Source organism: Scardovia wiggsiae (genome assembly GCF_051045985.1).
Taxonomy (GTDB): domain Bacteria; phylum Actinomycetota; class Actinomycetes; order Actinomycetales; family Bifidobacteriaceae; genus Scardovia; species Scardovia wiggsiae.
Genome location: NZ_CP157350.1, coordinates 690,955 through 748,625, shown reverse-complemented (window position 1 = coordinate 748,625; position 57,671 = coordinate 690,955). Strand labels below are relative to the sequence as shown.

Annotated in this window: 47 protein-coding genes and 4 tRNA genes (1 of these 51 running past the window's edge); 8 read left to right on the top strand and 43 right to left on the bottom strand. The window is 54.0% G+C overall.

Translation table 11 applies throughout. The features are described 5' to 3' along the window. Nucleotides 1-32: 32 nt before the first annotated feature. From ABKA16_RS03155 to ABKA16_RS03075, 17 genes are all read right to left on the bottom strand, one after another. Nucleotides 33-326 carry a DUF3017 domain-containing protein gene (locus ABKA16_RS03155; protein WP_380998846.1) on the bottom strand — a complete coding sequence of 98 codons (294 nt, stop codon included), beginning with the start codon at nt 324-326 and terminating at the stop codon, nt 33-35. A 52-nt stretch (nt 327-378) separates the two neighbouring features. Further along, nucleotides 379-1,992, bottom strand: a complete 1,614-nt coding sequence (gene purH, locus ABKA16_RS03150) for a bifunctional phosphoribosylaminoimidazolecarboxamide formyltransferase/IMP cyclohydrolase (protein ID WP_380998849.1) — start codon at nt 1,990-1,992, stop codon at nt 379-381. Next, nucleotides 1,985-3,556, bottom strand: coding sequence for a cell division protein PerM (locus tag ABKA16_RS03145; protein WP_421671957.1), 1,572 nt, complete (start codon nt 3,554-3,556; stop codon nt 1,985-1,987). Before ABKA16_RS03145 ends, purH begins: the two co-directional genes overlap by 8 nt. Before the next feature lie 11 nt (nt 3,557-3,567). Further along, the gene (locus ABKA16_RS03140; protein WP_380998855.1) at nt 3,568-4,149 is read right to left on the bottom strand and encodes an adenine phosphoribosyltransferase; all 582 of its coding nucleotides are present in this window, start codon (nt 4,147-4,149) and stop codon (nt 3,568-3,570) included. A 24-nt stretch (nt 4,150-4,173) separates the two neighbouring features. Beyond that, a complete protein-coding gene (gene yajC / locus ABKA16_RS03135) occupies nt 4,174-4,614 on the bottom strand; it encodes a preprotein translocase subunit YajC (protein WP_380998857.1) in 441 nt (146 codons plus the stop codon). Between the two features lie 93 nt (nt 4,615-4,707). Continuing rightward, the gene (ruvB, locus tag ABKA16_RS03130) at nt 4,708-5,820 is read right to left on the bottom strand and encodes a Holliday junction branch migration DNA helicase RuvB (protein ID WP_380998860.1); all 1,113 of its coding nucleotides are present in this window, start codon (nt 5,818-5,820) and stop codon (nt 4,708-4,710) included. Next, nucleotides 5,820-6,449 (bottom strand): Holliday junction branch migration protein RuvA, encoded by a 630-nt coding sequence (gene ruvA / locus ABKA16_RS03125; RefSeq protein ID WP_380998862.1) that lies wholly within the window; start codon nt 6,447-6,449, stop codon nt 5,820-5,822. Before ruvA ends, ruvB begins: the two co-directional genes overlap by 1 nt. A gap of 38 nt (nt 6,450-6,487) precedes the next feature. Continuing rightward, nucleotides 6,488-7,066: a crossover junction endodeoxyribonuclease RuvC gene (gene ruvC / locus ABKA16_RS03120; protein WP_380998865.1), complete on the bottom strand. Its 579-nt coding sequence runs from the start codon at nt 7,064-7,066 to the stop codon at nt 6,488-6,490. 3 nt (nt 7,067-7,069) lie between these two features. Then, nucleotides 7,070-7,828 (bottom strand): YebC/PmpR family DNA-binding transcriptional regulator, encoded by a 759-nt coding sequence (locus tag ABKA16_RS03115; protein ID WP_380998867.1) that lies wholly within the window; start codon nt 7,826-7,828, stop codon nt 7,070-7,072. Nucleotides 7,829-7,895: 67 nt separating this feature from the next. Continuing rightward, nucleotides 7,896-9,131, bottom strand: coding sequence for a glycosyltransferase family 4 protein (locus ABKA16_RS03110; RefSeq protein WP_381000123.1), 1,236 nt, complete (start codon nt 9,129-9,131; stop codon nt 7,896-7,898). A gap of 68 nt (nt 9,132-9,199) precedes the next feature. Next, complete coding sequence (locus ABKA16_RS03105; protein ID WP_380998870.1) at nt 9,200-10,141, bottom strand: phosphatidylinositol mannoside acyltransferase; 942 nt, start codon at nt 10,139-10,141, stop codon at nt 9,200-9,202. Nucleotides 10,142-10,179: 38 nt separating this feature from the next. Further along, complete coding sequence (gene pgsA, locus ABKA16_RS03100; RefSeq protein ID WP_380998872.1) at nt 10,180-10,818, bottom strand: phosphatidylinositol phosphate synthase; 639 nt, start codon at nt 10,816-10,818, stop codon at nt 10,180-10,182. Between the two features lie 35 nt (nt 10,819-10,853). Beyond that, entirely contained in the window at nt 10,854-12,929 is a 2,076-nt protein-coding gene (gene thrS / locus ABKA16_RS03095) for a threonine--tRNA ligase (protein ID WP_380998874.1), read from the bottom strand. A gap of 234 nt (nt 12,930-13,163) precedes the next feature. Further along, nucleotides 13,164-13,236: transfer RNA gene (locus ABKA16_RS03090), tRNA-Val, on the bottom strand. Nucleotides 13,237-13,259: 23 nt separating this feature from the next. Continuing rightward, nucleotides 13,260-13,332, bottom strand: a tRNA-Val gene (locus ABKA16_RS03085). A 14-nt stretch (nt 13,333-13,346) separates the two neighbouring features. Beyond that, nucleotides 13,347-13,417, bottom strand: a tRNA-Cys gene (locus ABKA16_RS03080). Between the two features lie 29 nt (nt 13,418-13,446). Then, nucleotides 13,447-13,519, bottom strand: a tRNA-Gly gene (locus tag ABKA16_RS03075). Between the two features lie 181 nt (nt 13,520-13,700). Here ABKA16_RS03075 and ABKA16_RS03070 point away from each other — a divergent pair. Both ABKA16_RS03070 and ABKA16_RS03065 read left to right on the top strand, forming a co-directional pair. Further along, entirely contained in the window at nt 13,701-14,630 is a 930-nt protein-coding gene (locus tag ABKA16_RS03070; protein WP_380998876.1) for a PAC2 family protein, read from the top strand. Nucleotides 14,631-14,764: 134 nt separating this feature from the next. Next, nucleotides 14,765-15,583 (top strand): fructosamine kinase family protein, encoded by an 819-nt coding sequence (locus ABKA16_RS03065; protein ID WP_380998879.1) that lies wholly within the window; start codon nt 14,765-14,767, stop codon nt 15,581-15,583. A 28-nt stretch (nt 15,584-15,611) separates the two neighbouring features. On the opposite strand, the gene dnaJ is transcribed toward ABKA16_RS03065, so the two are convergent. Both dnaJ and hrcA read right to left on the bottom strand, forming a co-directional pair. Next, the gene (gene dnaJ, locus ABKA16_RS03060; protein ID WP_380998882.1) at nt 15,612-16,757 is read right to left on the bottom strand and encodes a molecular chaperone DnaJ; all 1,146 of its coding nucleotides are present in this window, start codon (nt 16,755-16,757) and stop codon (nt 15,612-15,614) included. A gap of 46 nt (nt 16,758-16,803) precedes the next feature. After that, on the bottom strand, nt 16,804-17,919 hold the full coding sequence (hrcA, locus tag ABKA16_RS03055; protein ID WP_380998885.1) for a heat-inducible transcriptional repressor HrcA: 1,116 nt from the start codon (nt 17,917-17,919) through the stop codon (nt 16,804-16,806). A 289-nt stretch (nt 17,920-18,208) separates the two neighbouring features. Between hrcA and tkt the strand changes: the two genes are divergently transcribed. Together tkt and tal are read left to right on the top strand one after the other, a co-directional pair. After that, on the top strand, nt 18,209-20,305 hold the full coding sequence (tkt, locus tag ABKA16_RS03050; protein ID WP_380998887.1) for a transketolase: 2,097 nt from the start codon (nt 18,209-18,211) through the stop codon (nt 20,303-20,305). A 149-nt stretch (nt 20,306-20,454) separates the two neighbouring features. Next, nucleotides 20,455-21,564 carry a transaldolase gene (tal, locus tag ABKA16_RS03045; protein ID WP_007147281.1) on the top strand — a complete coding sequence of 370 codons (1,110 nt, stop codon included), beginning with the start codon at nt 20,455-20,457 and terminating at the stop codon, nt 21,562-21,564. A gap of 148 nt (nt 21,565-21,712) precedes the next feature. Here the strand turns inward: tal and secG are convergent, their stop codons facing one another. The 7 genes from secG to uvrA form a co-directional block, all read right to left on the bottom strand. Further along, nucleotides 21,713-21,961: a preprotein translocase subunit SecG gene (gene secG / locus ABKA16_RS03040; protein ID WP_007147282.1), complete on the bottom strand. Its 249-nt coding sequence runs from the start codon at nt 21,959-21,961 to the stop codon at nt 21,713-21,715. A gap of 113 nt (nt 21,962-22,074) precedes the next feature. Then, nucleotides 22,075-22,875, bottom strand: coding sequence for a triose-phosphate isomerase (tpiA, locus tag ABKA16_RS03035; protein WP_380998891.1), 801 nt, complete (start codon nt 22,873-22,875; stop codon nt 22,075-22,077). Between the two features lie 132 nt (nt 22,876-23,007). Further along, nucleotides 23,008-24,204: a phosphoglycerate kinase gene (locus ABKA16_RS03030; protein ID WP_380998893.1), complete on the bottom strand. Its 1,197-nt coding sequence runs from the start codon at nt 24,202-24,204 to the stop codon at nt 23,008-23,010. Nucleotides 24,205-24,312: 108 nt separating this feature from the next. Further along, the gene (gene whiA / locus ABKA16_RS03025) at nt 24,313-25,266 is read right to left on the bottom strand and encodes a DNA-binding protein WhiA (protein ID WP_007147285.1); all 954 of its coding nucleotides are present in this window, start codon (nt 25,264-25,266) and stop codon (nt 24,313-24,315) included. Nucleotides 25,267-25,396: 130 nt separating this feature from the next. Then, entirely contained in the window at nt 25,397-26,341 is a 945-nt protein-coding gene (rapZ, locus tag ABKA16_RS03020; protein ID WP_017147430.1) for an RNase adapter RapZ, read from the bottom strand. A 64-nt stretch (nt 26,342-26,405) separates the two neighbouring features. Next, nucleotides 26,406-28,733, bottom strand: a complete 2,328-nt coding sequence (gene uvrC / locus ABKA16_RS03015) for an excinuclease ABC subunit UvrC (protein WP_380998898.1) — start codon at nt 28,731-28,733, stop codon at nt 26,406-26,408. 18 nt (nt 28,734-28,751) lie between these two features. Continuing rightward, complete coding sequence (uvrA, locus tag ABKA16_RS03010; RefSeq protein ID WP_380998901.1) at nt 28,752-31,682, bottom strand: excinuclease ABC subunit UvrA; 2,931 nt, start codon at nt 31,680-31,682, stop codon at nt 28,752-28,754. A gap of 248 nt (nt 31,683-31,930) precedes the next feature. Here uvrA and ABKA16_RS03005 point away from each other — a divergent pair, with 248 nt between their 5' ends. Further along, entirely contained in the window at nt 31,931-33,526 is a 1,596-nt protein-coding gene (locus ABKA16_RS03005) for an ABC-F family ATP-binding cassette domain-containing protein (protein ID WP_380998904.1), read from the top strand. Nucleotides 33,527-33,629: 103 nt separating this feature from the next. Then, nucleotides 33,630-34,550, top strand: coding sequence for a LysR family transcriptional regulator (locus ABKA16_RS03000; protein WP_380998906.1), 921 nt, complete (start codon nt 33,630-33,632; stop codon nt 34,548-34,550). 45 nt (nt 34,551-34,595) lie between these two features. Here the strand turns inward: ABKA16_RS03000 and pyrE are convergent, their stop codons facing one another. The 7 genes from pyrE to pyrB are packed head-to-tail and all read right to left on the bottom strand — an operon-like array spanning nt 34,596 to nt 41,298. After that, a complete protein-coding gene (gene pyrE, locus ABKA16_RS02995) occupies nt 34,596-35,360 on the bottom strand; it encodes an orotate phosphoribosyltransferase (RefSeq protein ID WP_380998909.1) in 765 nt (254 codons plus the stop codon). Continuing rightward, nucleotides 35,348-36,361: a dihydroorotate dehydrogenase gene (locus tag ABKA16_RS02990; RefSeq protein ID WP_380998912.1), complete on the bottom strand. Its 1,014-nt coding sequence runs from the start codon at nt 36,359-36,361 to the stop codon at nt 35,348-35,350. The genes pyrE and ABKA16_RS02990 overlap by 13 nt, the downstream gene beginning before the upstream one ends. Then, nucleotides 36,361-37,239, bottom strand: coding sequence for a dihydroorotate dehydrogenase electron transfer subunit (locus tag ABKA16_RS02985; RefSeq protein ID WP_380998914.1), 879 nt, complete (start codon nt 37,237-37,239; stop codon nt 36,361-36,363). Before ABKA16_RS02985 ends, ABKA16_RS02990 begins: the two co-directional genes overlap by 1 nt. Next, entirely contained in the window at nt 37,239-38,267 is a 1,029-nt protein-coding gene (pyrF, locus tag ABKA16_RS02980) for an orotidine-5'-phosphate decarboxylase (protein WP_380998917.1), read from the bottom strand. Before pyrF ends, ABKA16_RS02985 begins: the two co-directional genes overlap by 1 nt. Before the next feature lie 9 nt (nt 38,268-38,276). Continuing rightward, the gene (locus ABKA16_RS02975) at nt 38,277-39,845 is read right to left on the bottom strand and encodes a dihydroorotase (protein WP_380998919.1); all 1,569 of its coding nucleotides are present in this window, start codon (nt 39,843-39,845) and stop codon (nt 38,277-38,279) included. Next, nucleotides 39,842-40,270, bottom strand: coding sequence for an aspartate carbamoyltransferase regulatory subunit (locus tag ABKA16_RS02970; protein ID WP_380998922.1), 429 nt, complete (start codon nt 40,268-40,270; stop codon nt 39,842-39,844). The genes ABKA16_RS02975 and ABKA16_RS02970 overlap by 4 nt, the downstream gene beginning before the upstream one ends. Next, nucleotides 40,270-41,298 (bottom strand): aspartate carbamoyltransferase, encoded by a 1,029-nt coding sequence (gene pyrB, locus ABKA16_RS02965; protein WP_380998924.1) that lies wholly within the window; start codon nt 41,296-41,298, stop codon nt 40,270-40,272. Before pyrB ends, ABKA16_RS02970 begins: the two co-directional genes overlap by 1 nt. 258 nt (nt 41,299-41,556) lie before the next feature. Here pyrB and ABKA16_RS02960 point away from each other — a divergent pair, with 258 nt between their 5' ends. Continuing rightward, the gene (locus ABKA16_RS02960) at nt 41,557-43,629 is read left to right on the top strand and encodes a cation:proton antiporter (protein ID WP_380998927.1); all 2,073 of its coding nucleotides are present in this window, start codon (nt 41,557-41,559) and stop codon (nt 43,627-43,629) included. A 70-nt stretch (nt 43,630-43,699) separates the two neighbouring features. Here the strand turns inward: ABKA16_RS02960 and ABKA16_RS02955 are convergent, their stop codons facing one another. From ABKA16_RS02955 to ABKA16_RS02940, 4 genes are all read right to left on the bottom strand, one after another. Beyond that, a complete protein-coding gene (locus ABKA16_RS02955) occupies nt 43,700-46,918 on the bottom strand; it encodes a bifunctional [glutamine synthetase] adenylyltransferase/[glutamine synthetase]-adenylyl-L-tyrosine phosphorylase (protein ID WP_380998929.1) in 3,219 nt (1,072 codons plus the stop codon). Between the two features lie 119 nt (nt 46,919-47,037). After that, nucleotides 47,038-47,994, bottom strand: a complete 957-nt coding sequence (locus tag ABKA16_RS02950; protein ID WP_380998932.1) for a nucleoside hydrolase — start codon at nt 47,992-47,994, stop codon at nt 47,038-47,040. Nucleotides 47,995-48,006: 12 nt separating this feature from the next. Further along, entirely contained in the window at nt 48,007-48,969 is a 963-nt protein-coding gene (locus ABKA16_RS02945; RefSeq protein ID WP_380998935.1) for a nucleoside hydrolase, read from the bottom strand. 137 nt (nt 48,970-49,106) lie between these two features. Next, nucleotides 49,107-50,525, bottom strand: coding sequence for a nucleoside transporter C-terminal domain-containing protein (locus tag ABKA16_RS02940; RefSeq protein WP_380998937.1), 1,419 nt, complete (start codon nt 50,523-50,525; stop codon nt 49,107-49,109). A gap of 394 nt (nt 50,526-50,919) precedes the next feature. Between ABKA16_RS02940 and ABKA16_RS02935 the strand changes: the two genes are divergently transcribed. Further along, nucleotides 50,920-51,489 carry a thymidine kinase gene (locus ABKA16_RS02935; RefSeq protein ID WP_380998940.1) on the top strand — a complete coding sequence of 190 codons (570 nt, stop codon included), beginning with the start codon at nt 50,920-50,922 and terminating at the stop codon, nt 51,487-51,489. A 28-nt stretch (nt 51,490-51,517) separates the two neighbouring features. Here the strand turns inward: ABKA16_RS02935 and ABKA16_RS02930 are convergent, their stop codons facing one another. From ABKA16_RS02930 to lepA, 6 genes are all read right to left on the bottom strand, one after another. After that, nucleotides 51,518-52,960: an MFS transporter gene (locus tag ABKA16_RS02930; RefSeq protein ID WP_380998943.1), complete on the bottom strand. Its 1,443-nt coding sequence runs from the start codon at nt 52,958-52,960 to the stop codon at nt 51,518-51,520. A 102-nt stretch (nt 52,961-53,062) separates the two neighbouring features. Further along, complete coding sequence (locus ABKA16_RS02925) at nt 53,063-54,181, bottom strand: tRNA (adenine-N1)-methyltransferase (protein ID WP_380998946.1); 1,119 nt, start codon at nt 54,179-54,181, stop codon at nt 53,063-53,065. A gap of 44 nt (nt 54,182-54,225) precedes the next feature. Continuing rightward, complete coding sequence (glgA, locus tag ABKA16_RS02920) at nt 54,226-55,461, bottom strand: glycogen synthase (protein WP_380998949.1); 1,236 nt, start codon at nt 55,459-55,461, stop codon at nt 54,226-54,228. 189 nt (nt 55,462-55,650) lie between these two features. Continuing rightward, nucleotides 55,651-56,217 (bottom strand): hypothetical protein, encoded by a 567-nt coding sequence (locus ABKA16_RS02915; protein ID WP_380998952.1) that lies wholly within the window; start codon nt 56,215-56,217, stop codon nt 55,651-55,653. Between the two features lie 104 nt (nt 56,218-56,321). Further along, complete coding sequence (gene hemW / locus ABKA16_RS02910) at nt 56,322-57,491, bottom strand: radical SAM family heme chaperone HemW (protein WP_380998955.1); 1,170 nt, start codon at nt 57,489-57,491, stop codon at nt 56,322-56,324. An 18-nt stretch (nt 57,492-57,509) separates the two neighbouring features. Continuing rightward, nucleotides 57,510-57,671, bottom strand: partial view of a translation elongation factor 4 gene (lepA, locus tag ABKA16_RS02905; protein WP_380998957.1) — the end only. It continues 1,710 nt past the right edge of the window; the window shows 162 of its 1,872 coding nt (coding positions 1,711-1,872); its start codon lies off the right edge, out of view; the stop codon is at nt 57,510-57,512.

The following is a 57,671-nucleotide window of genomic DNA, read 5'->3' as shown; positions in this document are numbered from 1 at the left end:
GAGTCTGTTATAGGCTCCCCACAACTATAAAACTATGAGATCATCATAATGCTGATATACGTAATGATCAGCCCAACCCCTAAAGACAGGCCGATAAAGCTGTCAAACCCTGCTGAACGCACTTTCCACGGGCTTTTATCGCGCATAACAAGACGTATTATCGCCGAGATAATGGATGTCCCCGCAATAATAAAAGTCCCTGCTGCGGCATACCGGAAAAATACTGCTGCACATGCCAAAAGCACCATAGCAGCAAGAAGCCATTCAAACCACGGCTTGCCTTCCTGCGATTCAGAAACAAAAGGATGCTGTTTTCTGCGGCCCATATAACCTCTTAAACTGTTATAATCTATGCGGATACCTAAGCAATAACCCGGATCAGTGGAAGAAATGGCGCGTCCCTGTCACGTACATCGTAACACCGGCTTCCTGTGCCGCCTGGAATACTTCTTCATCCCGGATCGAGCCGCCCGGCTGTACAACAGCTTTTACCCCGGCCTCCGCAAGGATCTGCATCCCGTCAGGGAAGGGGAAGAATGCATCGGAAGCCGCAACTGCGCCGTTGGTGCGGTTTGCCCCGTCAGCAAGCGTATTTGCCCGTGTAACAGCAAGCTGGCTGGAATCTACCCTGTTAACCTGCCCCATGCCAATGCCGACTGTCGCACCATCATGGGCAATAAGGACAGCATTGGATTTTACACTGCGTACAGCCCTCCATGCAAATTCCAGGTCTTCAAGCGTCTGGCCGTCAGCGGCCTGCCCTGCGGCAAGTATCCAGTTGCCAGGGTCATCCCCATATGCATCAATATGGTCTTCCGACTGGATAAGGAGCCCTCCGTCTATCACCCGCAGCTGCTGTGTATTTTCCGGCGGTGCGGACACTTCAAGTATTCTCAGGTTCTTCTTTGTTCTAAGAAGTTCAAGTGCCTCCGGGTCATATCCGGGTGCCGCTATTACCTCAGTAAATACCGGTTTGACCTGCCGGGCCATTGCCAGCGTCACTGTACTGTTAGCTGCAATAACACCCCCGTAGGCACTCATAGGATCGCAGGCGTGGGCCTTGCGATGTGCCTCAGCCACGTCCGCACCAATCGCCAGGCCGCAGGGGTTCGAATGCTTGACAACGGCAACGGCTATGCGGTGCGGAAAGTCCCACACACTGCGCCACGCTGAATCAGCATCAACATAATTGTTATAGCTCATAGGTTTGCCGTTAAGCTGCCGGGCATGGGCAAAATTATTGAGTGCCAGAGGATCGCAATACAGTGCCGCACTCTGATGCGGATTCTCGCCATATCGCAGAGTATGCGCCAGATCCCATGTACGGGTGTAGGCAGCTGGATAAACTGCGGGCACCTCAGCTTCTCCGCCTTCACCTTTTTCAGTCCGGCCGCCCCACTGTCCGCGCGACCACTGCGCAATAGCGGCATCATACTGCGCAGTGCAGGCAAATGCTTTCGCAGCCAGAGCACGCCGTTCCCGTAGGGTAAACCCGCGCCCGTCCGATATACGTTCAGCAGCGAGGGAGTAATCCTGAGGATCAGTGATAACTGCAACACTGGAACTGTTTTTTGCGGCACCGCGGATCATGGACGGGCCGCCTATATCGATCTTTTCAATAACAGCTGCCTCGCCGGCCCCTGACCGTACTGTCTGAGCAAAAGGGTACAAATTGACTATCACCGCATCAAAAGCTTTTATGCCTAGGGCTTCCAGCTGTCCGGCATGGCCAGGGTTCTCCATATCGGCAAGTATCCCGGCGTGGATATGCGGATCCAGTGTTTTTACGCGGCCGTCAAGGCTTTCAGGGAACCCCGTCACTTTTTCTACGGGAGTTACTTCTACCCCAAGTTCCTCAAGCCGCAGCGCAGTCGAACCGGTAGAAACAACTTCTGTGCCGGCAGCTATGAATGCTTCTGCAAGCGTCTCAAGGCCTTTTTTATCGAAAACAGAGACGATAACCCTGTGTATGGGACGGTGCGGATCAGCCATTATGCCCTCCTTGAGCGGTTTCTCCGGTACTGTGAGGTTTCTGGGGATCTGCTGAGTTTGCAGTATCCTTATCCTTATTACCCCTATTCTTCATCCCCAGAAAGTCAAACAGATATTGCCCGCATACAATGCCAAGGGACAGCAGCCATGACGCCAGAAGCCCCCACACCAGCGGCCTTCCTGTAACGCTGAGGGAATCAGACAGGTTGACTCCAACATATGCCAGATTTTTTACACCCAGTGAACCCGATGACAGCATATAGAACAGGGTACTTACACAGATAACTGTGATAATAGCAACAACAAAAGCACCTGCAGCATAGGCGAAATCAACAAGCTTCGCTATGACAGCAGTCCCGACAGCCGCGGAACGGGGATAGTCCTGTCTGGCGGTGCCATGATCCTCCTGGTCCGCACCCGGATCCGGATCTGCAGCTGTCTCCAAACCTGCCTCTTCCCCATCATTATGGCCGTCGTGGGATGCCTGTCCTATGATACCCGGCAGCTTAAGCTCCGTATCCTCCTGCCTGATATCCCTCCCGGAAAAAAGGTTGAATCCTCTGCGCGACGATATGGTCTGAAGCCCCAGGAGAAAAGCAATGATGATTGGGATAATAAGAATGGCTATAATGACGTTCTGGGATGACAGCGATTTCGGCAGTATTCCGAAAACGGGGATGACCGGCAGAGCCGTTGATCCGCTTTCCCACAAAGTAAATACCCCTACATTACCGATAACAATACCTGAGCCTAGCAGCCATGATAATGCCCAGACCATAAGGTTAGGAAGCCAGCCAAGGCTCACTGCGGTCGTGATAACTGCTGACGCCGGCCCCATGGAAACATAGGACATGACTTTGCCCATTGAGCGGAAATTCAGTATTATCCATATCAGTACGGTAACGAATGAAAGCACAGAAAGGACAATAAGAAAACGCACTGCAAGTCTTATACCGAGCAGGACCGTCCTGCGCAAAGTCGCAGAAGTCTTCTGCATAAGGCTTTTTCTCGCCCGCCGGAAAAGGGGAGATTTCCTGTCAATAGTGAGAAGGCAGCCGCAGGCAAAAACCAGCCAGCTGTACAGTACAGCGCGCCAGATGCTTATTGCGACGAAATCCTGCGCCCTCCAGAGCAGGACAGCGGTAAAAATGATCCATACGCAGCTTCCCGCCAGGAATCCTCTTGGGTCTATATGGAAACGCCGTCCGCATGCCCTGATGAGGATGATCCAGATAAAAATGAACCCTAATGGCACAAAAGTTACAGGAAGCCCTGCATAGGTGATCCCAATCCCCTGGGACAGCAAAAGGAATGCTGCACTCACCTGCATTGCATAATTAGCCGGCTGTGTGTGCGTTTCCATACCTATAATGAGGAGTAACAGCGAGGTGAGGAGAACAACGGAAACCGCGAACAGGCCATAAGATACGGCTGCAGTCAGTATACCTCTCAGAACGGGACGGAAAGGGCCGCCAGCTGTCCCACTTTCCACATCAGGGCTGCCTGAAACGCCTGCTGAAGACTGTGCTGTCCTGGGATGCGGTTGTTTCCGTTCACTCATCATAGGCATCCGGCTTAAGCAGGCATAGAGAATAACGCCGATACAGGATATCCTGCAATGCGGTCGTAACCGTCAAGGCCGTCAAGCTTCATAACAAAGCTGAAACCGGCAACAGCGCATTTGCTCGACTCAAACAGCTTCATTGCAGCCCATGCCGTACCTCCTGTTGCAACAAGGTCATCCGTAATAAGCACCTTTGAGCCCGGCCTGACGAGCCCTTTCTCGACTTCCATAGTTGCCTTGCCGTATTCAAGCGTATAGGACTGGCTGATTACAGGAGGAGGCAGTTTCCCTGCCTTCCGAACTGCTATGAATCCTTTGTCCAGGCGCTGGGCGAGTACCGTGCCCAGCAGGAACCCCCTTGCCTCAAGGCCCGCGATATAATCGAAATCATCCGCAGGCACAGGAAGCGAACTGACTAATGCATCAACAAGGATGCGCATACCCCGCGGGTCAGCAAAAACAGGCATGAAATCCCTGAACAGTATACCCTCCGAAGGGAATCCCGGGACAGTCCTGATCAGAGACCCAAGATACTGAGCATCTTCACCGGATACTCCTGCAACCGGCGAAAAGCTGATATCATTTGCTGGCATGTGCTATCCTCCGCGAAGGTTTATTTAGTTATTGCCATCCGTCTGGGAAGGCTGGCTTTCAAAGCTTTTCTGATCCGCGTCCTCTGAAGGCGTGGTATCAGTGCTGTCCGTCTTACCCTGGCCGGTCCCGTCTTCCTTTTTGGGAAGCGGATTGCCCTCTTCATCGACTTCATCATCAGAAATATATGCAGGACGCACCGGAGGCTCGGTGATCGCCTGTATCCTCCACTTGGACAGTGACCCTTCAGAATCAATAACTATTTCATCATGGTCAAGGTCAACGGAACGCACAGTGCCCAGAAGCCCGCTTACGGTAGCAACTTCATCACCCGGTTTCAGCGCCTTTCGGAAATCCTGTATTTTATTCTGCTGGGACCTCTGTTTGCGTGACGTCCACCACATAAGGGCGATCATAAGGATGATCAGCACAAGAAGGATCAATGTTGAAGGCTGGAAGCTATTCATGAAAACTCCTATTTCGATCTGCCAGCGCCCTGGCTGGAACCCCATTCAGGGAATTCGCAGTAACTGCGAACGGCTAACTTACCTCAGTAAATTCTAAAACAAAATTGAGACATCATCTTCAGGGGGCGTAAGCCCGAGATGCTGCCATGCTCTCTTAGTTGCGGCACGCCCGCGTGGCGTCCGGATGAGGAACCCCTCGCGGACCAGGTACGGCTCGCACACGGTTTCCACGGTTTCCGCTTCCTCACCTACCATAGCAGCCAGATTATTCAGGCCCACAGGCCCGCCGCCGAACTGCCTGCATAACGCATTCAGGACTGCAATATCAAGGCGGTCAAGCCCCTCTTTGTCGATCTGGTACAGCTCCAGGGCAGAGATCACAGACTGGGCATCGATCATGCCCAGATCGTGGACTATCCCCCAGTCACGCACTCTGCGCAGAAGGCGGTTGGCCACACGAGGCGTCCCCCTTGACCGTACTGCGAGCTCTCTGGCAGCTTCATCGTCAATGGACAGGTCGAGTACTGCTGAAGAACGCTTCACCAGAAGCTCCAGCTCGGATTTGGGATAATAGTCAAGATGGGCAGTGAACCCAAAACGCGCGCGCAGCGGGGAAGGGAGCATACCTTCGCGGGTCGTAGCGCCAATAACCGTAAAACGCGGAAGCGTCAGAGGTATGGATGAAGCGCCGGGTCCCTTTCCTACCATAACATCTACGCGGAAATCTTCCATGGCAATGTACAGGAGTTCCTCTGCTGCCCTGGGGAGGCGATGGATCTCATCAATAAATAAAACTTCGCCTTCATCAAGGGAACTGAGGATAGAGGCGAGATCGCCCGCATGCTGGATAGCAGGCCCTGACGTTACACGGATCGGTACCCCCAGTTCCCTTGCAACGATCATAGAAAGCGTCGTTTTGCCCAGCCCCGGGGGGCCTGCAAGCAGTATATGGTCAGGAGGAACGCCGCGTTTCTGTGCAGCATTGAGGAACAGCGCCAACTGGGCCTTCAGCCGGGGCTGTCCGATAAAGTTATCCAGAGACAGCGGACGGAGCTCTTCATCGCTGATCCCCTCATTATCCTGCGGAACGGCAGAAATAACACGCAGCGATTCTTCGGCAGCATCAGGGTTCTGCCAGCCTTCCTCAGATGCAGCCCAGCTGTCAGAAGAAGGCCCTCTGTTTTGGTTATTATTGTAGGATGCCATTAACGCCCCCTGTCCAGATCGCTCAGGGCTGCCCTCAGAACGCGGGGGACATCGTCATCGCCCAGAGGCTCTTCAAGGCCCAGCTGCCCGACAGCTGTTTTAGCTGCTGAATAAGCATCTTTCTGCTGCCACCCCAGGGAGACAAGGCCAAGCACCACCTGCTGGATATTATGGTCTGTCGCATCGGACTGCGGCGAGGAACCTTCCTGCGCAGACCCGTCTGAAAGCTCCAGGTCAACCGAACCGCGCAGCTCAAGGATTATTTTCTGCGCGCCTTTTTTCCCAAGCCCGGGCGCCCTGGTAAGGGCAGTGACATCATTATCACGTATTGCCGCTGACAGGTCCTGCACAGATAATGTTGACAGTATAGCCATAGCGACTTTAGGCCCTATGCCGCTGACTTTCTGAAGCTGCATGAACAGTTTTCTCGAAGGGGTATCCGTGAACCCATAAAGCCCTATAGCATCCTGCGATACTGTCATCTGCGTGATGATGCGCTCATGCTGGCCGGCATGGAGGCGTGCCGTATCGCGCGATGACATCCGGACACTGAAACCGAGCCCATTCACATCAATAACAATGCTGTCGGCATCAACAGCAAGGATGTCTCCTTCAAGGCTAGCTATCATTCTGCACTCCACCTGTTTTCGAACGTATGTTCGATAGTCTACATGTCGCGGCGGACACCTTTGCTTTTCAGGCTGCGCACCGCATCTGTCCACTGTTTCTGTGCAGCAGTAAGATGCTGTTCCCTCTCACCGCCCTGGATAGCGCCTGACGGCCGCAGGGCGTGGCATATCGCCAAGGCCAGTGAATCTGCGGCATCAGGGGGCGAAGGCGGCTCATTCAGGGACAGTATTTTGGCGACCATAGCCTGCACCTGGGGTTTATTGGCCTGCCCGTTGCCAGTGACAGCCATTTTTGCCTCAGTCGGGGTATGCAGCGCTACGGGTATACCGCGCTGCGCAGCAGCAACCATCGCAAGCCCCGCAGCCTGCGCGGTGCCAAGCACGGTATTGCGGTTCTCCTGAGCAAAAACACGCTCAATCGACACGACATCCGGAACGAAAGTGCCAAATTTCTGCGACAGGCCGTTGAATACCGCAAGCAGCCTGATATCCTGGGGATCCTGCGGGGAGCTGCGTATCACGTCCACATGGATAAAAGAAAGCCGGCGCGCACTGCCGGCTTCTATTATGCCGACTCCGCATCGCGTAAGACCGGGATCGACTCCGCAGATGATCATTGCCTATTCTGCATCCTCAAGCTGCTGCAGCACCTCGTCTGAAGCAGTCCAGTTGGCATAAATATTCTGGACATCATCCAGGTCATCCAAAGCATCGATAAGCCTGTTCACTTTAACAGCAGCATCAAGATCCAGATCAACTTCGTTCAACGGCACAAGTGTTGTTTCAGCAGAATCATAATCAATACCTGACTCCTGCAGCACCTTGCGGACTGTTACCACATCCGACGGCGCGGTTGTGACGATATAGGTGTCGCCGTTATTCTCGACATCTTCGGCACCCGCCTCAGCTGCCATATCAAACAGCGAATCGAAATCAACACCTTCAGAGGGGACGACGATCTGCCCCTTACGCTCAAAATTAAAACTGACGGAACCGTTCTCGGCGAGCGATCCGCCATTCTTTGAAAGCGTTGAGCGCACATCTGCCGCAGCCCGGTTACGGTTATCAGTCAGGCACTGCACTATCAGGCCTATTCCGCCGGGGGCATAGCCTTCATAGACGATCTCTTCATAATTGGCGCCGCCGGCTTCCTCACCGGAACCGCGCTTTACTGCACGGGTAATGTTGTCAGCTGGTACAGAGCTTTTCTTCGCCTTAACGATCGCATCATACAGTGTGGGATTTCCGTTAGGGTCCCCGCCGCCAGTCCTGGCAGCGATCTCAATATTCTTGATCAGCTTGGCAAAAAGCTTCCCGCGCTTGGCGTCGATAGCAGCTTTCTTATTCTTGGTAGTGGCCCACTTGGAATGTCCTGACATATTCCTCCTGACGGTAATATGCTGCGTCTTTAAACGTAACGATTCTATGCTTTCGCACCGACATACGCTAGCGCAGTACGGATGTGCCGGCCGCCTGCCCGGTACCGGCAAGGCCATAATAAAGGCTGAGTATATCATCGGTTACAGTTGCCCAGTCAAAATCATCAGACCGCGCCATGCCCGCCCTGACCATAGAGCTGCGGCGTGCATCATCTTTAAGCACCGTACACACAGCTTCTGCAAGTTTTCCGGGATCGCTGCTGGGGAAAAGCTCAGCACAGGCGCCATTGCATGAAACGTCTTTGAAAGCCTGCAGATCTGACGCCACCAGGGGGCATCCGGCAGCCATGGCTTCGGCGAGGACTATGCCGAAGCTCTCCCCTCCGGTCTGAGGCGCCACATAGACAGAAAGGCTTTTGTAGAAACCGGCTTTATCAGAGTCGCTGATCCTCCCCAGGAATTCAACATGTTCCCGGAGGCCATCTCCCCCGCTGCCCAAAGCGGATAAGACCTGCCCGGCTTCATCCTTCCCATCGCCGGCGCATAAAAACCGCGCATGGGGGAATTCCTCAAGTATGGCAGGCATAGCCTGTGCAAAAACCGAGAACCCCTTGCGCCCCTCTTTCATCCTCCCCAGGAACCCTATTGTCGGGGCATCCCGCGATCCCTGCCATACTGCATGCGGCTGCGCAGAAACAAATACGTTCTTATGGATACCGTTAGGGATGACATGCACAGGTATCTTCCGGTCCAGATAGTGCACAGCGATCTTCTGGGCCGACGGGGAAACAAAAACTGCTTCATCGATATCTTTCAGATAGTCATGCAGATATTTTTCAAAGAGTTTAAGGGCAAGGGGGTATTCTTGGAATGACGTGTGGAACGTTGCAACAATGGGTGGATGGGAGAAGCCCCTGAAGAATACCTTATGCGAGATGCTCGGGATCTCGGGTTCATGCACATGGATGATGTCAAAATGGCCTTGCCGCACCCAGTTGCGGACAGTATTCCCTACAAAGCCGAAATATGAGATATGGGCCACAGACCCGTTGTACGGGAAGGCAAATGACGTATTAGTAGTCTGTACCCATAATGGCATATCTTTAGTGCGGCGGCCGGGGGCAAGGACTGATACGGAATGCCCGCGCGATATCAGCTCCCCGGCGAAATCTTTCACATGCGCCTGCACCCCACCCGGAGCCTCAAAAGAATACGGGCAGATAATACCTATGCGCAGGGGCTGCGCCGTGGGAAGCTCTTCCCTGAGGGAATGCTCCTCGCGCAAAAGGCTGCCGTCAACCATCTCAGTACCACCTTCGTTCAGTGACATATCCGGCACAGTTATACTGCATAAGCGTACTGGTATCAAGTTTACCTCAGCCGGCCCTTATCAAGGTCCTCAAGGAAAATAGGCTGCATCATATGCCAGTCCTGCGGATGCTTCTCAAGGCCCTGTGAATATATCGCGGCCCACTCCTGGGTGATCTGCTGCAAAGCTTCAGTCCTGCCCATGCCTTTCCACGAATCAGGCTGTATAACACCTGAAATATATAAAACATATCCGGAACGGCATCGCGCTGCATGACGCCGCACTGCATCAAGCCGTTCCCTGTAGATATTGACGACGTATAGCGGCACACCCATATCAAAAGCGAGGGCTGCCGGACCCGCCGACGCACGGATACAGGAGTCGAAAAACCTGACAAAAATACCATGCCGCCTCAGATCCCTGTCAGCAAGAAGCGGGACGATAACACACCTGCTGCCCATAATCTTCTTGAGCCGTTCTGTAATATCCCTGTCACCTGTGGTAAAAAGGGTTATCCCCAGGCTCTCCCTTATGGAGATGAATATATCAAGCAGCTCTTTATTTTTCAGGTTCTCTGTAACGGTTGCAACAGGGGCGATATGGCCGTACGCCCATAACGCTGCATAATCCCAGTTGCCCTGGTGCCCAAGTGCGGCAGGGAATGCCGAAACAGCGGGCTGCCGGGCGATAGCTTCAGCATAGGGGCCGTCAATGCGGACCCGGGCGTTGATCTGTTCAGCACTGCGTGCTTTTATTGTCATCGCCTCAGCAAAATAAGCAAAATACGACTGGACGCCCAGGCGCGAAAGATGCCTCAGACGGCGGTATGAGATCCGGGGATCCCTCAATGCCTGCGTATGCCTGATATTCTTTTCAAGCTGTTGTACCGGAGGAAGCCTCAGGGCCCATACTATCCATGCCAAAACAGCAAAAACTGCCCTTACGGCACTTTCAGGCATCTTATGGGCATGCCTGGCAATAAAAATAAGAAACCTGTCCTGCATACAGACACCCCTGTTCCTTAGCCGGCATGCAGCCGGGCTTACATATGTTCAGTCAGCCCTTTTTCTTTGGCTGAAGAATAAACGGTATAAAGGCGCTGGCCCACCGTGACGGCACCAAGCACTGCCAGCAGCACCATAAAGCAGGAAAGGACAGCTACGGGAAGCCCCATGCCTGTAAGCCCCATGCCGACAAGGATAATAACGAGCCTGTCAGACCGCGTGGCGATGCCGTTTTTGGCATCCAGACCTATAGACTGGGCCCGGGCACGGATATACGAAGTGACAAATGCCGTCATCATGGATACGAGTGCCGCCCAGAAACCGATCTGCGGCCACAGCGTCCAGAAATCTTTTAGCCGGATAAGGTAAATGGCAACGCCAAGGAGGACAGCCCAGTCGGCGATACGGTCCACGGTCGAGTCAAGGAAAGCGCCGAAGGCAGTACCTCCGCCGCTCTGGGCAGCGACAGTGCCATCCAGTGAGTCGAAGATCACCATGACAGTGATCATGGCAGCCCCCGGCAGCAGCCATCCGGTGAACCCTGTCAGTACTGCGAAGAAAGCGGTGCCGACAGCACCGGCAATAGTCACCATATTTGCCGTAACGCAGAGCTTTACCAGAGCGCGGGCTATAGGGCTGATGATTTTCCTCCACGGTCCACGAAGTTTCTCAAACATAATCTGCCGCCTGCTGTCCTGACTGTTTCCAAGCTTTACTGCGCACTACCGGCTGGAATTCCTGCGGGCTGCACGGCCGATGTTACGGCGCAGAAATCGGCAGCGGAACTGATCTGTGCATGGGATTCAATAGCTGTGTTGATCCACGCAACAGCATCGTCAGCCGGGACTCCGTTGAGCTGGCTCCCATCCCGGAAACGGAAGCTGACAGCGTTATTGTCGCGGTCTTCATCACCGACGATCAGGATGAACGGGACCTTCGATTTCGACGCATTGCGGATTTTCTTGCCAAAACGGTCATCGGAAGCATCAAGCTCACAGCGCACAAGGCTTTCATCAAGACGGTCCAGGATGCCGCGCAGATATTCCGTACTGGTATCTGCCACGGGGACGCCCAGCACCTGCACCGGGGCAATCCATGCAGGCAAAGCGCCGGCGTAATGCTCGAGCAGGATAGCAAAGAAGCGTTCTATTGCACCGAAAAGCGCACGGTGGATCATCACAGGGCGCTGGCGTGTCCCGTCAGCCGCGATATATTCCAGCCCGAACCGCTCAGGAAGGTTGAAATCAAGCTGGATTGTAGACATCTGCCATGTGCGCCCGAGCGCGTCGCGTGCCTGTACCGATATTTTGGGCCCATAGAATGCAGCGCCGCCGGGATCACTGACAAGCTCAAGCCCGGATTCTTCAGCGACCTGGGCAAGCGTATCTGTTGCTTCCTCCCATATCTCATCCGATCCGACGAATTTATGCTCATCTTTGGTAGACAGCTCCAGGTAGAAATCATTCAGTCCGAAATCCTTAAGGAGGTCAAGGACAAAGGAAAGCAGGCTTTTCAGCTCATCACGCATCTGCTCGCGGGTGCAGTAGATATGCGAATCATCCTGGGTCAGGCCGCGCACGCGGGTAAGCCCATGTACAACGCCGGATTTCTCATAACGGTAAACTGTGCCGAACTCAAACAGCCGCAGCGGGAGTTCACGGTATGAACGCTGGCGTGATTTGAAGATAAGGTTATGCATCGGACAGTTCATGGGTTTGAGATAATAATCAAACCCTTCGCGCACAATATTTCCCTCAGCATCACGTTCCTCATCCAGATGCATGGGAGGGTACATCCCATCCCTGTACCACTGCAGATGCCCGGAAGTTTCATACAGCCCGCCTTTGGTGATATGCGGGGTCTGTACGAAAGAGTAATGGTTCTTCCTGTGCTGGATGCGGGAATATTCCTTCATCGCATTGATGATCGCCGCACCCTTGGGATGGAATACTGCCAGCCCCGGGCCGATCTCATCGGGGAAGGAGAACAGGTCCATCTCGGCCCCCAGCTTGCGGTGGTCACGTTTTGCAGCTTCTTCAAGCCGCTGCAGATATGCTTTCATATCTTCTTTTGAAGCCCATGCTGTGCCGTAAATACGCTGGAGCATGGGGTTCTTCTCATCCCCGCGCCAGTACGCGGCAGCAGCACGCTGAAGTTTAAAAGCCTTGATATACCGCGTATTAGGCAAATGCGGGCCATGGCACAGGTCTGTCCATACAATGGTACCGTCGCGGTCAACATTGTCATACATGCTCAGTTCGCCTTGGGATACCGCCGTATCTTCACCGGCATTGATCGCATCTTCAGCAGCCTCAATAAGCTCAAGTTTATAAGGCTGCCCTGCCTCTTCCTCACGGGCCTGCGCTTCCGTAACCGTGCGGCGCCTGAAGCTCTGACTGGATTTGATGATGCGCTGCATATGCTTTTCGATCTCTTTGATATCATCCGGTGTGAAAGGGTGCTCCACGCCAAAATCGTAATAGAAACCATCTTCTATAACAGGGCCGATACCGAGCTTCGCATCAGGGTATATCTCCTGTACAGCCTGGGCCATGACATGCGTAGCCGAATGGCGCATGATCGCAAGGCCGTCTTCGCTGTCAAGCGCAATGGATTCAACAGTATCGCCTGCATGGAGAGGGGTGTAAAGATCACGGGGCTGCCCGTTGATGCGCACTGCAATAATATTTTTATCTGATTCAAACAGCTGGACACCCGTTACCTCGGGTTCCACTTCCCTGTGCTCTCCGTCTACAACCACAGGGATAAGTGAGGATGCTTCCGACATCGCCTGTCCTTTTCTTTCTGGGTACCGCGTTACTGGTGCGGACCGTGGACTTATATGTGTAACTTAACAGATTATGGTGCTTTATACGGACAACCGGCATATACACTGTACGAACAGCACGGTTCCCGGCCGTTCTGGTTCTGGGAAAGATACATGGCCCGCTTCTGCTGCAGTTACAGAACAGATATATATCTGATTTGGGGAGAAAATGCAGGAGGGGGGGATCCATAACTGTGGGCGATATAGGAATCGAACCTATGACCCCTTCCGTGTGAAGGAAGTGCGCTAGCCGCTGCGCCAATCGCCCAAATTGCTATCGCCTGTCGCGCGTGGGCGATACAGGAATTGAACCTGTGACCCCTTCCGTGTCAGGGAAGTGCGCTAGCCGCTGCGCCAATCGCCCAAAGATTCTTTGCGAGGTGGGCACGAGAGTCGAACTCGCCTAAACGGCTTTGCAGGCCGCTGCCTAACCGCTTGGCTAACCCACCGCATCGGTCATACGAATCACTAAGACCGGAGCGGGCAACGGGACTCGGACCCGCGGTCTCGACCTTGGCAAGGTCGCGCTTTACCAACTAAGCTATGCCCGCAATACGTGTGTTCTGACGAACACAAAAGATAAATATATCGGTTAGTATCTACAATGCGCGCATCACGGCGTGTTTCTTTCACGCTATAGGCTAAGTCATATCTGCTCCCCTCTGTCATGCGCTATCCTGTAAACAGCAACAGCGATTTACAGCGGCAATTTATGAGTCAAGGAAGGTCTATATGCCGGATCAGGTACAGCCTCGCGGCTACGCAGCGGAAGACCCTGCGGATACTCACCATCGTACAGTCCTGGTCTCTGCTTTTGAAGGATGGAATGATGCTGCCCAGGCCGCTACAGGGGCGCTCCGGCATCTTCTCAAGGCTCTGGAAATCGCCTCATACGAAGTGGACCGCATCCGCTCCTCGTCTTTTTTTGATTACCGTTCAACGCGTCCGGTCATCTGTTGTGTTGACGGGAGGCGGCAGATACTCTGGCCTGAAGTTACTTTTTATACTGTTGACGTCAGCCCCTCCCTCACCTTGCTTATTGAGATCGGCCCGGAGCCCAGTTTCAGCTGGATAGAATTTTCCCAGCAGACCCTGCGCATCGCCGATGAGTACGATATCAATGAAGTCATCACCCTAGGGTCCATGTTCAACGATGTCCCCCATACCCGCCAGCTGCCTCTGTTCGAGGCGGATTCCGACGATGCAGCCTACGCAGAAGACTCATACAGCGGCCCGATAGGCATACCGTCAGTCCTTAATATTACTGCTGCTGAGCAGGGGTATAAAACCCTGAGCCTCTGGGTCAGCATCCCCCAGTATACGGGTACCGACAACTGTCCTGCGGGGATCCTTGCGCTTATCAGCAGGCTGGGCTCATATCTTAATGTTGAACTTCCCAAAGGGGACCTGCTGCACCGCACTCACGAATGGGCCCTGTCAGCAGATGCACTTCTGGCATATAATGACGACCTTAAAGAATATGTCCGCAGCCTAGAAAAAATCTCTGACAGGGAAGCTGCCGAGAACTCCATGGGCCTACATGGGGATGATATCCCCCAGGGTCTTAAAGAACAGCTTGTCAACGAAGCGGAAGAATTCCTCAATTCCATCGATACAGATAACCGCGGGACTTCAGGCGTTCCGGGAAAACCCGAAAACTGAGATAAGGAGCATGGTCTGCATTACACTTGCAGATAGAAGGATGCTTTATACTGCAGGAGCGGCTTGTCCGCCCCGCTGCCTGAAGGTCCATGATAATATCCATTTTAAGCACCGAGCTGCTGCAGGAGGATACAATGGCATCAATGATGATACACCGTAAGTCGCGGGGATTCGCGCCTGACGGATTTTTTGAATGTGAAGCAAAAGGCCTCCAATGGCTGGCAGAGGCGTCGGGCAAAGGCGGCCCACGGGTGGTCGCAGTGGATTCATGGGGGCGCGATTATCTTGATATTGAGCGCATACTGGCTTCTGCCCCTTCCAGCCAGGCTGCATTCAGTTTCGGGAAAGCCCTGGCGCATATGCACGACTGCGGGGCCGGAGCATGGGGGGCACCTCCTGCAGGATATTCCGGGATATCGTATTTTGGGCCTCTCCAGGATCCTGTCCCTATGGATACCGGCAGCTGGAACACAGTTGCTGAATACCTTGCAGAGGGAAGGCTCCGGCCTATGGTCAGGATAGGTATGGAGCGCGGAGCCCTGGATTCCGGCGATATGGCCCTTACCAAACGTGTTATTGATGCCCTTCCGGATATCCTTGGTGCCGCTGCGGATGACAGTCCGGCCCGTGTGCATGGCGACCTGTGGAGCGGGAATGTTATGTGGACATCAACAGCGGCTGACGGTTCAGCACTCCGGCAGGCGGAAGCAGTCCTTATTGATCCTGCAGCCCATGGGGGGCACCGTGAAGAGGATCTGGCTATGCTCCAGCTTTTCGGCATGAGCTACATGCAGGAGATCCTTGACGGATACCGCAGCGCCCATCCGCTGAAAGCAGGGTATGCAGGGAGGGTTACCCTGTGGCAACTCTACCCTATTGCCGGGCATTGCGCCTTTTTTGGCGGCGGATACGTCAGCCAGTACCGGTCAATGTGCCGGAGCCTGCTTTCCTAGGAAACACCAGGCGCCGGGTTCGCGGGGTTTACGAGAAAGCATGCTTCAGACGGTCAAAAAAGCCGCCCTGGTTCTGTTCAAGAGGGCGTGAACTCTGTTCAGGCACAAAATCATCATCCTTACGCTTCTGCGCGAACTCCTCAATAAGGCCGCGCTCCTGGTCATTCACCTTTTCAGGGATAGAGATGAGGATATGGACAACCACTTTCCCGCGCCTGGAATTATCCCGGATATCCATTACACCGAGGCCGTCAAGGGAAACAGAAGACCCTGGCTGCGACCCGGCGGGTATCTCCACTTCCTGGTCACCGTCAAAGGTCGATACCACCGCAGTATGGCCGAGCAGCGCCCACGTCATGGGGACTGTGATCCAGCAGTGCAGGTCATTGCCCTGTCGTGTAAACTGCTTATCTTTTGCAATCGATACGTCAACATAAAGGCTTCCCGCCGGGCCTCCGCCCTCGCCGACTTCGCCCTGGCCGTTGAGCCGCAGGCGGGTATCATTTTCAATACCAGCAGGGATATTGACACCGACCGTACGGTTTGTACGGACACGCCCATGACCATGGCAGCGCCCGCAGGGATCCTCGATAACAGTACCATGCCCTTCACAGCGGGCACAGGGCTGGGAAGTTACCATCTGTCCGAGAAGGGTATGCCTGACGGACTGGACAGTACCGCTTCCGTGGCATTCGGGGCAGGTCACCGGTTCTGAGCCGCCGGCTGAGCCGGATCCTGAACAGTCAGGGCATACAGCATATGTCGGAACAGTGATATTCTGTACACCGCCGAACACCGCTGTCTTCAGATCAATTGATACGCTCGCAAGGGAATCCCGCCCCGGCTGGCTCCTTGGCACGGGCCCCCGGGAACGCGCACCTCCAAAAGCCCCTCCGAAAACCGTATTAAGGATATCGGAAACATCATCAAAACCCGCAGAGGATGCGCCATATGCGGAATCAGGGTTGAGCGGGTCAACGCCCTGGTCATACATGCGTCTTTTATCGTCGTCAGACAGTACCTCGTACGCCGTATTGACCTCTTTGAATTTCTCTTCAAATTCTGCACCTGCAATATCAGGATGGTACTTACGGCTCAGTTTCCGGTAAGCTTTTTTGATCTCATCCTGTGATGCCGTGCGGTCAATGCCTAAGACCTCATAATAATCAGCCACAATTTACTCCTGAAAAATATAACTGCTACATTGTGCCACAACGCCTCTATTTTTGATCGTTCCCCATGAACCGGGTAAGATACTGCGCCACAGCCCTGACAGCAGATATCGTTATACGGTAATCCATATGGGTAGGGCCGATAGACCCGACAAACGCAATAGAATCGTTGTCAGACGGGCCTGCACTGTCAATATCATGCCGTACCCCATAGCCTGATGTGACGACTGCCGTATGGAGGAGCCCCGGCATATGGGTCTCGGAACCGATAGCTATGCCGACCCCATCCATCCTGTTTGCCCGTGCCGCGGATGCAAGGTTATCCATAAGATGCATAACAACGATCTGTTCTTCAAGCGCATCAAGGAGGGCGGCAATATTCTCGACCTGTGAATTCCTCTCATGCGCAAGTTTTGAAGCCCCCGTAGTGTACAGGGAATGTGCCGCATCTGATGATGACACATCATCGAAAATATCTGCAATGCCTTCTATGCATCCTCTAGCAGCGTGCTGTGAAGCATCCGGGCTTTCTGCAGGGAACAGGCTTCCCATAAAAAGTTCCATATCCATAGACCGGATCCTGCGGCCTGCTTTCTGTATAGAACTGTTCCCGCATACATCATTGATCTGTGCCATAAGCCTTCTAAGGAAGTCCGGCTTATCTGCAAGAGGGCTGGAAAGGGTACGCTGCTCAATCCTTCCTGTATCGGTGATAATAACGACCAGGACTGCATTATGACTGACAGGAAGGAGCTCACAGTGCCTCAGGGCCGACCTGGTGATGGCAGGGGCTGCGACTACAGCAACCTGGCCGGTTATCCTGGCTAAAAGCTGTGCAGAGCGGTGCAGCACATCATCAACATTCACGGACCCTTTCAGGAATTCTTCGATAGCCCTGCGCTGCGGCTGCGACAGAGGGACGACAGACGACAGCTGGTCTACAAAATAACGGTACCCCTTTTCTGAGGGGATGCGGCCTGCAGAAGTATGCGGCTGGGTAAGGTACCCTTCCTCTTCAAGTACAGCCATATCGTTGCGGACTGTTGCCGGGCTTACATCAATACGGTGCCGTGATGCCACGCCCGACGAGCTCACAGGTTCCTGGGTGCGGATATAATCCTCCACCACTGCCTGCAATATTTTCATACGTCTGGTCTGTGTCATTGGGGCTCCTTATTTGTTACCATCATTTTTAGCACTCTTTGCACAGGAGTGCTAATCAGCAGCATGCGTTCAAGCTCTTAACGAAATATCGGCCGCGTAGAGGGAGGAAACCCCCGGGATCTGCCTGCAGACGGTTATTGCGCCCATAAAACCCATCTTGCAGTACCGATATGCCGCGCACAACACAGAGGGCTTAAACGTCTGTCATTATTTATAGTATGGAAGTGTCACAGGCGTGCAATCATATATGGGGCATGCCACCGCTAATTGGAAGGAAAGTTGATCAGCTATGGTCGATTTTGAATGGACTGAATTGGACGAACGGGCAGTAAAGCTTGCTAAAGTCCTTTCTGCAGATGCAGTTGAGAATGCCGGGCATGGCCACCCAGGGTCCCCTATTTCCCTTGCACCTATAGCCTATACGTTATATCAGAAGTTTATTAAGCATGATCCGAATGATCCACAGTGGGAAGGCCGCGACCGTTTCATCCTCTCCGGCGGGCATGCATCATTGACGCAGTATGTCCAGCTGTATTTCTCCGGATATGGCCTGACGCTTGATGACCTTAAGCATTTCCGCACAATGGACAGCATTACCCCAGGCCATCCCGAATACGGCCTGACACCAGGGATCGAAGTAACGACAGGCCCGCTCGGGCAGGGTGTTGCGACTGCTGTCGGTTTTGCATACGGGCAGCGTTTCCAGCGCAGCCTTCTTGACCCTGAGGCACCTGAAGGCACTTCCCCGTTCGACCATAAAGTATGGGTCATCTGCGGCGAAGGCGATGTTGAAGAGGGCGTTTCTTCAGAAGCCAGCTCCCTGGCAGGGAACCAGAAGCTGGGCAACCTGACAGTTATCTTTGATGCCAACCACATCCAGATCGAGGGCGACAGCAAGATCTCCTTCGCTGAAGATATCCTTGAACGCTACAGGGCTTACGGCTGGTACACCGACGAGTTCAGCTTCGTCCAGCCTGACGGTTCCTATAAGGAAGATACGGCAGGATTCGCAGAGGTCCTTGAAAGGGCTGAGAAAGTCACTGACCGTCCTAAGTTCATCAAAGTTGACACCCTGATGGCATGGCCAACCCCGGGCAAGACTAATAACGAGTCTGCCCACGGTTCCAAGCTGGGTCCTGAAGCCGTTGCCGGCCTGAAAGAGGTGCTTGGTTTCGATCCCGGGAAATCCTTCGAAGTCGATGAAGAAGCCCTTGCGCATGCGCGCAAAGTTGCTGACCGCGGGCTTGAGGCACATAAGGAATGGGATGAAAAGTTTGAAGAGTGGGCCAAGGCTAACCCCGATAAAGCTGCTCTCCATGACCGTATCCATGCAGGCAGGCTCCCCGAGGAATTCAACAGGGTTATCGATGACCTTGAGGCCACTTTTGAAGCGGGTTCTTCCGTGGCGACCCGCAAGGCATCCGGCGCAGTGATCAATGCCCTTGCATCTGTTATGCCTGAACTGTGGGGCGGTTCTGCTGACCTTGGCGGATCCAACAATACAGTTATCAAAGGCGCAGATTCCTTCGCCCCATCGGAGTTCGCTACTGCGACCTGGCCTAACGTGTCAGAAGGCGGCAGGATCCTCCACTTCGGCGTGCGCGAATTCGCCATGGGCGCAATCACCAACGGTATCCTCCTGGATTCCGATACCCGCCCATTCAACGGGACTTTCTTCCAGTTCGCAGATTATGAGCGTCCGGCCGTCCGTCTGGCTGCGCTTATGGATGTCCCTAATATTTATATCTGGACACATGATTCCGTTGCACTGGGCGAGGACGGGCCGACCCATCAGCCTATCGAGCATCTTACCGCCATGCGGGCCATCCCGCAGCTGGAAGTCGTCCGGCCTGCAGACCAGTACGAGACCGCTGAGGCCTACCGTTACACCTTTGAAAAGGGCAACACCCATCCAACTGCCCTGGTCCTCACACGCCAGGGTGTGCCTACCCTGACGCAGACCAGGGATAAGGCTAAGGAAGGTGTGCGTCACGGTGCTTATGTGCTGGTGGATACTGAAGGTACCCCTGATGTCATTATCATGGCCACAGGCTCTGAAGTACAGCATGCAGTTGCAGCAGCTGACACCCTGAAAGGCGAAGGGATCAATGCCCGTGTCGTATCCTTCCCGTCAATGGAGTGGTTCGAGCAGCAGGACGAGGATTATAAGGAGTCCGTCCTCCCATCCGATGTTGCTGCCCGCGTATCAGTCGAAGCAGGGCTCGCGATGCCGTGGTACAGGTATCTTGGTTCCTGCGGCAAAGCCGTCTCCATCGAACAGTTCGGCCTGCAGGGCGACGGACAGGAGAATATGAAGGCTCTGGGGATCACACCTGAGCACGTCGTTGATGCGGCAAAAGCTTCTATCGACGAAGCACGCCGGTAACTTCTAAAAAACTCTTCTCCTGCTACTAAAATTTAATATAACAGCAAACGGCAAGGCGGCTGTACAGTGTATACTGCCTTGCACAATTGCGGGGCGGTTTCCCTCTGGGGAAGCCGCCCAACTGCCCAATCACCATAAAGGAGTTATTAATGGCAGAAAATGCACATACCCAGAAGACCAGCGATTCCGGGGTCTCAATCTGGCTCGACGATTTGAGCCGTTCACGTATTGAATCCGGAAGCCTCCAGGATCTTATTGCTACCAAGAATGTAGTCGGCGTAACAACGAACCCCTCTATTTTTGCTAAAGCGCTTCATGAAGTGGGCCCTTATGACGGGCAGCTTAAGGAGCTTGGCAAGGTGGATGTAGAAGATGCGGTACGTGAACTTACTACAACTGATGTACGCAATGCTACAGATATTTTCCGCGAGATCGCCGAATCCACAGATTATGTGGATGGCCGTGTTTCTATTGAAGTTGACCCGCGTCTCGCCCATGAAACCCGGAAGACTGAGGAACAGGCTGAGCAGCTGTGGAAAAAGGTTGACCGCCCCAATGCCATGATCAAGATCCCTGCTACCCTTGAAGGCCTGCCTGCGATTACCGCTACGCTTGCAAAAGGCATCTCAGTGAACGTGACCCTGATCTTTTCTCTGGAACGTTACGAACAGGTCATTGACGCATTCATTGATGGTATTTCCCAGGCAGATGCCAATGGGCATGATCTCAGGCACATAGGCTCTGTTGCTTCCTTCTTTGTTTCCCGCGTTGATACGGCAGTAGACAAGCTCCTTGAGGAGAACGGCTCTGCTGAGGCTAAAGCCCTTGAAGGTAAGGCTGCTGTTGCTAATGCACGCCTCGCTTATGAACTCTTCGAAAAGAAGTTCTCTGAAGACCCGCGCTGGGCAGCGCTTGAGGCCAAGGGCGCAAGGCGCCAGCGTCCGCTGTGGGCATCAACGGGGACAAAGAACCCTGCATATTCACCATGCAAGTATGTGGATGAGCTCGTTGCTCCGGATGTAGTAAACACTATGCCTGAGAAAACCCTTAATGCCCTTGCTGAGCAGGGAGACGGGGCACCGACTATCGCAGGCACTTATGAAGAAAGCCACAGCATTATGGACCGGCTTGCAGCTCTCGGCATCAATATCAAGGATGTTACCGATAAGCTTGAGGCTGATGGTGTTGCGCAGTTTATCAATTCATGGGATTCTGTACTCGCTGATGTCCAGGCAGGGATCGACCGCGTCAACGGTTAGCCTTGTACCGGGTTGTTACCAAATAACCATGCAGTAATCACTGTATAGTAAATTTCCCCGCCCCTCCCAGGGCGGGGAAATTTTGTTTTACTGCATATAAAAACAGCCGGACTGCTCCGGCTGCAGAAATCAAAATTTTACGGCTAAATCAGCCGACATGGTATTTGGCCATAAAATCGAGGGCAATGATTAAAGCTACCCAAACAAGTGCAACAGTTACCGTAATACGGTTCAGGTTTTTCTCGGCGACACCTGAAGTACCGGCATTCTGAGTGATACCGCCGCCGAACATATCAGACAGGCCGCCGCCCTTGCCCTTATGCATAAGGATAAGCATAGTGAGCAGCAGGCTAAGAAGTACGACAATGACTTCAAGAGCGATTTTAAGAGTATGCATTCATAATCCTTTCGATATGTTCCTTAAGTAATATACACCACACACAGGAATACATACAGTGCCTTATAGTGCCTGTGATGCGCCCTCCACAGCAGCCGCGGGTATTGCCGCCGTCAGCGCTTATGCACAGCCTTCTGGGTCAGACGTACAATCATAGAAAATTCTTCGGGATCCAGGGAGGCGCCACCAACAAGGAACCCGTCAACATCATGCGCCTGGTCCATAAGGTCCATCGCATTCTGGGATGTTACCGACCCTCCATACAGGATTGGGATAGTATCAGCGGTTGCTTTACCATACACATGCCCGAAATGGTCCCTGATAGCATGAGCAGCATCCTGAGCGGTCTGCGGAGTAGCTACCAGGCCAGTCCCTATCGCCCATACAGGCTCATATGCAATAAGCATCTGTTCAGCTTCTTCCTTGCCCAGGTCACGGGTGACATCATCGACCTGCCCGACGGCATAATTCAGCTCAATGCCCCGCCGGCGCTCAGTAAGCCCCTCCCCGACGCACAGGATAGGATGCATCCCTGCCGCCAGCACGGCACGTATCTGGTCAACAAGGTTGGCATCATCATCGGGATGGTATTTGCGCCGTTCAGAATGCCCTACAATAACATATTTGCATCCGAGCTGCGCAAGCATATCTGCTGACACATCACCTGTAAAAGCCCCCTGGGACGTTACAGAGACAGTCTGCGCGCCGTACCGAATCTTCAGATGGTCAGCTTCAACAAGTACCTGGACACTGCGTATGGAAGTAAAAGGGGGCGTGATGACAACTGTGCAGGAGGAATAATCGAAATGCGCATCCCGCAGAAGCCACGCCAACTTCTGAACGAAGTATGTTGCCTCTATATGGTCAAAATTCATCTTCCAGTTGCCTGCGACTACTGGTGTACGCATATACATCCCATCTACAAATCAAAACTGCAACAGCTGCTGTCCCGGTACAGGCCTGTCTGCCGTCTGTACTATCAGTGCCCGGCAGACAGGCCTTTCTTTTCATCCGGGCAGGACGGATCCGTCCTGTCCGGTACCGTATTAATCCAGGACGCTTAAACCAGGGAGCGTTTTCCCTTCAAGGAACTCCAGGGAGGCGCCGCCGCCTGTCGAGATATGGGAGAAATCATTTTCATCAAATCCCAGTCGGCGTACTGCAGCAGCTGAATCACCGCCGCCAACAATGGTGAAAGCCCTGTTGCGCGTAGCATCTATAAGGCCCTGGGCAACAGCTGCTGTCCCTTTGGCGAATTCGGGGAATTCAAACACGCCCATAGGCCCGTTCCAGACTACCGTCTTAGAGTCCACGATCTTATCATGGAAAAGCTTCTGCGACTGTGGGCCGATATCCAGTCCCATCTTATCGGCAGGGATGGCATCAGCGCTGACAGCCTCATACGGTGAGTCCGCTGCGAAGGTATCTGCAGCAAGGATATCCACAGGAAGCACGATCTCGACACCGTTCTTCTGCGCTGTATCAAGATATTCTTTTGCCTGGGGGACCATATCTTCCTCAAGCAAAGATGTACCTGTCTCATAGCCAAGGGCCTTGAGGAAGGTGAAAACCATTCCCCCACCGATGATAAGACGGTCAGCCTTATCGAGGAGATTGGAGATGACACCGAGCTTGTCGGAGACTTTAGAACCGCCAAGGACTACAGTAAACGGCCTTTCAGGATTATCTGTAGCTTTGGACAGGGCAGCTACTTCCTTTTCTACAAGAAGGCCCGCTGCTGATGGAAGATCGGCTGCTACGTCATAATCAGAGCCCTGTGCCCTGTGGACGACACCAAAACCATCGGAAACAAAAACATCCCCAAGCTGCGCGATCTTCCGTGCATAAGCTGCGCGCTCATCTGCATCTTTGCTTGTTTCTTCAGGGTTGAAACGCACGTTTTCAAGGAGGACTACATCACCGTTTTCCATGGAATCAACTTTTGCGCGGGCATCCTCGCCATATGTATCATGGGCGAGTGTTACCGGTACGCCAAGAAGCTCGCTGAGCCGTGCAGCCACAGGCGCCAGAGAGAGCCCGGGGACTGCCTGCCCCTTGGGACGCCCAAGATGCGCCATAATAATGACCTTTGCGCCATCGCTGCGCAGTTCATTGATAGTCGGGAGCGCTGCACGGATACGGCCATCATCAGTGATCGTAGTACCGTCAAGCGGAACGTTGAAATCAGCGCGGACAAGGACCCGCTTGCCTTTAAGATCTCCAAGATCCTTAAGTGTCTTCATAATATCCTTTCTTATGATGACATATGAAAAAAGAGATACGCTTTACTGATACCTCTTTTCGCTTTAGTGACCTACTTATTCTAACTCAGGGAGTGCCTATTCACAGCATCAGTCCTGATCAGCTGATGCCCGCTGTTTCTCGACTTTCGCCGACAGCTGCAGCAGTCTGCGGATACGCCCGGCAATAGCATCTTTGGTGATAGGCGGGTCAGCGAGGCGTCCCAGCTCTTCAAGGCTTGCTTCACGGTGGTCAAGGCGGAGCTGCCCCGCAGCACGCAGGTTTTCAGGGATATCATTGCCGAGTACTTCAAAAGCGTGGATAACCTTTTCGCTTGCTTCGACAGCCGCTTTAGCACTGCGGCGCATATTGGCATCATCAAAATTGGCAAGCCTGTTGGCCTTGCCGCGTATCTCGCTTTCGCTGCGCTTGCCGCTCCATTCGCGGGCAGTGCCTGCTGCCCCCATAAGGATAAGCATGCGTTCAATAACATCGGAATCACGCAGGGTAACGCGCAAAGAACTCATAACTTTGCGTTTTGAAACAGAAATACCCAGTCGGCGTGCCATATATATGAGCGCCTCCGCAGCTTCAATGCCCGGGCAGACTATTTCAAGGTACGGCGGCCTGCCCGGCTCGGAAAGTACGCCCCGGGAAAGGAAAGCGCCCCTCCACGCAGCTTTGACCTGTGCTATGTTGCCCTGGACGACCTCTTCAGGAAGCCCTCTTACAGGGCGCCGGCGGCGGTCAAGCATACCTGACTGGAGGGCCAGAGCCCCTCCATCGTGGAAGACCCGTACTGAATACCAGTTCACCGTTCCGCGGGGAAGGTCACGGGTCGTCTGGACGAGCTCTGTTTCATGCCCATAAACAGTTTTAACCGTATTCTGCAGCCAGCGAGCGGCCTGAAGATTCGAGAACTGGGTAATAACGACTATATGCTTCTGAAAGGTACGAAGCCCTCCCCCAAAACGGATCATGGCGGAAGCCTGAGCCTTTTTAATGCTTGCTGCCCCATCAGTAATGGCAGCTAACTCATCTTTGACCTCGTCGACTAATGCCACGAGCCCTCCTTGGTCATTTCCTGTTTCCCTGTGCAGCGCGACACGCTCAACACGCCCTAGGACACGCCATCTTCACGGTACTATCGGTTAAAACAAACTCTGCTATTGTAGCGTTACCACCTGAACAAATTTATGAGGACCTTTTCTGGCCGCCTGCAGTGGTCCCTGCGTCCTGATCCTTCCGGTCAAGTTCACGGGCTGATACTGTTACATTCAGGCTGTGTTTCCTCAAACGCCGTGCTATTTCTTCACTCATGGCTACAGACCTGTGCTGCCCTCCGGTGCAGCCCACCCCAATAGTTACAAAGTGCTTATCCTCACGGGAGTACCCTTCAATGGCAATAAGCAGGGCAGAAACATAATTATCCAGGAATTCCTGCGCGCCTTCACTGTGCAGGACGTATTCGCTTACCGGGGTATCATTGCCGTTGAGGTTCCGCAGTTCCGGAACCCAGAAAGGATTGGGGAGGAACCGCACGTCAGCAATAAAATCGGCATCAGTAGGGACCCCGTGCTTAAACCCGAAACTGAAAATGTGGACATTGACAGTAGACGCACCTTTGCCTACAAGATTCTCATAAATATGCGTAGACAGCTGGTGGATGCTCAGCCCTGTAGTATCTATAACGATATCAGAACGTTCTTTAAGCGCTGAGAGAAGGTCGCGTTCCTCCCGGATGCCGTCTATGAGCCGTCCGCCGTTCTGCAGCGGGTGGGGCCTGCGCACGCTTTCATACCGTTTGATAAGCTCATCATCAGAAGCATCCAGGAACAGTATCCGCGTTTTAACGCCCAAATCATCCAAATGGCTGATGACTTCAGCCAGGTCATCAAAATAATCACGCGACCGCACATCAATAACAGCAGCAAGCTTATGGAAACCCGACTCTGAGCTCGTCATCATATCAACCATCGGTATGAGGAATTTTGGCGGCATATTATCTACTACATACCAGCCAATATCTTCAACGCTGTCAGCAGCGTGAGTACGCCCGGCACCGGACATCCCTGTAATAAGGAGGACCTCAAAAATATCTTTCGGGCCAGGCCTCTGTTTTTCTGTCATATCATCCATCTCCCGCGTGAAAACCGGTAGTACTCAGCATAACGTCTCCCCCTCTACAAACCCCTTTCCTCACCTATGCCTTTTCCTGCGAAGCATGCACAGCAGAATAGACCGCCTCGGCTTTCTTTGCGCCGATCCCCCTGACTTCCCGGATCTGTTCAATACTTGCAGCGCGTATCGCCTTAACGGAGCCGAAATGCGCCAGCAGCTTCTTCTGGAAAGTTTCCCCAATACCATCCGCATTGTCAAGGATCGAAGTGAGCAGGCCCTTGCTGCGCTTTTTGCGATGGTATGCGATAGCAAAGCGGTGGGATTCATCCCTCACCCTCTGCATAAGGTACATCCCTTCACTCTGACGTTTCATAATGACCGGATACCTGTCATCGGGAAGCCATATCTCTTCAAGCTTTTTAGCGAGGCCGCAGACAGCAACATCAGAAATATTAAGATCTTCCAGGGCGCGGGCCGCCGCATTGGCCTGCGGCTTTCCCCCATCAACGACAATAAGGTTGGGTGTATACGCGAAATGGCGCCTGTCAGTATCCTGCTGGACTGCATCAGCCGGATCCTGGATATCCCCTGCAGCCTGAGCCTCAGTACCCTTTGCAGGAAGGCTCCTCTGCCCGGCGTCCGCGCGCCCGGCCTGCTGACCGGTATCGGCAGGGATATCGGGAATATTCCCATTCCCCTGCGGCTCCTGCGTTCTGCGGGCACTTTCGATGCGCTTCATCTCTTCTATGCTCTGCCCGCTGTCACCTGCGATATTGCCGTGTCTGAAACGGCGGGTAAGGGTCTCATAAATCGCACTGGTATCATCAGCGGCGCCCTGCCCGTCCTTGCCGCGGATAGCGAAATGCCTGTATTCTTTCTTGCGGGCGATCCCGTCTTCAAAAACGACCATGGAAGCGACCTGGTACCCCCCTCCGGAAGCATTGGATATATCGTAGCATTCGATCCGCAGGGGCGCCTCTTTAAGCCCAAGTGCTTCAGCAATCTCATTAAGGGCCTGGGTCCGCATCCCCATATCAGTCATACGGCTTGATTTGACCCTCATAAGGGTCTGCTGCGCGTTCGTATTCGCGCGTTCCATAAGGGCGCGTTTCTCACCCCGCGATGCAACACGTACGCTTACCGCTGATCCCCGTATACCCGACAGCCATGCTTCAAGCTCGTCTTTGCGTGAGGGGAGCACGGGGACGACCACTTCACGCGGTACCGGCGATATCGGGGAAAGGAGGTCATCACGCCCAGTCTCTTCCTGCCTGCTGCGCCTCTTCCTGGTCACCTGTGCACGGGAAACAGCATCCTTCGCTGTAACCTGCTGGCTTGGGGCGAGGGCATCCCTGCTGCGGGAAACCGCAATAGAAACGCCTTCCTGCCTGCGGCTCTCCTCTGCCAGATCAGAATATACCTGCGGTATAAGGTCAGAGACTAACTGGCTGTCGTCAACATCTTCGACCCGTTCAACGCTCCAGCTCCGCTCGCCCCGTATCGTCCCCGCCCTGACGAAAAAGCAGTGGACGCTGGCTTCCAGCTCATCAGAAGCCAGCCCGAAAATATCTGCGTCCACACTGTCGTCCAGGACTACTGAATTCTGCTCCAGTACGGAAGACAGAGCGGTGATCTGGTCCCTCAGCTTGGCAGCAGCTTCAAAATCAAGTTCAGCGCTCGCTGACTGCATTTTCCCGGTAAGCTGCCTGGCATAAGCTTTGCCTAATTTCCCGGTAAGTATCCCTATCACCTGTTCACACAGCTGCCTGTGGTCCTGCGGCGATATCCACCCTACGCACGGCGCGGAGCATTTGCCTATATAGGCCAGCAGACACGGCCTGCCTGTTACCTGGGCTTTATGGAACACGGACGGCGTGCAGGTACGGACAGGGTAAGCATGCAGCAGGGAATCCAGGGTCTTCCTCATATTCCATACTTTTGCGTAAGGGCCGAAATACCTGGTGCCCCTGCGGTTCCTGTTACGGGTTACCCAGATGCGCGGTATCTCTTCGTTAACAGAGATAGCCAGATACGGATACGTTTTATCATCTCTGAAAACAACATTGAACCGCGGGTCGAACTCCTTGATCCACGTATATTCGAGTGTCAGGGATTCCAGTTCAGTCCCTACAACCGTCCATTCAAGGCTCCGCGCTGTGAGGACCATTGACTGCGTCCGCGGATGGAGGTTCTCCAGAGGCTGGAAATAATTGCTCAGCCGGCTGCGCAGGTTTTTTGCTTTCCCCACATAGATGACCCTGCCATCAGCATCCCTCCACTTGTAAACTCCCGGCTGCACAGGGATATCAGAAGCCTTGGGGCGGAAAAGGTCACGGCTGTCCCCCAGGAGAGGGGCGCCGTTGGAGTTAGTCCCCGGGGAAGTACCGCCAGTCTTTCTAAAGTCGCTCATGTGCCCTGGTGCCTGTCCTTAATGCTTTGTACTCAGCATATCTTTAAGGTACTTCCCTGTCCAGCTGTTTTCATCCTCAGCAACGTGCTCGGGGGTACCCTGCGCAACAACAGTACCGCCGCCGTCCCCTCCTTCCGGTCCCAGATCAATGATCCAGTCTGCGCTTTTGATGACATCCAGGTTATGCTCAATAACGATAACGGTATTGCCTTTATCGACAAGCCCCTGCAGAACAGACAGCAGCTTATTGACATCATCGAAATGGAGTCCTGTAGTCGGCTCATCCAGGATATATACAGTACGTCCGTCAGACCGCTTCTGCAGTTCTGTAGCAAGCTTCACACGCTGGCTTTCCCCTCCGGACAGTGTCGGGGCAGGCTGTCCGAGACGGATATAGCCAAGTCCTACATCGACCAGGGTATCAAGATACCTTGCGATCCCCGGATACGCTTTGAAGAAATCAGCGGCCTGTTCAATGGGCATATCAAGGATATCCGCCACAGTCTTCCCGTTATAGGTGACTTCCAGCGTTTCCCTGTTGTACCGTTTGCCATGGCATACTTCACAATCCACATAGACATCGGGAAGGAAATTCATTTCGATTTTCAGGGTGCCGTCGCCATGGCATGCTTCGCATCGCCCGCCTTTGACATTGAAAGAGAATCTGCCGGGGCCATATCCGCGCACCTGGGCCTCAGGTGTCTTGGCAAAAAGCTGGCGTATCTTATCCCATACACCGGTATATGTGGCCGGATTCGAACGCGGTGTGCGGCCAATAGGGTTCTGGTCCACGTGGATGACTTTCCTCACCTGTTCAAGCCCTTCCACCCTGGTATGCCTGCCGGGGACGATGCGCGCACCGTTAAGCTTATCAGCCAGCACCGGGTACAGTATCTGATTGACCAGTGTGGATTTCCCGGATCCTGATACGCCTGTGACTGCTGTCATAACGCCAAGGGGGAAGTCTACGGTGATATCCTGCAGGTTATTCTGGCGCGCCCCTACTACCCGCAGCTTTTTTGTTTTGTATGTACGGCGCCGTTTCCCCGGAACCGCAATAGACCTCCGTCCGCTGATGTAGTCGCCGGTAATGGAGCGCTCGGCCCTGTGCAGCCCTGCAGCTTCGCCTGAATATACTACTTCCCCGCCGTGTTCGCCGGCTCCGGGGCCAATATCGACAAGCCAGTCAGCTGTTTCTATGGTTTCCTGGTCATGCTCGACGACTATCAGGGTATTGCCCAGATCACGCAGATTATGCAAGGTATAGATCAGCCGCTCATTATCGCGCTGATGGAGCCCGATAGACGGCTCATCCAGGACATACATGACCCCCACCAGGCCTGAGCCTATCTGCGTAGCCAGGCGTATGCGCTGGGCTTCGCCCCCTGAGAGGGTGGCGGCCGCACGCGACATAGTCAGGTAATTAAGCCCCACATCATTGAGAAAAGCAAGCCGTGCACGGATCTCTTTCAATACTTCTGCAGCAATACGCGCAGCAGCACCTTCAAGGCGGAGGTGCTCCATCCACATGGCGCACTGCGATACAGGCATGTCGCACAGGTCAATGATCGACTGCCCCCTGACAGTCACAGCCAGCACTTCGGGTTTGAGCCTCCTGCCATGGCATACTGCACAGGGGACTTCACGCATATACGATTCATAATACTGCTTCATCATTGCGGAGTCAGTCTCATCATGCCGGCGCATCAGCGCCCGGACTACGCCTTCAAAGCCAGTCGAGTATTCGCGGGTGCGGCCCCATCTGTTGCGGTAGGAGACTTTTACCTTGAAATTATGCCCGTAAAGCACAGCTTCACGCACCGTATCAGGAAGGTCCTTCCACGGTGTATCCATAGAAAAACCAAGCTCATCAGCCAGGCCGTCCAGCAGATGCCCGTAATACTGCGACTGCGTCTTTGACATGCTCCATGGCTCAACAGCACCCTCCCCTAGCGATTTCTCCGTATCAGGGATAACAAGTTCAGGGTCTATTTCAAGCTTGTAGCCGATGCCTGTACACTCAGGGCACGCGCCGTATGGCGCATTGAAGGAAAAAGTCCTGGGCTCGATCTCGTCAAGCTCAAGTTCATGGCCGTTAGGGCAGCTGCGCTTTTCAGAAAAAGGCTGCCTGCGGGAAGGGTCCTTTTCATCTTTATCGACATAATCAATAACAATGATCCCGCTGCCCAGGCGCAGGGCGGTCTCCACGGAGTCGGTCAGCCGCTGGCGTATCCCCTCTTTGACCACCAGACGGTCCACTACGATTTCAATAGTATGCTTTTTCTGCCGTGCAAGGCTGATATCCTCAGACAGCTCATGGAGCTGCCCGTCGATGATCGCACGGGCATAGCCGTCTGAACGCAGGGTCTCCATGACTTCAACGAATTCGCCTTTCCTTCCGCGTGCCACTGGGGAAAGTATCTGGAAACGGGTCCGTTCAGGAAGCTTCATCAGCGTATCGACGATCTGCTGGGGGGTCTGGGCTGTCACTTCCTCCCCGCATACAGGGCAGTGGGGTATGCCCACACGCGCGTACAGGAGCCTCAGGTAATCATATATTTCCGTGATCGTCCCGACGGTTGAACGCGGATTCCTGTTGGTCGTCTTCTGGTCGATCGATACTGCCGGGCTCAGGCCTTCAATAAAATCGACATCAGGCTTGTCCATCTGCCCCAGGAACTGGCGCGCATAGGCGGACAGCGATTCTACATAACGCCGCTGCCCTTCAGCGAAAAGGGTATCGAAAGCAAGGGAAGACTTGCCGGAGCCTGACAGCCCTGTAAATACGACCATGCGGTTGCGCGGTATTGCCAGGTCAACATTCTTCAGGTTATGCTCGCGGGCACCCTGGATCACGATTTTCTGATCACTGGGAAGATCATCAAGAGTCTGGACGATTGCATTGTCCGCAACCCGCAGGCTACGGGAAGTATGCTCAGCAGCAGCCATAAAACCTCGCGTCTATATCAGCTTTACACATATACAACAAGAAGATGATAGCACGGTAATCGAACATCCGTTCGATATCCGACAACCCGGAAACCGCGTCCCCCGTCAGATAATTCAGATAACACTGCCTGTTCTTGGACATGCATCCTCCCCTTAAGCATTTTTATGCTGCAGGCGTCCCTGTATGTTTGACCGGACATTTACAATGAAAAGCTGTACGGTCACACAAGTTACGGGATAGGACTGTTATGACGATTGAGGCGCATGGCCTGGAGATCCGCATAGGCGCAAGGCTTTTGCTGGCCCCTACAGATTTTACCGTATCCAAAGGTGACCGTATCGGCCTTGTGGGACGTAACGGCGCCGGCAAAACCACCCTGACGCGTGTTATCACGGGGGAAGCCCTACCGTCATCCGGGACGGTCCGCACCACGGGGAAACTGGGTTATCTCCCCCAGGACACCCATGCAGCAGACCAGGGGCAGCCAGCACTGGACCGCATAATGAGCGCGCGTAATATCTCTTCTATCATTTCACGGCTGCGCAAAGCAGAAAATGATATGACCGATCCCGCACTGATGGAAAAGGCTATGCGCAGATATGACACAGCAATGCAGGATTTTGAGAATGCAGGCGGATACGCGGCACAGTCCGATGCAATAGTTATGGCAGAAAGCCTGGGCATACCGCAGGATATCCTCAAGAATCCGCTCGGCAACCTGTCCGGCGGCCAGCGCAGGCGTATTGAACTGGCCCGCATCCTTTTCTCCGATGCGGATACGCTCATCCTGGACGAACCGACAAACCATCTTGATGCCGATTCCATTGAATGGCTTCAGAAGTATCTAGCTTCATACGATAAAGGACTTCTTGTCATCTCCCATTCGACCGAGCTTTTAGGCGAGACCGTCAATAAAATATGGCATCTTGACGCTCTAACGGCGCATATCGATATGTATTCGATGGGATGGCAGGCATACCTCCACCAACGGGCCGTTGACGAGGAAAGGCGGAGGCGCGAACGCGAGGTCGCTCAGAAGAAAGCCGACCGGCTGATGAAGCAGGGGATCCGCCTCCACGCGAAAGCCACAAAAGCCGTTGCCGCACAGAATATGATGCGCAGGGCGGAAAAGCTGCTGGAGGGGACACAGGGGGAATCACAGCGGGAAAAAGTTGCCGATATCCGCTTCCCTACCCCTCAGCCCTGTGGGAGGACGCCTATCATGGCTAAAGATATTTCCAAGGCGTACGGATCGAATATCGTATTCGCAGGGATCAGCCTTGCTATTGACAAAGGCTCCCGCGTCGTGATCCTTGGATATAACGGTGCAGGAAAAACTACGACACTGCGTATACTCGCCTCTGAGGATACCCCCGATACAGGCGAAGTCGAATACGGGCATGGTGCAAAGATAGGCTATTTTGCACAGGAACATGATACCTTGGATACAGGCGCCACAGTACTGGAAAACCTCCAGCATGTCGCTCCTGACCTTGATGATACGCATGTCCGGTCCATCCTGGGCAGTTTCCTCTTTTCCGGCGATGACGTCTTCAAACCGGCCGCCGTACTGTCAGGTGGGGAAAAGACCCGCCTGGCGCTCGCAACGCTGGTAACAAGCGGGGCCAATGTGCTGCTCCTGGATGAGCCGACGAATAACCTTGACCCGGCAAGCCGCGATGAGATACTTAAAGCTATTGCCAAATATGAGGGTGCTATCGTCCTTGTGACCCATGATGAAGGAGCGGTCAAAGCCCTGGATCCTGAGCGGGTGCTCCTCCTGCCCGATGGCGATGAGGATTTATGGGATGACGGATATCTTGACCTTGTAGCCGAGGAGTAACAGCATTCTGCAAGTGCTGCCGTCCCCCTGCCGTCCCATATGGCGAGACGGCATGCGATATAAATCGATCTTCTGTATTCGGATATTGGTATAAATATTTGTTATGACATTACTGCAGTTAAAATATGTTGTCAAAATCGTCGAATGCGGGTCCATGAATGAGGCTTCAAAAGAGCTCTATATTTCCCAGCCTGCATTGAGTTCGGCAATAAAAGAGCTTGAGAAAGAGATGAATATCGAGATTTTCACCCGTTCGCCCCAGGGGATATCCCTGACGGTTGACGGGCAGGAATTCATCAGGTACGCGCATCAGGTCCTTGACCAGACAGCCCTCCTCGAAAGCCGGTATAAGCATACGATACCCCGCAAGCAGCTGTGCCATGTGGCGACCCAGCATTATATGTTCGCTATTGAAGCGTTCGTGGAAATGATCCGCGAAACACAGACCGATGAATACGAATTTGCCATCCGTGAGATGCGCACTCGGGATATCATCAATTCCGTAGCCAATATGCAGTCAGAGATCGGCATCCTGTATACGTCAGATTTCAACCGTGATGTCATCAGCAAGCTCTTAAGGGAAAAGCACCTGGAATTCCACCCCCTGTTCACCGCCTCCCTCCATGTATACCTTTCACGGAAGAACCCCCTGGCTTCAAAGGAGGTGGTAACTTTGCAGGACCTCGAACCGTACCCCTTCCTCCAGTACGACCAGGGCGAAGAGGGGAGCTTCTACTTTTACGAAGAGGCTATATGGCCCAAATATTCGCGTAAAAAGATCAATGTCAGCGACCGGGCCACGATTTTCAATTTTATCGTCGGCCTGAACGGATATACCATCTGCACCGGTATTAATAATGAGGACCTCGACAGCGAAAAGATCATAGCTGTACCGCTGGATTCGCCTGAAACCATGCTTTTGGGATGGATCGGGAATGAAAGGGCGAACCTGTCCCGGGCAGCCGAATACTATCTGTCCAAGCTGAAAGATGTTGTATCCTCCCACGGGCATACGCTTATCTAGTATCTAGCTTTGAGCTGCAGGCACCGCCGGCTGCCTGCCTATAAGTCAGGCACCGTATTTATCCAGATACTGCAGGGCCTGCCCATAAAGGCTGCTGTCCAGTACAGGTGTGCCATCCGGACCGGTAAGGGATCTGGCAGAATCCAGTATCTGCCGTATCGTTGCGATTGCAATAACCGGGAAACCGAACTCCCTGCTGACTGACTGCACGGCAGACATGTCCGAGCCGCTTGTCTTTTCCATGCGGTCAACGCTGAGGACAAGGCCGGCTATCTGTACATCCGCAGTACCTTTAAGTTTGGGGATAACTTCCCGGATCGCCGTCCCTGCGGTCATCACATCATCAACCAGCAGGACCTTCATGCCGTCTTTGAGCTGCGTGCCGACAAACAGGCCGCCGTCACCATGGTCTTTAGCCTCTTTCCTGTCAAAGGTATACCCAACAGCATTACCGTCGCCCGATAATGCCATTGCCGTAGATACGGCCAGCGGTATGCCTTTATACGCAGGGCCAAAAACAGTATCAAAGCTGCAGCTGATGGTGCCGCTGCTTACAGCATTCCTGACTGCGGCAGCATAAAAACCTCCCAGTTCTGCTATTTTCCCGCCATCGTTGAACGATCCTGCATTGATGAAATACGGGGAGACACGGCCGGATTTCAAGGTAAATTCGCCAAAACTGAGGGCACGGCAATCCAAAAGGAAGCGCGTGAATTCCCTGCCCAGGCTGCCGCTGTCGGGTCTGCTCTGCCCGCCGCAGGCATAGGATGCTGTACTGCCGGAATTATGTGAGTGACTTATATTGCCCATGTTTCCCCTTTCGCCAGAGAGTCCGCAAGCTCGGGGCGCTCGTCCAGTTTTTTATCAAGGTCAGCCGCTATACGCAGAGGGGCTACAGGGTCAAGGAGCGCAGCTGAACCGACCTCAACGGCATTCGCACCCGCATACAGGAATTCCAGGGCGTCATCAGCATTTGAGATGCCGCCGATCCCTATGATCGGCATCATAGGGAGCGCCTGCCTGACTTTATATACAAATGCCAGGGCCATGGGATGGATAGCAGGTCCGGACACGCCTCCTGTGATATTGGCGATTATCGGTTTCCCTGTGTCCACGTTGATCCTCATGCCTACGAATGTATTGATCATGCTCAGGGCATCAGCGCCGTTATCGGCAGCTGCCCTGGCCACAACAGTGATATCTGTAATATTGGGGGTGAGCTTGATGATCATCGGCTTGCCTGTTAAGGGACGGAGCTTTTTCATCAGCCGTTCAAGTGCCGCAGGATCGCTCCCTACAGCCATCCCCCCGGCAGATACATTAGGGCAGCTGACATTGATCTCAAGCATATCAGCCTGGCTGTCAGCAAGCTTTTCAACGACCCGGCAGTAGTCATCGTCACTATGGCCGGCAACATTAGTGATAACAGTTGCTCCCAAGTGCTTGAGCCGGGGCAGTTCATCCCTGAGGTATACATCTACCCCGGGGTTCTGCAGACCGACAGCATTAACGCTGCCTGCAGCAGCCTCCGCTGTCCTGGGGACCGGATTGCCCTGCCACGGTACAGGTGAAACCCCTTTAGTCGTTACTGAGCCAAGCTGCGAAACATCATAGAACCGTCCGCATGCATCAAGGTTGAATGTGCCGGAGGCTGTACCTACCGGGTTTTTCCATGGGACCCCCGCAACGACCGTGCCATGTTTCCACTGATGGATACAGGACTGTGCCGTTGAATACGCATCGCTGCTCCCCTGGATGCCGCTGCAGGCACTTTTACGGATGCCGCGCCCGGTTATATCCGCCATTACCATTATCTGTCCCCTTCCTTTCCCTGGCCCCATACCAGCTCTTCTGCGGAGAAAACCGGGCCGTCAAGGCATACTTTTCTGTATCCTGTAACGGTCGGGGCAACGCACGCAAAGCATGCGCCGTACCCGCATCCCATACGTTCTTCCAGGCTGAACTGCGCCGGCATGCCATGTGCAGCTGCCCAGCGGTGCACAGCCCGCATCATGGCTTCGGGCCCGCAGCATAAGATTTCAGCTGAACCGCCTTCACTGCTGCCGGTAAAGTGCCTTTTCCCCTGGTCCCATCGGTCAAGCAGTGTTATGACGTTGCCTTCAGCATTGGTGATGGAATATGCAGTATCAGCGTATCTGCCGATAATGCTGTCAGCAAAGCGGGTATCCCTGTACCCGAAAAGGGCTGTAGTCCGGACCCCCTGCATATCAGCGATTTTCTGCGCCGCATAGATAAGCGGCGGTATGCCGAGCCCTCCCCCGACAAGGAGATATTCCCTGTTATCTTCAATGGAATAGGGCTTGCCGAGGGGGCCGAGGATATCAACATAATCCCCTGCCTCAAGGCTGCTGATCTCCGCTGTACCGCCCCCTACAACAGCAAATATGAAACTCACCGTATCGCCATCGGTCCCGCACACCCCGAACGGACGGGGGAACAGTTTCTGCTCGTCATGCGTATATACATTGACAAACTGCCCGGCAGCACTGTTGCGGGCGGCGTACCCGTCCCTGATGCTGAGGCTGAAAACCCCCTCAGCCAGCTCCTCTTTGCGCACTACCGGCACACTTCTGCGCGACGGGAGGAACCCATGCATATGCTCAAGCCGAGCGCTGGCCGCAGGCTCAGCAGCAGCCGTCCTGGTACTGGTAAAACCTGTTGCCGCCATTATGACCCTTTCTGCTGATGGTTATGGGACACTGCGGTATGCGCCTCCGTGCTGCCGGGCTTCAGCGATCCGATGATATCAGCCCGCATTGCTGCTGCGGCACGGTGCGCACTGGCTGCGGCACAGTCCAGCGCCTGGCCCCTGGTAAGGGACGGCGAATACTGAGGATCCTTTTTCCATGCGGCAATAATACCTCGGGATGAGTTGACAACGGCACCGGTCCCGTCAGCATTGAACAGGGCCGCCGCATCAGCTGAAGTGCCGCCCTGCACACCGTACCCGGGGACAAGGAACATCGTATGCGGCATCCGGCTGCGGAATCTGGCGGCATCCTGTATATGTGTCGCCCCCACTACCGCCCCGACGCGGGAATATCCGGAAGCCCCGCAGTACTCTTCACCCCACTGTGCTATCAGCTCCGCTACATACATGCCGACTGTAGCCGGCCCCTGCAGGCTGCAGGTATCCGCAATGCCGGCAGCCCCCTTTGCATCCTTTATATCCAGATCCTGCAGCTGGGCGCTGGAAGGGTTGGATGTTCTGCACAGGACAAATATATCTTTATCATTCCTTTCAGCTGCCTCAATAAACGGCCTGATACCGTCAATACCAAGGTACGGGTTAACGGTTACAGCATCTTCGTGCCATACGTCAGCCCCCCGGCCTGATATTCCCGGGATACCTGACAAATGCGCCGCATAAGCCTGGGCGGTGCTCCCGATATCCCCCCGCTTGATGTCACCTATCACATAAAGGTCCCGCTCCTGCGCATACCGTGTTGTACGGCAGTACGCACCGATCCCCGCCGGCCCGAGTGCTTCGTACATGGCTATCTGGGGTTTGACCGCAGGAACGATATCGCTGACAGCATCAATAATAGCCCTGCTGAAATCCGCATATGCCTCTGCAAGGCTTTCGGCAGAAGATACATCTTCAAGCACCTGCCTCGGGATAACTTCAGGCCGCGGATCCAGCCCTACAATGCAGGGGCTGTGCATTTTTTCTATAGCTGTAGCCAGTCTGTCCATAATACCCTTTCAGAATCTTTCAGAATCCCGCCCTATATCACCTATCAGCCCTGCCCACGACAGCTGCCCGTCCAGGACTGTCGCTGCCGGCCTGCCGGTCACGTCCCATCCATTGAATGGCGTATTCCTTGCCTGGGACAGGAAAGCTGAGGAATCTATAGTCCAGGGACGCTTAGTGTCAAGGATCACCAGATCGGCTGCTGCGGGACTCGGGGTGCCGTCCGAAGTGCCGCCTCCTCTTCCCCACACATAGCACCTGTGATGCCTCATCCCCCGCAGGTCTACAACAGGGTTCCCGTTCCCCGGGCAGGATGGGCTGCCTGCATCAGATTCCCTCTCTGATCCAAGGCTTCGCACACTGCAGCCGGCAGTAGCATGTGCAGAAATATCAAAAACTGCATCGCCCATCAGATGTGCGGGATTCACAGCCATCAGCTCTATCAGCCTGGCCTCGGAAATGATATCCCCGTCAACAAGGACTGTATGGGCAACTGCATAAGCAGTTTCCAGCCCGATAATGCCGTTCGGCGCATCCATCAGGCTGCGGCTTTTTTCCGCTTCCGTATGAGGGGCATGGTCTGTAGCAAGCATATCCACAGTGCCGTCTGCAATGGCAGCCAGTACAGCCTGCCTGTCTGCTTCGGAGCGCAGCGGCGGGTTCATCTTGGCATAGGTACCGTACAGTTCTACAGCGGTATCATTCAAGGCACAATAATGCGGGGCTGTTTCACAAGTGATGCGTATCCCCTCGGCCTTGGCCCGGCGGATAATATCGAATGAAGCAGCAGTGCTGACATGCTGAAGATGGATATGCACGCCTGTCCTGCGGGCAAAAGCGACATCCCTTGCCACAATATCTGATTCTGTTGAAGCGGGTATCCCCGGAAGGCCCAGCCGGGCAGATACGCTACCGTCGTTGATGACCCCGCTGTCATGATGCTCGCAATGGTCAATAAAAATAATATTGCTGCGGGCTGCAGCAGCAAGGACCTGCGGGAGGATACGCTCAGGCACCGAGGCACCGTCATCGCTGACTGCGATAACGGGATGGGCCGGGAAACGGAGGCCATGCTGCCAGTCCTCGGGATCCGATGCTTCTGTACCCTCACGTCCGCGGGAAGCCGCGGCGCATAACGCATATTTAACAGGAAGGATGCATGAATTGGCTATTTCATAATCATTGAGATAGTCAAGGACGGAACTGTATCCGCGGAACCCTCCATCAATATGTGCTCCGTCAAGGGCGGGCACAGTGTTAGGCATAATAAGCACGCCCGTGTATCCGCCATGTGCAGCTGCAGCGCTTCCGCTGGACATCGTCTCTTTATCAGTCTGCCCGGGATCACGGAAATGGACATGGGGGTCGCGGAAGCCGGGAGCAACCGTCAGACCTGTGCAGTCAATGGCCACAGGACCGTTCTGTTCCCCGGCAGGCACACGGTCCCCGCCCGCACCTTTGCTGCCGCGGAGGAGCATATCTACAGTTTTACCGGTATCCCATACCGTAAGGTTGGCGAGGCGCAGGTCAGGGTAGGAAGGGAATATACGGCCCTGCGCCGCCCGTCCGCCCGCACTCATAATTCAGCCTTCTCATCACAGTAATCGCAGCGGTATTCTGTTACCGACGGATCAGAAGTATGGCATCGGTGGAACATCTGGTCCAAGCCCCGCTCATCTGTAGTGATACACCGCGGATTCCGGCATACGATCACATTGCGCACACGGTCAGGCAGGGAAGGCTGGAGCTTTTCAGCGATCGCCCCGTTATGGACTATGTTCACTGTAGCATCCTTCGCCACAAGCGCCAGCACATTAAGGTCGATCTCGCTGCGGCCTTCGATTTTGATAATATCTTTTGTGCCGTAACGTACACTGCTGGCATTCATAATAAGCGCCAGCCGGGCAGTCTTTTCATCAATATGCAGATACCGCAGGACTTTAAAAGCAGTACCCGCAGGGATATGGTCCAGGATAAGGCCTTCACTGATACTCGTTACTTCCATTATGCCTGCACCTCCTGTTCCCCGGATACTTCATCATCAATGAACCCCGGGATCGCATCGCCTAAAACAGAACTTTCCAGAGCCATCCTCATGCGCATACCAAGTTTGACCTGCTGGAAATATGCGGCACGCGGATCATCATCAATATCCACAGATATTTCATTGACCCTGGGGAGAGGGTGGAGTACGGCCATAGTACTTTTCGCATGCCGCATTTTTTCTTCGTCAAGGATATACGTATCCCTTAAACGCATGTAATCATCCTCGTTGAAGAAACGTTCTTTCTGTACACGGGTCATATACAGCACATCAAGGTCTCCGATAGCTTTCTGGAGGTCTGTGACCTCCGTATATGAGCAGCTGGGCGTCCCGTCGATACAGTCCAGGACATACCTGGGGGTCTTCAGTTCTGAAGGGCTTATAAGGATAAAATCAATATTGCCGAAACGGCACAGAGTCTCAATAAGGGAATGGACGGTGCGCCCAAATGTCAGGTCGCCGCACAGCCCTACGGCCAGATGATCCAGCCGGCCGAAGCGCGCATGGATAGTGGCCAGGTCGGCAAGGGTCTGTGTAGGGTGCATATGTCCGCCATCCCCGCCGTTGATCACAGGGACTGAAGCAGCTTCCGCAGCGACCAGGGCCGCCCCTTCTTTCGGATGCCGCATAGCAATAACATCAGCATACTGCGACACCGTTTTCACCGTGTCTGCCAGTGATTCCCCTTTAGTAGCAGATGACAGCTGCGCACCAGCGAAACCTATAGTTTTGCCTCCAAGCCGCAGCATAGCGGTTTCAAAGCTTAACCGTGTACGGGTACTTGGTTCAAAAAACAGTGTCGCCAGTATGCGGCCGGCACACGCCTGGGCTGCCTCGCGCGGATGGGACAGGCAGTAATCGGCTTTCCTCAGAAGGTAGTCCAGCTCACCCATAGTAATATCGTCAAGCGTAACAACGCTTCTGCCCTGAAGGCTTTTATATGGGGATACTGAGGCTGGCTTACCGGACTGTACTGAAATATCAGACATAAGCTCGCCTTTCACACAATTTAAGGCGGACACGATTTGCCGTGACCTAATCAAGGTTAATCCATAAAAGCGACACAGACACCCCGCATGCATACAGTCTGCGGATTTCTGTCCGTATAATGAGACCTGACCGGTAATGGTATACTTCCGGCATATTTCATACTCATTTTGATACAATAAAACTCACTCGCCACGTGCACTGCCATGCCCTGTTCCGGGTCAGGGCATACGGCTGGCCTCTGAAGGAAGGATACAGATATGCAGCTGCTCACGCTTATTGTCCTTATTATGTCCGCAGTCCTCCTTTCAGCCCTGATCAGCCCTTACATCCCGAAAGTATCCCTCCCCCTGGTCCAGATCGCCCTAGGGGTCATCTGGTATTTCCTTCCTTTTACACCAAACCTGAATCTTGACGATGAACTGTATATGATCCTTTTTATCGCCCCGCTCCTCTTTTTTGAGGCGAAAGGGTTCTCTCTCAGTTCCCTGCGCAGGACTATATCAACATCCTTGTCATTAGCGATAGGCCTGGTACTTTTTTCTGTTGTTGCGACCGGTTTTTCGCTCCACGCACTATGGGGCGCAATTTCGCTTCCTGCAGCCATGGCCCTTGGTGCCGCCCTCGGCCCTACAGATGCTGTAGCAGTATCTGAGCTGCGCAAAGAAGCGAACCTGTCCGACAGCCAGGTCTCTGTGCTCCGCAGTGAAAGCCTGTTCAATGACGCCGCCAGCATCGTCAGCTTCCAGTTCGCCATCGCCGCTGCGACAACAGGCCAGTTCTCAGCTCTGCAGTTCACCTGGAATATCGCATACAGTTTCCTCGGAGGGGCTGCCCTCGGTGCCGTCCTCGGCTTCCTTATGAATTCGCTGATGCTCACCCTCCGCAGGCTCAGCCTTGAAACAACGACAACACGTATTACCATTGAACTTCTCTTCCCCCTTTTCGCGTATATCCTTGCGGAGAATATACACGTTTCCGGCGTAATAACGGTTGTTGCCGCAGGGCTTCTGCTCCGCTACAGCCGTATGGGGGTAGGCAGCGATATTGCCCGGACGAACCTGGTATCGGATTCCGTATGGAAATTCGTCACTTTCACGCTGAATGGAAGCGTCTTCGTCCTTCTTGGTATTGAGCTGCCCCTTGCGATGAGGGACAGCCTGAGCAGCCCTCTGGTCAGCACACCTATGCTCCTGCTCACTATCGTGGCAATCACCGTTATACTGCTCCTCGCCCGCTTCCTGTGGTTTATCGGACTGCAGATGTTAAGCCGCAATGCACAGACTGGTACACGGAAGGGGATATCAGCCCTTACGCCGAAGACTGCCAGATCAGCCCTTATCATGACTTTTGGAGGCGCAAAGGGGACCATCTCCCTGATCCTGGCATTTTCGCTGCCGGTGACCCTGGGGACTGTAAATACGTTCCATATCCGCGACATCCTCCTTTTCATTGCGGGCGGATATATAATCCTTTCGCTTATCCTGGCGAATATCATCCTTCCCATCCTCGCACCGAAAGACACGATAGAAGAGGAAAAAGGCATGGCGCAGGCAAATGCTGCCATGCTTGACCGCACTATAACGAAGATATCGGAGCTGGAAACCCCTGAAAACCATTTAGCGCTAGCAATGGTACTCCAGTCATATTCCATGCGTGCTGCGCGGCTGAAAGACCCGCAGTCTTCGGAACAGCAGCGCCATATGGTTTTTGAGCTTAATCTCACGATACTTGAATGGCGGCAGCAGTGGCTCGAAAAGTATCTTACCCTGCATCCGGACTGCGAAACATCTGTCAACCACCTTCTTGCCTCTATCGAATTCGGGCTGTCACTGAGTGACGGCACCGTTTTCAAACGCCTTCGGATGAGGGCTGAATCGACAAGGATCAGGATCCGCCTGTCCGTGAAAAAGGCACACCTGCTGATCCGGAACAGGCTCGGACTGCCGCATACTCCGCCATCAGGACGGAGCGTCGCGGAAATACAGTCCGACCTTACAAATGCGACTATTGAACATCTGTCGGCGCTCATGAACGGTACAGATACCGCAGGCAGCGGCAGTTCCGGGACAGCCAGCTATCCGCCATCAGTGGTTGCGGTCATCCTCAGCAGATACCAGCTTTTCAAGGCCAATTCTGAGGGAAGGCAGTACACTGCGGATAAGCGTGAACAGTGGAGGCGCGATATATCGCATCTGAGGATGCAGGCCTACCAGATAGAACTTGACACTATCCATGAGATGCAGGAAAACGATGAGATCACACTGGGCCAGGCCCGGCAGATGAGGTCCAACGTATACGTCATGCAATCTGATGATGCATTCGAGGATTGAACAGAGCCGCACGGCCTGCCATAGTCATAAGTGGGCTGTGTCACCGTACCTGTGACCTTTTTGCCGGCAGTTACCGGGCATCCTGAGCATCCGCATAAAACAGCCGCTCTGCAACTTCCCGGCACCTGCGCATTTTCTGCAGGAGCTCGTTAGCGAATTCCTGCCCCTGATGTGCCGAACGTCCCATACAGGCCGCTACTCCTCCGAGCGAGAAGGAATCATCCGGTATGATATCCGCCTGGTTCGCCCGGCCGCTCCACAGATAATGGGCATTCCTCGCATCAGTACAGACCTGCCATGTACTACGCAGCACAGCAGCGTCTTCATGCGACAGTACACCACTATTTTCAAGGATATTAAGCGCCTGAATGGTCGACGTGGTGCGCAGCGAAGCTGTGCTGCTGTCCTCGTGAGACTTCAGGCCTGCTGAAGCGCCGGTACCACCCGGCTGCAGCTTCCGATCAGGCAGAGCCTGGGTATCCTCGCACTGATGCGCATGCTGGAGCTGAAGGAGCTGGACAGTCCACTCCACATCAGAAAGGCCGCCCTTGCCAAGTTTGAGATGCCTGTCACGGCGTATACCGCGAGGCAGCCTTTCCGATTCCATACGCGCTTTAAGGGTTCGTATCTGTGCAAGGTCATCCTCACCCGGAGCCTGTACCGGATACCGCAGAGGGTCAGCGACCTTTTCAAGGAAACGCTCTGCCAGCTCCCTGTCCCCTGCAGCATACCTGGCCCGCAGCAGCGCCTGATGCTCCCACATCTGTGCCCAATGCGCATAATAATCTTCGTATGATTTATACGATCTGATAAGCGGCCCATTTTTCCCCTCAGGCCGCAGGTCAAGGTCCAGGTCTATTTTTGCTTCAGATGTAAGGGGCCCTGACAGGATAGAACGGAGATCATTGACGACTGCCAGCGAAAAATCCCGCGGATCTGCTGCCTCATCAGCTTCTCTGCCGGCATCCTGTACCGGCTCGTAGATCATCATAATATCTGCATCAGAGCAGAAATTGACTTCCCGCCCTCCGTAACGCCCCATGGCGATAACGGAGATCCGTGCAGGTGGGCAGTTTTCCTCTATCTCCCGTTTACGGCACTGATGGCGTACCGCCCATTTGAGGCTTATCTCTATAGCCGCATCATACACATCCGTCATCGCCTGGAGGCTGCTGCTGCTCAGCGTGATACCGCTCATCCACCCTAAACCGATACGTTCTATTTCCCTGCGCCGCATAGACCGTATAAGTGTTGCAAAGCTCCTCATATCCTCAGGGAAACGCTTATACGCGCCCTCGCACAGCGTATCCAGCTGCCCTCGGGTAGGCGGCTGGAGTTCGTCATCATCCCCAAGCCATGTCAGCGATTCTGCCGAACGGTTCAAAGCATCGCCCAGAAAGCGCGAATTAGCAAGAATAGTGCACAGCCGCTTAGCGGCCAGGGGCGAATCACGCAGAAAACCGAGATAAGGCCCTCCGCCTCCATAGTTTTCTGCCAGCCTGCGCCACTGGAGAAGCCCCATATCAGGATTCTGCCCATCTCCGAGCCACAGCAGTACGGCGGGAAGGAGTATCCTGTTGATCTTTGCTGCACGGCTCACCCCCCGGGTCAGATAGCGGACATGCTCAGCGGCAGCCTGCGGGTCGGCGAAGCCTATTGATTCGTACCTTTCAGCCATGGCTGCCGGCGACAGCCTGATCTCTTCATCTGCCATATGAGATATATCGCCAAGCATCGGCCGGTAATAAATATCCATATGGAGGCGGCGTATCTCACGCCGTGCCGCATCGAAGCGATCAAGGAGCTTTTCGGGTGATAAGGAACATGCACGGGCAAGCCTGACGAGGGCTTTGTTGTCATAAAGCTGAGTCCGGTCAACGTTCCGGGGTTTTTCTATGCCGCCGCGATTAGCCTGCCCAAGGTCAGGGAACAAATGTGTCCTGTGCATATTCCACAGCTGCTGGCGATGTTCAAGGACCCTCTCGAAACGGTAGTCAGCCGATAATGCTTCAGACTGTTTCCGCGACATGTATCCCCCGGCGGAAAGCCGCTGCAAGGCATCAAGGGTCGAACTCACGCGCAGGGACCTGTCAGTGCGCCCGTGGACCAGCTGAAGCATCTGGACCGTGAATTCCACATCCCTGAGCCCGCCGCGCCCCAGTTTGATTTCCAAGTCTTTCTGCTGCTCAGGGATAAGGCTTTCAACACGTTCACGCATTTTTCTGCAGTCAAAAACAAAGTTTTTCCGGGCAGAGGCATTCCACACCAGCTGCTGGGTACTGTCTACATATTTCATTCCCAGCTCCGGGTCCCCGGCAACATGGCGTGCTTTCAGCAAAGCCTGGAATTCCCAGTTCTCAGCCCATTTCTGATAATATTCACAGTGCGATTCGAGCGTCCTCACCAGAGGGCCTGCTTTGCCTTCCGGGCGAAGGGCGCAATCTACCTTCCAGAGCGGAGGTTCATTGACACCAGGGATAACGGACTGGCATATCCTCTGGAGCTTTATGCCCGCTGCAGTCCCTTTTTTAACCAGCTCAGCATGCGTAACACCCTCATGCCGGGGCTCTGCAACATAGATCAGGTCAACATCAGATACATAGTTGATTTCCCTAGCTCCGAGCTTGCCCATCCCGATCACGGAAAACAGTATATCCTCCGAAGCGCCGACGCTGCGCAGAGCGATCCGGACGGCAGCATCAAGTGCACAGTCAACAAGGTCACTGATATACGACGATACTTCAGGCTGTACGCCTGCCGGATCACTATGGGCCATATCGAAAGCTGCTATAGCGATTATCTGCTTCCAGTACTCATGCCTGAGCGCATTTACTGCCGCAGTTTCATTGCCGCCGCAGGAAGCAGCAGCACTGAAAGCATCCGCACGCATCCCCTTATCCCATGTGCTGCTGGAAAAATACTCGCCGGCGACAGAACTGAGGAGGTCTGCATCCTGCTCAACCATGCTGCCGATACGTTTTGATGCCCCAAGGGTTTTTACCAGCCTTCCCCACACGTCATCTGAATCTGGCTGAACAGTACCGGGAAGGGCTTCCCTCGTCTCATCGCGGGCATACAGCTGCCCGACTGCATACAGTGCTGCATCAGGATCGCATGCATGCATGAGTGCCCCTGTTACAGCCTCTGCAATCCCGCGGGACATCCCCCGGCTGGAGCACTGGCGGAATATATCAAGCGCAGCCTGCGTATCTGCTATTCCGGCACGGATAAGCAGCCTGCGTCCGGGGAATCCCCGCCCTTCCTGATCACTGGGTACTGTATGCGGCATGACCTTATTTTACATGCGATAACGGATCGCTGCCACGCGGCCCGGGCTTGCAGGCACTTCCCTGCAAGCCCCGAACAGTATTATCGACGGTGCGGTCCGCCGTATCCGTCCTGAGCAGCTTAAGCAGCGGTACCGGCTGCGCTGTCTACCCTCAGGATCGCGTCTTCAACGATCTGCCAGAACCTGCCTGTATCGAGTCTGAGGGCGACTTTTGTATTGGACCCCGGGTCTTCCGGTCCCTGCATATTGACAACAGTCATCCCTGTGGTCAGCTTGCCGTCCAGCTCTACGCTGATCTTCCTGCGCTCCGTGTACAGCACATCCGGGTCAATAAGGTAAGCAACTGTACATGGGTCGTGTACAGGAGGGTCATCAAAATCCTGGTTCCCCTGATATGCCTTACGGAAGAAGTCCATAAGCCGGCCCATGAAATAACCTGTCTGCCCGCCCTCGGCCTCGATTTTACGCTGGATATCCCGTGTGCACAATGCATGATGGGTAACGTCCAGACCGACCATAGTCACTTCCCACGGAGCGCTGAACACTATCTGCGCTGCCTCCGGATCCGTATAGATATTGAATTCCGAGCATGCGCTGGAATTGGCCTCATATACGCCGCCGCCCATCAGGACCACCTGTTTGGCCCTCTCAGTGATTTTGGGCTCCATGCGCAGAGCCATGGCGATATTGGTGAGAGGCCCGGTCGGTACCAACGTTACAGTCCCAGGTTCACTGTCCATAACCGTCCTGACCAGGTAATTGACAGCATGCTCATCTTCAAGCGGCCTCACAGGTTCGGGGAGTTCGACACCGTCAAGCCCTGTTTCGCCATGCACATATGCGGCTGTTTTAAGGGGCCTGACAAGGGGGCGGTCGCATCCGGCATATACAGGGATATCATCCGCGCCTGCTTTATGGAGCACGCTCCGGGCATTGTACGTGACTTTGTCGAGGCTCTGGTTGCCGCCAACGGTAGTTACCCCGATAAGGTCAATATCAGGGTTCCCTACAGCCAGCAGGATAGCAACAGCATCATCGTGCCCAGGGTCGCAGTCAAGTATGATCCGTTCTGTCATCTTTGCCTCCCCCTACGCTGCCAGTCCCGAGATCCGCGACATGAACTCGTCAAGGAACCTCTGCACATCAACCGTGACTGCAGCCTGGGCAGTCTTGACAGGGTCATTGAGACGGTCGACGTCCCCAATAGTGCGCCCTCGGGTCGGATCTTCCGTATCGACTTTCAGGTTGACGGGCAATGTCCCTACCAGGCTGGGATCAACTGCGACCCCGACGGCAAGCGGGTCATGCAGCCCGCAGCCGCCAAGGTTAGGCGCTGTGGTCTCATACGCTTTGATATAGTAATCCGTCATCTCAGCAAGGAAATCACCCCTGTCAGTATGCAGATCGCGCCACTGCTGTGTATGCTTGCGGGTCAGCAATGTCTGAAGCGTTACATCAAGCCCTACCATAGTGATCCGCTGTGCATGGCGGAACACATAGTCAGCTGCCTCCGGATCCTGGGAAATATTAGCTTCAGCACAGGGGCTCACATTCCCGCTTACGGTCAGCGCCCCTCCCATGAGCACAATTTTGCCGATCTTCCCGGCGATACCGGGATCACGCTGCAGCGCTGCCGCAAGGTTAGTCAGAGGCCCTGTAGGGACATAAATAAGGTTTTCACCATAGCGGCGGGCAGATTCAATAATGAAATCAACTGCATCTGTGGGCTCGGCATGCCGCGGGGACTGAGGTATCTGTGCTTCGCCAATGCCATTTTTTCCATGGATAAAAGCTGAAATAGGCAGCACCGAGAACGACTCCGCAGTACTTGAATGCGGGAGGCCTGAATATACAGGGATATCAGGGTGCCCGAACAGGTCCAGAATCGCCAGTGCATTGGAAACGCCCTGTTCAACAAGGACATTCCCATAAGTCCCAGTTATGCCGATCAGGTCGGTTTCCGGGCTTCCCAGCGCATAGGCTATGGCAAGCGCATCGTCAATACCTGTATCCAGGTCAAGTATCAATTTTTTACCGGTTGGTTGAACCATCGTATACCTCTCTGTTATAGTGGATCCTTAATTGTGAGGCAGCAGGCACGGCCTGCGGGATATCCCTCAAAGCTGTGCCTGCTGCGTCATCTGTCTAATTATTATATCCATCTATGATAAAAATATGGATTTGCCGGTTACCAGACGAAAAGCCCGGCCATACCGGCAGACAGCAGGGATACAAGGATACCTGCCAGGAGCATGCGGCCTACATTCTTGGATATCAGGTCGTTTGTTTCCTTCCCGGCAAGCCCCTTGAAGCAGCCGATGATCATGCCGACCGTGCTGAAGTTGGCGAATGATGTAATGAATACAGTCAGTACAGCCTTATAATGCGGGGCGAAAGCCCAGATAGTCTTTGTAACCTCATTCATGACTACGAATTCATTAGTCACCAGCTTCTTGCCCATATATCCGGCCATCTGCCATGCAGTACCCGGGTCCAGGCCGAGAAGGAGCGAGGGTATATAGAGGATCACGCCGAATATATGTTCCAGAGTGAGCTGAGGGTTGATAAGCCCGAGAAGCTTATTGATCAGCGCTGCAAGGGCAACGAATGCAATAACATTAGCAGCAATGATAAGGACCAGCCTGCCGGCCCCGAGGATAGAATCGCCGAGGAAGGAGAAGAACGGCTCTTTTTTAGGTTTATTCGGATCACGCTTGAACGTTTTCTTCACCCACGCAGCAAAACGGTTGCCTGCCGGGGCAGGGGCAGTAGCGGCTGCAGGGGTATTCCCGGCTGTTTGTGCCGTCACGCCATCAGTGGCTGCAGCCGGCGTACTGGCCGTATTATCTGCTGCAGCTGCAGGAGCAGAGGATATCCCCTCAGCCGGAGCTTCGATTGCCTCGCTGCTGTCTGCAATAGTAGCGATAACATCCTCCTCTTTGTCAACTTTGACCGGGTACAGAAGGTTGGCAACGATCAGAGCATTGATGCAGTTCAGCGGCACTGCTGTCAGGACATAGTCGCCTGGGACCATTGTGGTATATGCTGCAAGGATAGAAGCCGTTACGCAGCTCATTGACATCATGGCCAGCATAAGGTTCCTGGCGGGCTTCATCTTCTGGACCTGGAGTTTCGATACGGCAAGGGCTTCAGTATTGCCCAGGAACATCATTTCAATAGAAAAGAAAGTTTCAAATTTAGGCTGGCGTGTGATGAAGCTCAGCCCGCGCCCGATCCATTTGATGAGCCACGGGAGGAAGCCGATGTAAGTGAGGATATCAAACAGCGGGACAACGAGCAGGATCGGAAGCAGCGCTGAGGTAACAAAATTCACCGCATCGGGATGGGTACCATCAGCACCGACCCAGTTGGCAAGGGCAAAATTGATGCCTTTGAAAGCGACTTTAACAAGCTCGCTGAACGCACTGGCTGCAGCATGGACAGCAGCACGACCCCACGGCAGAACGGTCAGCAGCCCCGCGATCACTATGTTCAGGGCCGTCATTATCCCGACCGATACCCACTGTATATGTTTACGGTCGTGCGAGAATATCCATCCAATCAGCAGGAATATGAGGATACCCACAATATTTATAGCAAGGTACATTATCTAATTCTCCTTTATTCCCCTTTCCCGGCAACCCGGAAAAAGAAATTTGCTCCATTACGGATGCGACGGCACCGATGGGCATCCTTGCTTCCTAGCAAGCACAAGACTGGCAATAGCGTTACGCAATATCACCGGCGTCACCACAGCTATCCCCCAGTTGAGAAGATACCTTTTTTACAATACCATCACTTTGTCACATTTCAAGTGGGTCCGCCGCACTCCGTCCGGACATCAGCCCGTATACTTAGGCTGTGCTTAATATCCGCTGCAACACGCCTGATATACTGCGAATGACAGAGACCGGGCACCGTCGGCGATAATATCTGCTTCCTGTACGGTACAATGATCCCGCATATTAACATACCTGCAACCTATACGGAAAAGGACAGCCATGGCTCAGCTTTACTACAAATACGGGACGATGAATTCCGGCAAAAGTATTGAGATCCTTAAAGTAGCGCATAATTACGAAGAACAGGGCAAATCCGTTGCCCTTATGACCAGCTCCCTTGACACACGCGATGCGTATGGGGTGGTCTCCAGCAGGATCGGCCTCAGGCGTGAAGCAATCCCTATAAGCAGCGATATGGACCTTTTCGCTTATGTAGAAAACCTGGCGAACAGGCCTTCATGCATCCTCGTTGATGAATGCCAGTTTCTCAGCAAAAAGAACGTCTGCGCATTAGCCAGGGTCGTTGACGACCTCAATATCCCGGTCATGTGTTTCGGGCTTAAAAATGATTTCCAGAATGAACTTTTTGAAGGATCACATTACCTGCTCCTTATGGCAGATAAAATTGAGGAAATCAAAACGATCTGCCAGTACTGCGCCAAAAAAGCGATCATGGTTTTACGGATGAAAGACGGAAAACCTACATATGAAGGCGAACAGATCCAGATCGGCGGGAATGAGACTTATATACCCGTCTGCAGGCACCATTATTTCCATCCCAAAATCTGATTGTGGCCTGACGGCAATAGAAACCCTGTCAGCCCCGGCTTCCAGGTGCCCTGCTGAAAACCAGCACCAGGACCAGCCCTAAAACCTCGATCCCGGTAATGATCCACAGGATCTGCGAATACCCTGAAGCTAACAGTGCGGCCTGGGCCGGCGCCAGGGCTTTACCATAGCTGATGCCTGCGCCTGCACCGACTGAGCTTATCAGGCCTCCAAGGATAGTGACCCCCACAGCAGCGCTGCCCTGCATAGCAAGGTCATTCATCCCTACTCCCCTCCCGGTTTCGCTGTCCGGCAGCGTACTCAGCGAATTATTATATATCGGTGAAAAAATAAGGCCCATCCCTGAATAAAACAATACAGCAGTTACAGAGAGCGCAGCCGCGCCATACCTCAGGGTAAGCGCATAACCCCCAGTCCCCAGGATCATCAGCACTGCCGCAGCAATAAGGCACGCCCGGCTGCCCCATCTGTTTATGAGGCTGCCTGAAAACGTTGCAATAACAGCTGCGCAAATGAAAGCGGGAAGGATAAGGAGGGATACCGTTGCTGAAGTTATCCCGTACAGCTTCTCCCCAACAGCATTGTATAAAGGTGCTGCAGCAAAATTGACACTGTAGAATACAACGATAAGGCTGATAGCTTTCAGCCAGCGGATATTATGGAAAAAACCGGGAGTAATGAACGGGGCGCTGGCATAGTGGATATAAACGGCAAATACGGCAAAGAATACGGCAGAGGCGCCGAGCATCCACCAGGCAAGCTGGGAGAAAAACAGGATAAGGAGAGTCAGGGCGGCGCCGATGATGCCGAAGCCTGCAACATCAACCGACGTATGCCCGGCATCCCCTTTCGGGATATTCCTGGCAAGGACCGGGATAAATGCCGCGCTGGCCAGCGGTATAAGGAAAAGGTATGACCACTGGACCTCGCTCAGGAAACCGGCGCTGAGGATCCCCAAAGCAGCAGCGACCTGATAACCCGCAGTATACAGCCCCAGATAGAACACTTTCTTTTTAGGTGCGAGGAACCGCGATGCCAGGACCATGTAGACTGATCCTGCTGCCTGATACCCGACGGTCTGCAGTATCCTGAATATGATGACAAGGGCAAGGCTGCCGTGGAAAAGGAAACCTCCAGCCGAACCCGCCAGCAGGATCCCGATGCCCCACCACATAAGCTTCCGAAGGGAAACGAAATCGCTGAGCGATCCGTAAATAAAGCAGACGATCCCCAGAGCTGCAGCAGGAAGCGCCGTGATAAGCGTAGCCTGGGAACCGCTGGCCTGCACATCGGCCCCTACCCTCACGGCAACCAGGTTGAAACCCTGCAGGCACAGTGTGCCCAGCATAAAGATAACAAGGAGCGGCACCAGAGAGGCAGCAGCCTTCTCGGAAACTGACCCCTGTAATCCTTTATCCCCACCCTCAGGGGCGACTGTGCCTGCCGCCATAGTGCTGTCGATTTGAGTCATATGCATACGATAATACAAACTGCAGTCTAACCGGACAGGGACATGTCGCCGCCCCGTGAAACCTGCCGCACCCTCAGGGACACAGAATTACGTCACATTCCGTCATGCAGTATATAACCGGGGATTACGCAGCTGCGAAACCTGACCGTCAAGGTCACGGAGGACCTTGCGCACCTTGCGGTCAGACATATCACGCAGCTCAAGGCTGTCAAGCCCGTCTGCACTGGCGGCGCTGTCAATATCTGTATGGGTATCCTTAAAAGCCCTGCCCTTTTTGCGGAGAGCGGCATGGCCGTATGCCATTGCCCGGGAAACAACAATGAAGCCGGTATGCCCTATCATCTGATGGTTCGGCCGGACTGCCAGCCCGTCTGCTTTCCATGTTCGCTCAATCGTCTCTGTGATCTCAGGTTCAGTCCACGTACCGGAACTGCGGAGCCTTTCCGCCAGCCGGCTGACCTGTGTAACAGTTGTCACATAGCAGGCCAGCACACCGCCCGGAGAGATGACACGGTATGCCTGTTCCAGGCGGTTCCACGGATCCAGCATATCAAGGACGATACGATCATAATAATTTTCAGGAAGGCCGGCACAGCATATATCGAAACTGCCTACAGCCACCTTCCACCATGAAGGCTCATAACCATAGAAAACAGTAGCGTTAGCCTTGCATATTCGCGCGAACTCCTCACGGATCTCGATAGTCGTCACTTCCCCGCCGGAACCGACAGCCTCAAGGAGGCTGATGCTCATTGCTCCGCTGCCGCCGCCGGATTCCAGCACACGCATGCCGCTGCGGATATCCCCAAGCTGAAGGACCTGGGCAATATCTTTGGGATACATGATCTGCGCACCGCGGGGCATGGAAAGCACATAATCAGCAGTACGGGGACGCATAGCGCAGTATTTCCAGCCGCCGAGCTTTTTTCCCTGACGCCACGGCTTTATGGAATCCTGGAATCCATCAGTACGGACATAAGGGGTACCTGCAGCTCCGGAAGTATCCTGATGACTACCGGGGTTTTCTGCGAAAGCGCGCTGCGCATCTGCAGTAGTGATCACCGAGCCTTCTGAAACCCCGATAATATCATCATGCATAATAAAGCCATGGCCAGTCTGTGTATATCCGCCGGGGACAAGCTGTATTGTTATTTTATCCATTTTACGGTCAGTCAGCTGGGCTTTCTCGCCCGCACAGAATGCGCCCCGTCGTATTGCCATTACCTGTATCCCTGCAGTTTAACTGTTATGCCGATAAGACAGTCCTATCCATGAAGGACTTTCTCATATACATCAATAGTATTATCTGCGATAGTCTCCCATGAGAATACTTCCCGCGCACGCCTGTATCCTGCCCTGCCCATTTCCCGGGCACGGTCCATATCGCTGAACATATCATCAATAGCAGCAGCCATGTCGTGGACAAATTTATCCGGATCAGTAGGCGTCCCTGTCCCGTCGCGCAGCTGGTCGAAATGGATAAGGAGCCCTGTTTCGCCGTCAGCAACGACTTCAGGGATACCGCCGGTAGCACTGCCCACTACAGGAAGGGAGCATGCCATTGCCTCAAGGTTCACGATGCCCAGCGGCTCATAAATGCTCGGGCAGATAAAAGCATCGCAGCCGTGTTCCAGAGCATTGAGTTCCGGCCTGGGAAGCATCTCTTCTATCCAGACGATATTCCCGCGTTCACGGTCGAGGTCTGCAAATGCTTCGCGGACTTCCGCCATGATCTCAGGGGTATCCGGCGCACCTGCACACAGGACGACCTGGATGTCCTTGCTGATCAGCGGCAGGGCTTTGAGCAGGTACGGAAGGCCTTTCTGGCTGGTTATCCGCCCGACGAAAAGCAGTGTAGGCTTTGAACGGTCAATGTGGTAACGGTCGAATACTTGCCATGCGGGATCATCGTCTGCAGGGGTGGCGAACTCATCCATAGTGATCCCGTTGTAGACGACGTGGACCTTTTCGGGGTCTATCTGCGGATAGGCCTGAAGGATATCTTCCTTCATGCCGTTTGATACGGCAATAACCGCATCTGCATTGAGATAGGCATCCCTTTCAGCCCATGAACTCAGATTATATCCGCCGCCCAGCTGGTCAGCCTTCCACGGGCGGAAAGGTTCAAGGCTGTGGGCAGTAACAATGAGCGGGATACTGTTCAGCTGTGATGCCAGCCTGCCCGCAAGGCAGGAATACCAGGTATGGGCGTGGACAAGGTCGGAATGGACATCTTTTGCCATCTGGAGGTCGATATCGAAGGTTTTCAGTGCGGCGTTGGCGCCTTCCATGGAACTGTCAACATCATACCCTGCAACTTCCAGCGACCCCTGCGACCCCGGTGCAAGGGCAGGGATATCATCCGGGGTACGGGCACCATCAAAAGCCCGTACAGTCACATCTATCTTACGCGCCAGTGCGTGAGACAGTTCTTCAACATGGACCCCGGCCCCGCCGTAAACATGCGGAGGGAATTCGCGGGTCAACAAATCAATATGCATAATAAAACTCCTTTGCCGGTCCCGATCCGTGGCTCAAGATCCACTGCGCATAAGTGCATGCATCCGAACCCGTCCCTTCTATTCTATGCCAAATCCGCAGCGAAAACACAGGTATATAAAAAATACGGAACTGCCGGCTTCCCGTCTGGGGAGGCCGGCAGCTACATGGAGAAACAGAAATATGGCCAGTCAGATGGCTGTCCCGTTCTCATCAAGGTTAGGATTGTCCCTCACAGGGCGGGCCAGGAAAAAGATATTAAGGACGCCCAGGCAGAACAGGACCGTAACAACGATAATCACCGGCAGCTTTGGCGGTATCCAGATCATCACGATAAAAGCAATGGCTGTGCAGATAAGCAGTGCCCAGTTCAGTACTGTAAACCACCAGTGGATGGGGTGCGCGTGACGGCTAGCCGCACGGCGGCGGCGCAGCTCCTGTGCCCTGGCAGCCTGCAGCCTTTCCTGCCGGCGTGCCGAACGCTCCCTGCTTTTCTGCTGGTGTTTTTTATTCCGCGCTGACTTGTCAGGGGCTACACCTGGATCCGCTGAGGGGATAGCCTCCGCTTCAGCCTGCTGGGTACTGCTGGATGGCTTCCATTCGCCGCCTTTGCGGTCCTGCAGATGAACAGACCGCGTATTGAGGCTCTGCGCATCAAGCGCGCCTGAAGCTGAGCGGTCCTGTTCTTTATACTGAGGCTCTTCCTGCCCCCGGCGCCTGCGCCTTTCAGCAGCGCGGCGCTCCCTGCGGTTTGCCATATGCATCCTCCTGGTTGGACTATCAAACACACTGCTTGCAAGTATAACTAATACAGGGAACTTAGACCCCGGAAGCTGCTGCCATAGGCTGATGCACTATGCTGTTACAATCCGTATGCCTCGAACAGTTTCCCAATAACCAGGTCGTTGAGGAGCCTGCCGCGCACTGTAGGGACCACAGCCGACCGGGAAGGATCATAAGTAATAAGGCCATCCCCAATAAGGCTGTCAATACAGCCCTCCGCAGGCTGCCGGCCTGCCAGCCGGCTGATCTCGCTGATCTTCAGCCCATCCCGTATACGCAGGCCGAGCATTATACGTTCCTCAAGGTCCTCAGAATCGCTGGCCCTCTCACTGCCCTGCCACGGTACAGCCTCCGCATCCATCGCCTCTGCCCAGCGTTTCGGATGAGCTATATCCCAGGCTCTTAAACGGGCTGCGTTGTAATGCGAATGCGCCCCCGGGCCTATCCCGGCCCAGTCGGCATTATGCCAGTACCCCAGATTATGCCGTGATTCATCACCGGCAGCCGCCCAGTTGGAAATCTCATACCACCGGAGCCCCGCCCTGGAAAACATGTCGTCTGCAATGCGGTACTTTGCAGCCTGGTCATCATCGCTGGGCCCTGCAAGCTTTCCGCCGGCAACCCTGCGCCCCATCGATGTATGCGGTTCAACAGTCAGCGCATACGCTGATATATGCGTGACCCCAAGGCTGAGCGCCGTCCGGATGCTCATGCGCCAGTCATCCTCGCTTTCATGCGGCGTCCCATATATCAGGTCTACACTGGACCTCAGGCCATAACGCCGGGCTGCTGCAACACCGGCTTCCACATTGGCCGGAGTATGGGTGCGGTCCAGCGTGGCCAGCACTGAAGGCACAGCAGACTGCATACCGAACGATATCCGGGTGAACCCGCCATCTTTAAGCTCAGCTATATATCTGTCATCAACGGTATCGGGGTTGGCTTCGGCAGTGACCTCTGCATCCGGCTCAAGGCCCCAGATATCGCGGACAGCATGGAGCATGCGCACCAGGTCATGCACAGGAAGGATGGTAGGCGTCCCTCCTCCGAAGAATACCGTTGCTGCCGGCGGCTCGCATATCCCCTGGGATTCCTGCCACTGCCTGACCAGGACCATTTCCCTGACAGCAAGGTTTGCATAATTTTCACGGTTTGCCCCGCCGCCCAGATCGAGCGCGGTATACGTGTTGAAATCGCAATATCCGCATCGCTTCATGCAGAAGGGGACATGTATATAGACACTGTACATAACGCGCTCTGCCGCCGTTTACTTCGCCTTTTCGGCGGCACGGATCTTATCCCTGGTATCCCTGTCGTTCGTATTGCCCGTAGCCAGTGCTGCAACGAATGCTTCCTGGGGGACTTCCACATGCCCGAGCATTTTCATCCGTTTTTTGCCGGCTTTTTGCTTTTCCAGAAGCTTGCGCTT

Coding starts and splice junctions, on each gene's coding strand:
- ABKA16_RS03155 (WP_380998846.1), bottom strand. CDS start 326: ATGGGCCGCAGAAAACAGCATCCTTTTGTTTCTGAATCGCAGGAAGGC.
- purH (WP_380998849.1), bottom strand. CDS start 1,992: ATGGCTGATCCGCACCGTCCCATACACAGGGTTATCGTCTCTGTTTTC.
- ABKA16_RS03145 (WP_421671957.1), bottom strand. CDS start 3,556: ATGATGAGTGAACGGAAACAACCGCATCCCAGGACAGCACAGTCTTCA.
- ABKA16_RS03140 (WP_380998855.1), bottom strand. CDS start 4,149: ATGCCAGCAAATGATATCAGCTTTTCGCCGGTTGCAGGAGTATCCGGT.
- yajC (WP_380998857.1), bottom strand. CDS start 4,614: ATGAATAGCTTCCAGCCTTCAACATTGATCCTTCTTGTGCTGATCATC.
- ruvB (WP_380998860.1), bottom strand. CDS start 5,820: ATGGCATCCTACAATAATAACCAAAACAGAGGGCCTTCTTCTGACAGC.
- ruvA (WP_380998862.1), bottom strand. CDS start 6,449: ATGATAGCTAGCCTTGAAGGAGACATCCTTGCTGTTGATGCCGACAGC.
- ruvC (WP_380998865.1), bottom strand. CDS start 7,066: ATGATCATCTGCGGAGTCGATCCCGGTCTTACGCGATGCGGAGTCGGC.
- ABKA16_RS03115 (WP_380998867.1), bottom strand. CDS start 7,828: ATGTCAGGACATTCCAAGTGGGCCACTACCAAGAATAAGAAAGCTGCT.
- ABKA16_RS03110 (WP_381000123.1), bottom strand. CDS start 9,131: ATGGTTGACGGCAGCCTTTTGCGCGAGGAGCATTCCCTCAGGGAAGAG.
- ABKA16_RS03105 (WP_380998870.1), bottom strand. CDS start 10,141: ATGCAGGACAGGTTTCTTATTTTTATTGCCAGGCATGCCCATAAGATG.
- pgsA (WP_380998872.1), bottom strand. CDS start 10,818: ATGTTTGAGAAACTTCGTGGACCGTGGAGGAAAATCATCAGCCCTATA.
- thrS (WP_380998874.1), bottom strand. CDS start 12,929: ATGTCGGAAGCATCCTCACTTATCCCTGTGGTTGTAGACGGAGAGCAC.
- ABKA16_RS03070 (WP_380998876.1), top strand. CDS start 13,701: ATGCCGGATCAGGTACAGCCTCGCGGCTACGCAGCGGAAGACCCTGCG.
- ABKA16_RS03065 (WP_380998879.1), top strand. CDS start 14,765: ATGGCATCAATGATGATACACCGTAAGTCGCGGGGATTCGCGCCTGAC.
- hrcA (WP_380998885.1), bottom strand. CDS start 17,919: ATGACACAGACCAGACGTATGAAAATATTGCAGGCAGTGGTGGAGGAT.
- tkt (WP_380998887.1), top strand. CDS start 18,209: ATGGTCGATTTTGAATGGACTGAATTGGACGAACGGGCAGTAAAGCTT.
- tal (WP_007147281.1), top strand. CDS start 20,455: ATGGCAGAAAATGCACATACCCAGAAGACCAGCGATTCCGGGGTCTCA.
- secG (WP_007147282.1), bottom strand. CDS start 21,961: ATGCATACTCTTAAAATCGCTCTTGAAGTCATTGTCGTACTTCTTAGC.
- tpiA (WP_380998891.1), bottom strand. CDS start 22,875: ATGTATATGCGTACACCAGTAGTCGCAGGCAACTGGAAGATGAATTTT.
- ABKA16_RS03030 (WP_380998893.1), bottom strand. CDS start 24,204: ATGAAGACACTTAAGGATCTTGGAGATCTTAAAGGCAAGCGGGTCCTT.
- rapZ (WP_017147430.1), bottom strand. CDS start 26,341: ATGGATGATATGACAGAAAAACAGAGGCCTGGCCCGAAAGATATTTTT.
- uvrC (WP_380998898.1), bottom strand. CDS start 28,733: ATGAGCGACTTTAGAAAGACTGGCGGTACTTCCCCGGGGACTAACTCC.
- uvrA (WP_380998901.1), bottom strand. CDS start 31,682: ATGGCTGCTGCTGAGCATACTTCCCGTAGCCTGCGGGTTGCGGACAAT.
- ABKA16_RS03005 (WP_380998904.1), top strand. CDS start 31,931: ATGACGATTGAGGCGCATGGCCTGGAGATCCGCATAGGCGCAAGGCTT.
- ABKA16_RS03000 (WP_380998906.1), top strand. CDS start 33,630: ATGACATTACTGCAGTTAAAATATGTTGTCAAAATCGTCGAATGCGGG.
- pyrE (WP_380998909.1), bottom strand. CDS start 35,360: ATGGGCAATATAAGTCACTCACATAATTCCGGCAGTACAGCATCCTAT.
- ABKA16_RS02990 (WP_380998912.1), bottom strand. CDS start 36,361: ATGGTAATGGCGGATATAACCGGGCGCGGCATCCGTAAAAGTGCCTGC.
- ABKA16_RS02985 (WP_380998914.1), bottom strand. CDS start 37,239: ATGGCGGCAACAGGTTTTACCAGTACCAGGACGGCTGCTGCTGAGCCT.
- pyrF (WP_380998917.1), bottom strand. CDS start 38,267: ATGGACAGACTGGCTACAGCTATAGAAAAAATGCACAGCCCCTGCATT.
- ABKA16_RS02975 (WP_380998919.1), bottom strand. CDS start 39,845: ATGAGTGCGGGCGGACGGGCGGCGCAGGGCCGTATATTCCCTTCCTAC.
- ABKA16_RS02970 (WP_380998922.1), bottom strand. CDS start 40,270: ATGGAAGTAACGAGTATCAGTGAAGGCCTTATCCTGGACCATATCCCT.
- pyrB (WP_380998924.1), bottom strand. CDS start 41,298: ATGTCTGATATTTCAGTACAGTCCGGTAAGCCAGCCTCAGTATCCCCA.
- ABKA16_RS02960 (WP_380998927.1), top strand. CDS start 41,557: ATGCAGCTGCTCACGCTTATTGTCCTTATTATGTCCGCAGTCCTCCTT.
- ABKA16_RS02955 (WP_380998929.1), bottom strand. CDS start 46,918: ATGCCGCATACAGTACCCAGTGATCAGGAAGGGCGGGGATTCCCCGGA.
- ABKA16_RS02950 (WP_380998932.1), bottom strand. CDS start 47,994: ATGACAGAACGGATCATACTTGACTGCGACCCTGGGCACGATGATGCT.
- ABKA16_RS02945 (WP_380998935.1), bottom strand. CDS start 48,969: ATGGTTCAACCAACCGGTAAAAAATTGATACTTGACCTGGATACAGGT.
- ABKA16_RS02940 (WP_380998937.1), bottom strand. CDS start 50,525: ATGTACCTTGCTATAAATATTGTGGGTATCCTCATATTCCTGCTGATT.
- ABKA16_RS02935 (WP_380998940.1), top strand. CDS start 50,920: ATGGCTCAGCTTTACTACAAATACGGGACGATGAATTCCGGCAAAAGT.
- ABKA16_RS02930 (WP_380998943.1), bottom strand. CDS start 52,960: ATGACTCAAATCGACAGCACTATGGCGGCAGGCACAGTCGCCCCTGAG.
- ABKA16_RS02925 (WP_380998946.1), bottom strand. CDS start 54,181: ATGGCAATACGACGGGGCGCATTCTGTGCGGGCGAGAAAGCCCAGCTG.
- glgA (WP_380998949.1), bottom strand. CDS start 55,461: ATGCATATTGATTTGTTGACCCGCGAATTCCCTCCGCATGTTTACGGC.
- ABKA16_RS02915 (WP_380998952.1), bottom strand. CDS start 56,217: ATGGCAAACCGCAGGGAGCGCCGCGCTGCTGAAAGGCGCAGGCGCCGG.
- hemW (WP_380998955.1), bottom strand. CDS start 57,491: ATGTACAGTGTCTATATACATGTCCCCTTCTGCATGAAGCGATGCGGA.